Here is a 57,490-nt window from a genome sequence, read left to right as displayed (position 1 = left end):
CTGAACCGAACAATTTTCCCTCAAGCCTATTTACTGGGCGAGATGGTCATATTTATCTGGTGACGGGTTCCAGCAACAGCAGGCCCATCTTGCGGATTGATCCCAATTCCATGCGTGAGGTGGGACGGTTCGGGTTTCTCTCTACAGGACTAAGCAATAGCACCAGCCGTTTTGTGGCAGGAAACTGGCTTGCCATGATCAGCGCTTATGGAGCCACGGGCCGAGAGGACTTCTTGATCACTGGGTCTGTCTTTGATGATGTGGGTCTGCTCCGCGCCAAGGACATGGCTTATGTTTGGGGCAGCGGACAATCGGTGGCTGATGCCCGGGTGCGAGGTCTGGTCTCTGGCATTGTAGCAGAAGGGTATGGTGACGGCTGGATACTCTCAAGCCATACCAGCACCAATCACACGGGACTCGCGCTTTACCGCCTGCGCGTCCAAACAGGTGCAAGTTATGAAAGCCTGATGGGGCAAACCATCGGTATCACTTTTGAAGAAATGGTGCGCTTTAGCCCCGGTGATATTGAAGCTGGTGCGACAGGCTTTTATGGCAAAGCGGGCGGCCTTACCTATGATGCCAGTGATGATAGCGTCATCTTCCAGTGCCGCATGTCCAATAGTGGGTCTGGCGGGAATGTCTATACGATCAAATGGCGCGAAGCTCTGGGCATTGTCTGGAAAACCATTGTCCCTCATCAGATCAATTATGAGGGGCCGGGCTTTAATGGCTCTTATGTCTCAAATAGTCGCTGGGCCTTGATGCGCAGCAGCCGTGTCGTTGAACTGGATACCCGAACAGGCGATATCATCCTCGATGAAACATGGCCATTAAGCGAAAGCGGGGCGCAGTATTTTGACGGAGCCAATGAAACCATTCTTGTGCGCTCCACCTCCGGCTGGGCGAAGCTTTATCTGGGGCGCGGCGGTGGTGACGGTGATCCGCTTGCTTCCATCGTGGAGGACTTATGCTTGAAGGCAGGCTTTGGTCTGGCTGATATTGAAACCACTGCACTCACAGGGAATGTGCCGGGATATGTCCTTGGTCGCCAAACCACCATCAGAGGGGCGCTCGAGCCGCTTGCCAGCACCTTCTTCTTTGATGTGGTGGAAAGCGATAATCTTCTCAAGTTTATTCCAAGAGGGAACCCTTCCGCGCTTACAGTATCCGTTGATGAACTGGGTGCTGTCGAGGAAGAACCTGCACTGCGTCTTTCTGAAACCCGTATTCAGGCCATTGAAATGCCGGGCCGGGTCTCGGTTCTTTATATGGATAAGGCGCGGGACTATGTGCAAGGGACAGCAGCTGCAAAACGCATTCAAAATCCGGTGGCGACCACAAGCTCTGACAATCAGGTGAGCCTTGATCTGCCCATGGTTTTGGAAGCAGGTAGCGCCAAGCAAGTGGCTGAGAAAACACTTTATGCTAATTGGGTGGAGCGGTCTCGCTATGAGGCGGCCTTCGACCAGAAATATCTGGGTCTTGATCCAGCTGACGTGATCACCATTGAACTGGCAAACGGCTCGCGCTTTCCAAGTCGTATTGAGCGGCTCGATATTGGTGGGGATTATAGTATGAAGGTAAAACTGATTGCCTCTGAGCCTGCCACTTATGTCTCAGATGTGATTGCCGATAGCGGCCAGATCATAGCTCAACAGATTGCCAGCAATCGCTTCACAGAGCTTATCCTCCTCAATATACCTTTGTTGCAGGATACGGATGATTTAGGCGGGACAGGTTCCCGCCTTTATTATTTGATGGGCAGTCCTCTTGAGAACCCATGGACGGGTGGCAGCCTTTATAAAAGTGCTGATGAGCTGACCTGGGATCAGGTGGGACGTAGTCTCTATGAAATGGCCTACGGTGTGCTCGCAGCGCCCCTTGATGTGCCGACATCTGCTTTTGCGACCGATGAGGTGAACAGTCTCAAGGTCTATATGACAAGCGGCGCGGACCGCCTTGAAAGTGTCACCCAAATAGAGATGCTGAGCGGAGCAAATGGGGCTGTCATCATCCCAGAGAGCGGCAGCGCTGAGATTATCCAGTTCAGGGACGTGGCCCTGCAGGGTGATGGCTCTTATCTGCTGACAGGCTTGCTGCGTGGTAGGCGCGGAACGGACGCTGACATTGCCACCCATGCGGTGGGCAGCAAGTTTGTGCTGCTGAATAAAGAAAGCATTCAGGCTCTCAGCCTTGCCCTTGGAGAAGTGGGCGTGTCCCGCTCATGGCGGGCTGCTGGTTTTGGAGCACTTTTTGACGAAACAGAGCTGCACCGTTTTAGTGCAGCGGGCAATGATCTCAAGCCCTATGCCCCGGTTCATGTGACAGGCAGTCGGGATGGCAGTGGCAATCTTGCTATCAACTGGCAGCGTCGAACACGCCTTGGCGGTGACTGGCGTGATGGCACGGGCGTGGTTCCTTTGGGAGAAACGTCTGAAAGCTATGAGGTGGATATTTTATCCGCTGATGGCCTGTCGGTCCTTCGCACTCTGTATGGGCTCACAAGCGAGGCCGCCAGCTATTCAGCCAGTGATCAAATAGCGGATTTTGGGTCAGCGCAAGCCAGTCTTCAAATCCGAGTCTATCAACTTTCAGAAACAATCGGGCGGGGTTTTCCTGCCAAAGCGGAGGTGTAAATGTCATCCCCTAATCTTGCTATTCCTCATATTGCAGCTGGTCAAAACCAGAAAGAGGTGACAGCCAATGATGCCTTCAACAAGATCGATGGACGCATCACGTCCACGCTTGGTAAAAGCTGGCAGACTGGTGACGGGCTCACCTGGACATTGACCACAGCTGAGTTCCAGAGCAATGCCCGCTTCTTTGCGGATGGCACCCCGGACGGGGATATAACGCTCAGTATCCCGGCAGTGCGAGCGCCGTTCCTCTGCCGCAATGCCACAAGTTTCAATATGCTGGTGACCACGGGCAGTGGCACTGAAACCGTAACGCTTGCCCCAGGTGATCACGCTTTAATCTATGCCACGGGGCAGAACACGCTTTATGCGGTGGGGCAAACGGGAGACGCGGCTTCTGCGCTTGCGGATCTCACCGATGTGTCTGCGCCGTCCCTGGTGAATGGTGACTTTCTGCGCTTTGATGGGACAAACTGGGCAAACCAGTCAGCGGGCATCTACAGCCGCACCTTGTTGCCGTTTAAAGGGGTATTACTAAGACGCAGCACCAATTATGTGATCCCAAGCTCTGGGGCTTATACAGCGATCCCATGGGAGACTGCGTCCTATGATACCGATAGCTTTTGGGATGGAGGTTCCCCAAGCCGTTTAACGGTGCCTGCAGGTGTGACCCGAGTGCGGTTGATGGCAAATTTGGAATGGCAAACCTCGCCGACCAATCAGCTGATTGAGATCAGAAAGAATGGCGCGTCTGTCCTTGGCGGCGGTTCTTTCATTGTGCGCGGGGACAGTGGCTACAGCAATCAGATGCGCAATATCACAAGCGCGGTGATGGAGGTGGCAGCAGGGGACTATTTTGAGCTGATGGTCTATGTGGGATCGTCTGCGGAAGTGAAAAACTTGGACCGCACTTGGATCTGCCTTGAGGTTGTCGAAACCACAGACCAGCAGGCACCATCGCTTGATATTGGCTTTACCAAAACTAGCACGCCCTCCGCCGGTGAAACACTGCACAGTCAGATATTCACCCGTGCTGCAGTCTTGCCAGTTGGTCTGACGGGATCTCAGGCTTACGCTGATGTCACAGCCACGGCAGCAACCTCTCTGGACCTTCAAAAGAACGGTGTTTCCTTTGGGAGTATCGACTTTGCCATTGGCAGCAATGTGGGGGGCTTCACAAATGTCAGTGAAGTGAGCTTTGCTGCCGGTGACAGGCTCAGTGTGATTGCCCCCAACCCGGCAGATGCCACGCTGGCTGATCTGACCATTGCCATGAGCGCGACGCTCGGCAGCTAAAACTCAAAATACCAATAAAGGAAAAGACCATGACACCACCTGATCATGAGGGCGGGCGCATTGTCATGCCCGAAGAAGATTTTGAAGCATTGCTTGAGCGTGCAGCCCGCAAGGGAGCCCTGCAGGCCCTCAAGAATGTTGGGCTCGACGGCGAAGATGCAGCCGACGACATCCATGAACTTCGTTCGCTCTTAAGCGCCCTGCGTCTTGCCAAACGCACGGCATGGGCAACGGCGGTCAGACTTATCACCACCGGGCTTCTGCTCGCCCTGATGGCAGGGGTGGCCATCAAATTTAAGCTCTTTGGAGGAGGTTCATAATGTTGACATTACTTGGAAGCCTGCTTGGCTTTTTCTCATCCGCGTTCCCGGACTTTCTGAAACTTTGGCGAGACCATTCGGACCGTAAGCATGAACTTGCCATTCTTGACAGACAGCTGGAGGCACAGCGTCAAGGCCACACTCAGCGCCTTGAAGAAATTCAGGTGGAAGCTGATGTAGCTGAAAGCAAGGCGCTCTATGCCCATGCCAGCCAGCCCAGTGGCGTGAAATGGGTTGAGGCGCTGCGGGCATCGGTGCGCCCGATTATTACCTACGCGTTTTTCATTCTGTTCGCCACCGTCAAAACCGCTGCATTGTTCAAGCTGTTGGATCAGGGTGTCGATTTGACCTCCGGATTGATTGCGGTGTGGGACGCTGAAACGCAAGCCTTGTTTGCCGCTGTCATGTCCTTCTGGTTTGGGCAACGCGCCTTGGCCAAGTTCCGCTCAAATCCTTGAAAAACATGATCTTATTCACTTGATAAGCGCCCGGAATGAAGCGTTACTGTAAGTGTAAAAAGCAATTGAAAACAAGGAGATAACAGTATGAGTAAACTATTTTACAAGGCCATGATTGAAGATGTTCAAAACGAAAAATGCACTGATACCGAGCTGGAAGCGCTACTGAATGCTTTTGAATACACGGTCAAGAAAATGGCCACCACGCTGGCCCGTAAAGCTTGGTACGCGCTGGAAGATTACGCCACAGCCAAACAATACGGCATTGATCGCTTTACGTTGATGATCGAGCGCAAAGATGTCCTCGGGCAAGAGCAATGGCATGGCGTTTTTGAATATGGTAGCAAGAACCTGAAAGTTATAGGAACACTGGAAAAGGATTAATCCTGCTCTGTATTCATATCCCAATCAGACTGGCGTATCTCACCTGTTTGATAAAACTGACGGATTAACTTGATATATTGCAGAAAGTCTTTGTTTTCTTCCGTCAACCTGTTCGCCGTATCCCAATCAATTTCAATGCGCTCCTTGGCAGGAATCATGATTTGGCTTTCAGATGGGTTCTCGGCATCCAGCCGTATAAATCCAATGCCATGAAGGCTGGAAAGCATGCGAAGCTCTTTCAAGGTATCAGCACCTTCGATTTCGCTGGCAACCAAATAGCCGAAGTTTGCCCATGATGAGTTGCTTACGGCTTGGAAAAAGACTTCACGTACGTTTGAGCGGTTAATGAGTATCTTTACTTCGAACGACCATAGTTTGGTTTTCTTATTAGCATATTGCTGCACGCAGTCTTTGATTTCACGGTGCCAATCAGAACTGAGATCTTCCATACCGACAAGATCAGGGTAGAGCCACTTATTACCGCCTGCGCCTCTGGAATTACGGGATCGCTTTTCATCAATTCGTTTGCTGTACAGCTCAAGCTCTGACCAGAGAAATTCTGACAGGATGGGGTAAAGGTCATGCTCTTTTACCACAGACCCTTTCGCTTTTGTGTCGGGTGAAGGCTTATGACTTTCGGCCTTGGCTATTTCTTCATCATCAGTAGCATGGGTGAAATAGAACCGTCGCGGTCTGTCTTCCATCATTTTAATGCCGTGTTTTTGCAATCTGTCTTTAAACGTGACTGCATAAATCTCACCCGTTATTTGCTTTACCAGATCATCGTCGTTCTTGACCTTAGAACTTCGTTCCAGTTTCTGTTGGCATTCATCTGGATAGGTTTCAAATATCCAATTGGCGACCTCCCGAGCAGTAAATTTTTGCTCCGGATTTTGCTGTAAAAATTCAACAACGGTATTCGCCAAGTTTAGCGCCATGCTTCGATCCCTCTAGTTTTCGTACCCAAATATCCTATCAGTAATGGGTGAAATTACAAGAAAAGAGAAGAAATATGAGGAAGATAACACAAAATGGGGTGGACTTGATCAAACGGTTTGAGGGCTTCTCTCGGACTGTTTATTTTTGCCCGGCTGGCTATCCCACAATCGGATATGGTCATGTCGTTAAAGATGATGAGGACTTTTCATCAGGCATTGATGAAGCACAAGCCGAGGAATTATTGCATCAAGATGCCCAGATCGCAGAACGTGCTGTCCTGCGCCTGATTAATGTGCCACTAACAGACGGTCAGTTCGATGCGCTGGTGTCATTTACCTATAATCTGGGCGGCGGGGCGCTCCAACGCTCAACACTGCGCCGTAAGATCAACCGCGAGGAACACGCCGAAGTGCCAGAGCAGTTTATACGCTGGATCTGGGCCGGTGGCCGCAAACTGAAAGGGCTGGTTCGGCGAAGGGTTGCAGAGGCTGGTTTTTATCAAGAGAATAATAACAATTAGGCTCAGGACACGTTAATTCAGTCACAATATGCCGATTGCTTCGAGACAAATGGCTGAGAAGAATGGATGCACGCATTGATCATATCGCATGTTAATCCCGTGCCAATCTTTGAATTTGGCGAACATGTTCTCCAACTTGTGACGTTTCTTGTATTTTGCTTTGCATCACTCCACCGGTAATTTTTCGGTTTTTGCTGCGCGGCCATGCTCATCACATACCGCGAGCAATTTGGAATTTAGCCCGCTTTTTGTCCCGGTGATGTGACGGGTAAGTCCTGCCCTTAAAAGGCTCGATGCCTCGCCATGGGTTTTCAGGTGTTTGCAGCTTACAAACAGAAAAATATTTGATCAAAGGCGCCCAGTTTGTGCTAACAAACAAAACGGATATAAAGCGTCTTATGGAGCCTATATTACGGAGTAGATTCTCACTGACGCAAACCATTGCGGATCATGTGAATAATACCAGTAACAACCCATCGGTCTTCATTATGCCGCACCTTGTGTCACAACGGAAAGAAAGGTTCTATTTTCTGTAATTGGACACCTCGAAGAACCCCGATTTGATCGCCTCTTTCTCTTTGTCATTATTGTGCTGGCGCGAGGCTTCGACAATGTTGGCATCCATGCCTTTTCCGTCAAGCGTCAGCAAGCCCTGATCCTCAAGATGTCGTTCAAAACGTTCAAACTTATTTTTAATGAAAGCCTTTTCTTTTAGGAGTTCGCGGAACAGCCAGATCGTTTTGGCATCTGGCTCCACATCGCCAATACCAAGAGCCCCAGGAAACTCATGAAGCTCAACCGGTCACGGATCATGAATTCTGCTTTGTCATCCAATAAATCATACATTGCCTGCTGAATCAGGATTTTGAACATCATCACCTGATCATGTGGCGGACGACCACCTCTGCGTCGGTAACAATATTTGAGAGGCTAGTGAAGTACTTTGTCAATTGGACCTAACCCACATCTAAAAAGCTTGATTAAAGCTTTATTGTCATTATTGTTATGATTTATGTATTTCGAATAAGTAAAAAAGATGGGAGCTAAAGTTGATTGAAATTAGGATTGCAGAAAGAGCCATTAAATATGGGTACATTTATTGGACTAAGAAAGATGATGACAAAGTTACTGCAGAATTTGATGCGGTTAAGGAAGCTGAGGTTTTGGTAAATGGCATTTCATTAGGTGTAAAAAAAATTGATTACAGATACAGGCGAATATCTATAGGGGTCAGAATTGCAGGAGCCTTTAAAAGCGGTTCTTATTTTAGAATAAGTAAAAAAAATTCAAAATTGATAGTTGATGTGTAATGGTTAAAAGAGAAAGTTTGAAGTACCCAAATCTGGCTCGAGTTAAAGCAAGCAAACAACGACTTATTGATACAGGCTTGCTACATGTAGAAGCCTCAGTTGCGGGTAACTCTGAGCGTTATACAAGTGGAAAGCATTCTCATACTATACATGTTTGGTGGGCAAGACGTCCACATAGCGCGATGAGGGCCTTAACTTTTTCTAGTGTGTGCAAAGATACTTCTCGAAGTTCGGAAAATTTAATGGCTAAATTAGCTCTTAATTATGAGTCAGAGGAGGTTCTTGATGAAGCCAAGAGTTTTTTATCAAAAGGTTATAGCTACAGACCTAAAGTTTTAGACATGTTTGGTGGAGGAGGAACAATTCCTTTTGAGATTTCAGCACTTGGTTTAGATTCTTATTCTATGGATGCCAATGAAATGTCAGTTTTTATTCAAAAGACGAATTTAAATTTGAGCCGGAAGTTTAGAGGTGTTGACGTTTTGTCAATTATAAAGAATTCCGGCGATCATATATTAGATAAGTTAGAAGTAGAAACAGAGGAGATGTATCCCAATAGAAATTCTAATGTTTTAGGCCGTACAACTAATTACATATGGGGATACGAATACAAATGTGTAAAATGTAAATCTTATTTTTCTCTCAGCAAACGTAAATGGCTATCAAAAAAGAAAGGGCAAAAATTAGGTGTTGTAGTCACAGAAGAAAAAAGTGGACCTAAATATGAAATAAATGATCTAGACACAACTAATCTTAGCACAAATTGGATCGGAAGAACAAACAAAATTAGTTGCCCTCATTGCTCTAGCGAGATGGATAACATATCGGTAAAGAATGCAAAAGAAGTGATAATTTCAGAAGTTGTTAAAAAAGATCGGGGTAAAAAATTTATCGTCGCGAAATCTATGGATGATGATGTTTTGAAACGAATTCATGACATAGAGGAAAAACATCTTGTTAGATTAGGTTCTGTTCTTCCTTCATCGAAGCTCCCCAAGTGGTCTGGGATTGTAAATCCAGCACTGTACGGTATAGAAACTCATTCCGATATATTTAACCCTAGGCAGAGAGCAGTATGTGTTATACTTTTGAGTTTTCTTAAGGATGAGTACTTTATTTTATCTGATAAGTATGGAAAAGATATTGCAACTTATGTCATTTCAATTTTATCAAGTCTTGTAGATCAACTTGTGGACTGGAATTGCAGAATGTCGATGTGGATTTCTCAGAATGAGCAAGTTGGAAGGGCTTTTTGTGGCCCTGGGATTTCAATGTATTGGGATTATTGTGAGACAGACCCTGCATCTAATGGCCCATCTAATTTAAGGAGCAAGTTAAAACGAATTATTGCTGGAGCAGCAGCCTTACGGATAGAAGATAGAGAATGTGACGTAAGGCATGGAACTGCTCAGTCACTTCCATACTCAGATAATATGTTTGATGCCGTTGTAACGGACCCACCTTATTATGATAATATTTTTTATTCCATATTGGCGGATAATTTTTATGCTTGGAAGAGGTTGTTGCTAAAACATGTCGATAATGAACTTTTTAGCAAGGAATTAACAAGTTTTGATAATGAACTGGTTGCATCAAGTAAAAGATTCGGCGAGGAGGCCCACAGTAAATACTGTCGCGATTTGACATTAGCTATTAACGAAGTATCTAGGGTATTGAAGAAAGATGGTTTACTATCATTTGTCTATTCGCATAACTCTATACTTGGTTGGGCGGCACTGATCGAATCCTTCAGGAATTCACCAATGATAATTACTAGTGTGCAGCCACTATCTATTGAGAGAAAAAGTCGCCCTAGGGCAGTTACATCAGATGCTGTTAACACTTGTGTGACCTTTGTTGCAAGAATTTCTGAGAAACCTAAAGAGGCAATTTCTAGTGAGATGCTAGAAAAGCGCTTTGAAGAGATTCTTTCCAGTGGGTTCTCTGACGCTCTTACAAATTCTGGCTGGTGTGATGAAGATATATCTATTGGCCTGATTGCACACGGCGTGGCTTTAATAGCGAATTCTGCTAGCGTTTTGAATCAGGATACGGCATCAGCATTATTGAATATTGAAAAAATGATTAGACGTAAATTTGAAAAGTTTAAATTAAGCAAACGTAGGCCATTGTAGGTGAACTGTATTTAATTGAAGGGGAGCTGGATTCAAATTTCAAGTGCAACGCCCATTGATTTTGCAAGCGCTTCAAGCGGGGTGAGATAGTCGAGGCATTTCCTCGGCGTTGTGTTGTATGTCCACATGATGTCGTTGATATCGCTGTCGGTGAAGTGATTGATATTGGTTTTTCTTGGCAGCATACGCCGCAACACACCGTTGGCATTTTCAATTGATCCCCGTTGCCACGGCGCATGCGGGTCGCAGAAGAACGTTCGGATTGGCAGGCGCTGATGTTGATAAAACTCACCCCCATTATCGACCGTCATCGTTTTCACCAGCCGCCGGGGCAAACTGTCGAACATGTCGGTTAGAGCGTCGCTGGTGGTTTCCGCTGTTTTGTTTGGCAGTTTTTGGGTCATTAGAAACCGGCTTTTCCGATCAATACAGGTTAATAGTGATGCACGCTGCCCGGAGAAATGAACCAGATCGGCTTCCCAATGACCCGGTTCTGCGCGTGTATGTGCTTTGGTCGGGCGCAAGTGAATAGGCATACGCCCATGAATTGGCGGTTCTTTGCCTTTCTTCCGGACACGCCTGCCACGGCGGGCTTTGCCCTTGGGTAGCAGTTTATGCAGGCCGCATTTTCGGCCCACCGGGCTATAAATCCAGGCGTAGATTGTTTCTGGCGTCAGACTATGCTCTGATCCTGTCCGTCTGGCCCTGCCGCAGATTTGTTCGGGGGAATGTCCCATTGCAAGGCTCTCCAGCACATGGTCGCGCAGCGGGGTCAGGCGCTCCAGTTTACTGCCACGTAATTTCCTTGCCCAGCTCATGCGATCCGCAAAACCCGGCTTATAGCTTCCCCCTGGGGATAAAACATTGCGCCGCAACTCCCTGCTGATTGTGGATTTAGACCGACCAATATGATTGGCGATCTGCTGTTGAGATTTACCGTCTGCATGCAGACGGTAAATCTCACATCTCTCGGTCAGCCCGAGATGTGAATAATTCGTTCCCATTGCGGACCCATCCTAACGGACGAGCGTTGCACTTGGTTTTTGAAACTAGCCGCAACCTGTGCAGCATCAAGATTTGCCGGTCGCCCGCTTCGTGTCCGCGCCAGCAACCCGATAGGACCTTCTGCATTGAAGCGCAAAACCCAGTCGCGAACGATTTGACGACCAACGCCGCCAACCTGTGCAGCTTCACTCCGGCTACCACCCTCATATATGACGGCAAGGGCAAGCAAACGGCGCGTTTGATTCGAATCTTCTGACTGCCGGGCAAGGCGGCGAAGACTGGACGCGTCATAATCCTGACGCAAGGGTAATGGCTGGCCCAAGGAAACCTCCAAATTGTTTCCTTCTATGAATCACACTTTCGGCAGCCAAACCAGGCCCAGAGAGTCTTTATTTTTCAGAACTGGTATTACATGGAATATCGGAGACTACCGCATCTCAACTAGCTCATTTAATACACGTTGTTTACAATCTGAATTTTCGAATATTTTTTAATATCCTAATATATTCTTTATTGGCTTTATCTACTTCTAATTTTTTTGCCATCTCAATTAATTCATTATTAGATAATGAATTAATTTTTTCCTCCGCAGCTGTCATATTTTTTCTTATAATGTTTTCTAGCCGCATGACTGAAAACTGAACAAACTGTGTTTGGATTTTTTTAACGACCGCAAGATACTGTTCGAATTGATTTTCATTATCAATTGATTTAAGTTGTTGAACTACCATAGACTGATATTTTTCTTTTGCTTCTTTTTTATCAGTGATTTTCACAGGAAATAATGATGGATACTTTTTGAGTATATCGAATATTAAAGTGCTATTTTGTTTTTTCTTAAGTAACATAAATGCAATGTATTCATTGTAAAGCAACATTATGGGGTTTGACTTATCAGTTAAATATGTGTGGACTTCGCTGCCTTTTGACCACTCCAAGAGTGATGGGAATGTAGCAAACCCACCTACTTTATTTTTACTTTCATATTGATTTATCCATGTCTGATACTCAGAAGTTTTCATTACGTCCTTTACGTTGGGCGATTTCTGACTTCGCCCCAGACGATTACTCTTAGCATCACATACAATAACATCATTGTTGTTAAAAAACGTCACATCTTCTTTCGTGGATTTTTCTTTTTGCAATATAGAAGTGTAACCAAGCCTTACTCCCCATTCATATATTAAATATTCGATTAGTTTCGAAAAAAGTGTTTCCTCACTTCCTGTTTCCGGATAATGGTCAGGTATATAACAAGAATGACATAGCAAGAATGCAAATTTAATATCTTCCCAATTTGATATTTTCTTTTTTAAAGTGACGATTGCTTCATCGGCATTTAAGTTATTTGTTCCATTTTTTTCTACCTGTTCTTCTACGATACAAGTTAAAAAGTTGAACGATTCTTCACGAAACTGGATGTCGTTATATAGATCAAAAAAGTCCTGTAAATTATTATCCATTTTATACTTTCACTATTTCAATAGTTTTTTATTTAATTTTTAAATTCTGCTAAATTAATCTCCGCATAGAAACTTTAGTGTTTTTAATTTGAAATGTATATCTAAATTTCGGTAGTTTGCCCTGATTTCAAATGAACTTTTTCAAAAATCAATGCACTTTTAACAAGCTGGGTGCTCGAAGTTTGAAGTGGAATTCAAGAAGTTATGTAGTGCGTAATCAGCTACCCTTGGTCGTCATTGACGACAACGGAGGTGTAAGCGATGGATGCGCAGGATGTCTTGGCTCTAGGCCTTGGGGTTACGCCGCCGTGGCGGCTGGTCGAACAACGCCTCAACACGAACAAACAGCCCCAAGTTCTGGAGATCTTGCTGGAGTCGGAACGTGGGACGGAGTTTTCCTGCCCGAAGCATGGCGTGAAGCAGGCCAACGTTCCGTGGGCCCGCGAGGGCAACGGCTTTACGCTACTGTTCGAGCAGGCGGCAATGATCTTGGTCCGGGAGATGCCGGTGCTTGCTGCTGCCCGGTTCATGAACATCACCGACAAGCGGCTGTGGCGGGTCGTCGAGCACTACGTCGCCAAGGCGCTGGAACACCTTGATCTTTCCGGCCTGACGGCACTTGCCTTCGACGAAACGGCATCGAAGCGGGGCCATAACTACGTCACCATATTCATCGACGCGGACCGCAAGAGCGAGCCCGTGATCTTCGCCATGCCGGGCAAGGGCAAGAAAACAGTCAATGAATTCAAGATGTTTCTGAAGCGGCGCGGTGGTAAGCCAGAGCGCATCAAGGAGTTGGTTTGCGACATCTCATCTGCGTTCCTCGCCGCCATCGGTAAGGAATTTCCCGCCGCCGCTGTCACCGTGGACTGGTTCCATGTAGTGCAGTTGTTCACCAGGGCAGTGGACGACGTGCGCAAGGCAGAATACAAGCTGGTGAAAATGCCCGCAGCCACTCGATGGGCGGTCCTGAAGGCTGCTGACGGCAAGTTGACGGACAAGCAGGCGATGGCATTGGCCGAACAGGAAACCTGTGATTTCCTGACCGCCGTCGCTTGGCGGATCAAGGAGAAGTTGCATTGGCTGCGTCGTGCGAGAATCCCAGATGGACCATTGTTCGAAGCCATCCGCAATGCTTTTGATACTGTCAAAAAACATCAAAAACGCATTCTCCAACGTTGGGCGTCAACCCACAGCAACACTCGTATGGAAGCAATGAACGGACTGTTCTAAGCCGCAGGGCGCGAGCCAGAGGAGATCGCAACACCGGGATATTCATCACCATGATCTACTTAATCTCAGACCCACTCGGCGATATATTCAAATCCAAGTGAAACATCGAAGAGCCAGATAGTTTTTACTTAGAATACACTGGTGGGGTTGTTAATGGACGATGCCAAATAGGCATTTTTTGAACCTTTTTATCTGCAGTTTGTGGCCATGGTGGTCGTCCTGCTGCCAATCACCGTCTCATTCTCGACGGCATTTTTTAGATGGCTAGGACCGGATCACCCTGGCGGGGTCTTTTGGAAGAGTTCAGAATATGATCCAGTGTCTATCAATAATTCCTGTAATAGCTCTATTTTGGTATGGAGTTGCGCCTAATTATTAGAAATGAATGATTTTAGGTCATTCAGTTCATACCGGACCCGATTGCCTACCTTGACGTATTTAGGGCCAACCTTGCGCCATCGCCAGTTTTCCATTAGGCGAGGGGCGACATTGAGATATTTAGCGGCTTGATCTGAAGATAGGAAAGTCGGGGCTTTAATGTTTGTGCCAGCGATAACGCCTTTTGGCTTGCTGCGCCGTGGTTTTTGTTTCTTCATCTCAGTGTCCAAGTTCATCAATTCACCCAGAACGTCTGTCACTTGACTGGCTGCCTCTGTCATAGGTGCAGCCATAAGGTGGGCGTAGCGTGCAGTGGTCTGAACTTGAGTATGTCCAAGAAGTCGTCCAATCATCGCAAGGCTCATGCCCTTGCTGACGGCAAAAGATGCAAAACTGTGGCGTAGGTCGTGAATGCGAACATCTTCAATACCAGCCATCTTACGGAACCGCCGCCATGGCTTCTGGACATTATCTAGGTGGCAGCCCTCATTCAGCCCCCAGATAACATATGGGTTGTCTGCAGGGCGCGCTGGGTGATCGTATATCTCGTCCAGAAGGTTGAAGACCGTATTGCCGACATAAACGTATTTGGCCCCAGTCTTTGAATCTGGCAGTTTGAGCACCTGTAGCTTACGGTCAACATAGTCCCACTTAAGGGAGCGGATTTCACCCAGACGGCAGCCGGTCAATAGAAGCAATTGAATACAATAAGCTGCAGCCAGATTTTCGTCTGGGTAGCGTTTCACTTCATCAAGAACTGCGCTCAGGCGTTTTACTTCTGCCTCGCTCAGGTACCGCTCACGCGCCTTTGATGGGTACTTCTTAATGTGACGTCTTGGGTTCGTGTGGTCATCACGTAGACCCCACATCTCTGCGAGGTTGAACATTTTGGAAATGACCTCAAGGCAGCGATTAGCCTCATAAGGAATGTGCCTTAGCGAGTGATGGAACTCTGCCACATCAGAACGTTGGACGTCACGGATCTTCATGTCGCCAAAGAAAGGCAGGATGTGTTTGTCCAGGTAACGACGGTAGCCATCTCGGGTCGAAGGCTTACAATGTGGAGTAACATGTTCCTCCATGTACCGCTCTGCAAGCTGAGTGACGTATAGTTCTTGGCGGCGTTGAGACTTTTCTTTCTGGGGGTCTGCGCCAGCCTTAATTTCACCGAGCAAAACAATTGCCTGATTACGTGCGCGCTCAGTGGTGAAGATTCCATGCCGCCCGATGATCACACGCTTGATCTTCTTGTTCACCATATACTGAACGTAATAGGTTTTCTTGCCATTGGGCGTAATACGCAGGCAGAAACCGCTCAAGCTGTCGTCAAACAGGAAGTAGGGCTTGTCTTTTGGTTGGGCTCTTTCGACATATGTTTTGGTTAGTTTTGGCATAAGCATCTACACAAATTTGAATTTCTATGCGTATAAGGATGCTTGGAACGGCGTTATTATCAAGTTATATCAATAGGATAATAAATCAGCGCGAAAACAAAATTAGCCCAGAGAATTGCTGCGTATGGCCCTTAAAAACGTGCACTAAAAGTGCACTAATGGGAGCAAAGGTTTCTGATAATCGGGAAGAAGCGGGGCGAAAATGATTTAGCCTCGACTCAGAAAACTAAGTGCCACATATCAAAAGGTTAGAGTGCTATTTCGCAATTCTAATGGTCAAAAAGCACAATCAAAACAGTAATTTAGCATCCGCTCATAACCTGAAGGTCGTTGGTTCAAATCCAACCCCCGCAACCAATTTACTACTTACGAACCGTTCTAACGCTAGTTAGGGACGGTTTTTTTGTGCCTAAAACCCCAGTTTCTGCGCGGTTTTCAGACCATAGCTGTTCACAAGCTCAGGCAACACGCTCCCCCAAAAACACCATCTTTTTCAAAAAATCACGCCATTCTCTCAGAAAGCTGTCGGCTGGATGGTATTCGACCGACAGCTATTTACCCTTTGTTTTTACTGTATTTTCTTCAATGCCATTTTTCAAAGTTCGTAATCTCAAACCGCATCTCCGAAAAAAAGTTAGAAAAAAATCTATGTTTTATCGTCGTTTTTTAGATCAACCGGATACCTGACTAGAAGTGAGAGTTTCCGCTGGACTAAGTGCCAAAGCGAAGCATTCATGTCTAACATAAAAACGGAAGGGAAAACCGATGTATAACAATGATATAGAAAAGGACATTGCGCTTCTGCCTTATCAGAAGACAGAGTATTTACGTGACCTATGGCAAAGCTATTTTGATTGCCCGCCGCCTAAATTTAATAAATCCACTTTGGTAAACAGGCTGGCTTATCGCATGCAAGAAATGGAATATGGCGGCCTGCCCCAAGATATAAAAGACCGCATTTATGATGCTGTTCATGGCAAAACGCCAAAGCGTAAACAGATTGTTGATAAACCAGTCGCTGGCACAAAGTTAATTCGCGAACATGATGATATCGAGCATCACGTTACGGTTCTGGTGGATGGATACGAATATCAGGGCGTTGTTTACAGGAGCCTGAGCGGTATCGCCCGCAAAATCACTGGCACAAACTGGAACGGCAATGCCTTCTTTGGTCTGACCAGATCCGTAAAGGAGCGCGTAGCATGAGAGCAAAGAAAGACACAATACGCTGCGCAGTTTACACGCGTAAATCTACTGAAGAAGGTTTGGATCAGAATTATAACACGTTGGACGCTCAGCGCGATGCTGGAGAAAATTATATCAAATCACAGCAACATGAAGGATGGGAAATACTGCCCACACGTTATGACGATGGCGGTTTTACGGGTGGGAATATGGATCGCCCCGCACTCAAGCAACTGATGGAAGATATTAAAGCGGGTAAGATCGATGTGGTGGTGGTTTATAAAATTGACCGTCTTTCGCGGTCGTTGGCTGACTTTGCCCAGATGGTACAGGTTTTTGATGAACATGATGTGAGCTTTGTATCCGTCACGCAGCATTTCAATACAAAGGACTCAATGGGCAGACTGACGCTGAACATTCTCTTTAGCTTTGCACAGTTTGAACGTGAGGTCATTGGCGAACGTATCCGCGATAAATTCGCCGCCTCCAAGAAAAAAGGCATCTTCATGGGCGGTGCTATCCCGCTGGGTTACCAAGTGAAAAACAGAGAGCTTTATATTGATAAGGATGAAGCCAAATGGGTGCGCCATATTTTCCAGCGCTTTGCCACGCTAAAATCTATGAAGAAGCTTCTGGTTGAGCTTGAAAAAGATGGCTTTCGCACCAAGCGCTATGTCAGCGGCACAGGAAAAGAGCGCGGTGGTAAAGTTGCGAACAGACAGTATCTATATCGCCTTTTGAAAAACAAGATCTACATTGGGAAAATCGTTCACAAAGACCAAGTCTATGAAGGATTGCATGAAGCCATAATTTCTCAAGAATTGTTCGATAAAGCCAATGATGTTTTTAAAGAAGATCGGGTGGCACGCGGTAATTATACGCGCAACCGTCATCCTGCATTATTGCGAGGTCTCATCACATGCGAATGTTGTGATTGCGCTATGACACCAAGCTTCACAGTTAAAGGTCGCCGGACATACCGTTACTACACGCCTACAAAGGCCATTCACCAGCACTATAAGGCTTGCGAGGTTGGTCCTTTGCCCGCAGGTGAGATTGATGCGCTGGTGGTCGGGCATTTAAAGCAACTGATCACTTCACCTGAAATTCTAAGCAAAACACACGGCATTATTCAGGCGCATGAAGATGCGCCGACAGGGTTTGGCTTAGAAGAGCTTCGCAAAGAGATCAAAGATTTCGATGTGTTTTGGAAGGCGCTGGGACTGGAGCAGCAACAGCGTATTGCCGAGCTGCTGGTTGAGAGCGTCGCCGTCAATACGGATGCGGTAAAGATCAATCTGCGCATGGATGGATTTTCAACAATAACGAATAAGCTAAAGGGAAAAACAGATGAGCATGCAAGCCTATGATGATGAAACCAAGATTTTAAGTATTACCGTGCCAGTGAGTTTTAAACGGCGTAAAAGCCGTAAAACAATCGTCTCACCCAACGGTAAAAATATCAAAGCCATTGTAGAAGCTGAAGGGCCGAAACAGGATATGACATTTGTATCAGCGCTGGTGAAAGCATTTGGTTGGCAAGAGAAGCTAGATTCAGGCAAATACGCATCCCCAAAAGAGCTGGCTGAAAAAGAGAAAACAGAAATTACGCATATGTATCGGCTGATGCGTTTAACACTGCTTGCACCTGATATCATTCAAGCGATTATGGATGGGCAGCAGCCACGGGCTTTAACGCTACAGAATGTGGTGCGCGGCTTCCCAGTATCATGGCGAGAACAAAGGACAATGTTTGGATTTGATGATCCTGTGTAATTTATAACACATAGCTTTTGCGTAACTGGCGTCTCTTTTGAGGCGCTTTTTTATGCATTCAGATCGTCATTTTTTAGATCTTTCGGTTACCAGCGTGAATAGGAACAAAAAAGGAGATCCTATCATGCAAGATAAACCCAAACCGGCTCAGAATATGACTGCTTCAGAGCGCATTGAAGAAATATCAAAAATCATTGCGCTGGCGATTATTGCCAAAAAGAAACGAAACATATGACGGTTAAAGCATTCCTTTGTATGACAAAAATGTAGTTGAAGCGCTTTATGTGCTCAAAAAATAATTGCAATTTCAGTTAACACAAGGGTTTTAGGTATTTGGCAATGTTGCAATGCGCTCATTGCTTCAACCAAGAGCTGTAACCCGCTGTATTTTTTGCATCCTTCCCTCTGTGCGGAAATCCCTCCGCATCCAAAACAGAGGAATGAAGGATGTCGAACAATCGTTACGGCGGCGTGGATTCCTACGCCGCTTTTTTTATTGGTTATAAAGTGAAACAGCTGATTAGAAGTCCATTTTTTACATACGATGATTATGAAGATCTACAGCAAGAGTTAATGCTTGCGTATCTTTTGGCATGGCCAAAGTTTGATAAAAATCAGGGTGACAGGAGAAGCTTTATAAAGACCTCAATCAATAACAAAGCTCATAAGATCATAAGGGATGCAGAAACACAAAAGCGCTGGACTGGAACAAAAAATGTTTCTCTTTCAATGCCTTTTCAATCAGATGAAGCAAATAATGATGCGCTAATCGATAAAATTTCAAGTGATCAAAACATATGGAACAATCCAAGTTCCTTGGAACAGTATCGAGAAATTGAGATTAACATTGATATGAAAAAAATATCTCAAGACATGCCTAAGGAATTGCAAGATTTATATTCCTTAATGCAAGAACACACTATTTCGGAAATAGCAGATATTTTAAAAATACCTCGGACAACCCTGTCGAGCAAAGCAAAAAAGCTGCGAAAATATTTAGAAAAATCAGGTGCTAAAGAGTTAATGAAAAAATAATAAAAAAAACGTCCCTGGTCGTCGTCGTTTTTTTAACCAACCGGGTACCTGCCTTTTAGGACCAACAAAACCTAAAAGGAGAAAACATGACACTGTCCGTAGAAGAAAAAATCAATATTGGCGATGCCGTTTTTAAATGGGTGCAGCACACACCAGTGGGGCATCTGAAAAATTTGGATGATGATGAGCTGGAGATGATACGACAGCATCTGATCAAAGAGGTGCGTGAAGTCGGACGAGCTTTGCATTGGATCGATGGGATTATCAAACTCAAATCTATTGAGCGTGAACAGCAACCTTCCAATCCTATCGTGGAGGTGCGCTCATGAACGAAAAGACCGTTACCGTAAAACAAAAATACGTTGAAGATCGCATCCGCGAAGCTGCACGAACATTGCATCGCCTGCCTGAAGAACGAGTGCAAGGCTATTTCAGCGCGTGGCCTGCCATCAAACGCGATGAAATGGAAATCCTGCAGATGGAAAAACAGCCCATGCGGATCAGGCCGACCTCCAATGACATCACCGAAATGGAAGAAGTGCTGTTTGTATGGCTGCGCTGGTTGGATGTGGATGAGCGCAAACTTGTCTGGCAACGTGCCGAACGTGTGCGCTGGAAGCTGATTTGTAACCAGCTCGGTGTCGGGCGCACAAAGGCGTGGGAGATGTATAAATGTGCGCTGGGTAAAATTGCCGCACGAATATGAGCCAATTGACGTTTGCCCCAATCCCCAATGATATCTTGCGCCGTACGGATTTAAGTCACGGCGCAAAGCTCTGCTGTGCGCGGTTAATTCAATATGCCAACAAGGATGGCCAGGCTTTTCCCAAGCTTAAAACGCTGGGCGAAGAGCTTGGCTGTTCCCCCAGGAATGTGCAGCGTTTCATTGCCGAATTAGAAGATCACAAGCTGCTGACAATACAGCAACGTGGCCGTGGGCAATCGAATATCTACCATGTGGATAAGTCGATACTTATCCACAGCTCAAAACTTACCACGACAAATCTGTCCACTCTAAACCGGACAGATTCGTCCACTCCAGACACGACAGATCCGTCCACACCATATAAAGGAAGAAAAGAACACCTTAAAAAAGAAATAGAAAAGATAACAGCTGGGGTTGTGCGTAACATGCGCATGCCGCGATGAGGAAAGATCATCAATTGACTTGATAGCTTCCGAGAATGAAGCGTTACTGCTACCAACAAAGGAGACAAACCAATGACAAACACACAGGAAAAAAGAACCGCGCTGGACGCCTTTATCGAACACAAAGCCCACATTGACGAGATGCTGGAGCGCCTGCAAGCGGCAAGCGCCGATCATTTTGAAACCAACCCTGATGACATACGCTGGGGCGACGCAGGGTTTTTAGCAGACATTGCCAGAGACCTACAACATATCACCGACCGTGTTTTCAAGGAGGGTGAATATGCCTAAAGCCACCCAACAACAAATCGATCAGCTTTTAACGGAAATCGCCAAGAAGCATTTGAGCCTTGAAACGCTGGAAGCCCGCAACAGCGACAGCCTTGATTTTCACGATGTGGCCGTCTGGTCTTTGAAAGAGGCTTTGCAGGAGGCGTATGAGGCAGGCTTCAATGCCAAAAGATAACGTATCTTATTTTTATCGTTAAGCGGGTTAATGTATATAATAGTTTACATTAAGCGGTATATTTGGACATTTTAATGACTATTGAGGGCAAGCTGATGGGCAGAAGAACGGCAGTGTTATCACCAACACTTGAAGCGTTATTACCGCGCGTTGGTGAAAATATTAAGCTGGCCCGCCTGCGCCGCAAAATCACAGCAAGTATGTTGGCGGAGCGCGCTGGAATGACGCGCACAACGCTGCGTAAAATTGAAAATGGTGACAGCGGTGTGACATTTGGCGCGTATGCCAGTGTATTGTTTTGCCTCAACTTAGAAGATGATCTATTGCTTTTGGCTAAGGATGATACGCTGGGACGAAAATTACAGGATATAGGCCTTACCGTTCCCAAGAAGCGGGTGGCAAAGAAACAGTAATCTGGGTTCAAACCCTGACATGCGTTAAAGCGCATAAATTGCGCCAATAAATGCGTTATAATGCATATTTGTAAGCGTTTTTCACAAAATGGCTGAAATATAAGTGTTTTTCATGGATTGTAAGTGTATTTCATGAAATTACTCTCGGAAACTAAACTCATAAATGTCAGTTACTTGCACTCAAATATTATTAATCATATATATAAGTTACTATGATACAATGATTAAAGGGCTTGAAAATTAAATGAAAATGTCGTATATTTGTAATTATAGATGTCGTATATTTGTAAGGATTAGCTATGGCGATTAAAAACACATTAGAAGGAAAAATCACTTATCGCGTTAAACGTAGTGCGTTAAGCGTGTTTGTGCGCCAAGATTTTGAAGACATTGGGGGCTATGACCAAGTTGGTCGTATTCTACGACAGTTGGTACAAAAAGGCTTATTGATTAATATTGGCTATGGCGTATATGCACGTGCTAAACAATCTGCACTCAGCGGGGCAACAATACCTGAAAAGCCTTTGCCAGAGTTAGCTCAAGAAGCCCTGAATAAACTGGGCATTAAGATTATGCCGTCAAAGGCACAAAAGTTTTACAATGAAGGAAAATCAACGCAAGTTCCAACGGGGCGTGTGATCGGAGTTAAAGGGCGTATTTCTCGTAAGATTGGTTATAATGGAAAGTACGTATCCTTTGAACAATATGCTTAATCGTGACCTTATTCTTGAAGCTGCTGCTGAAACAGGTATCGATCCTGCGTTCATTGAAAAAGATTGGTATGCTGTACAGCTACTTAAATCGATTGGCAGTTTTGAAAATGATCGTGGCGTTGGCACCATTTTCTCTGGCGGAACCAGTCTGTCAAAAGGTTTTGGTTTAATAAAACGCTTCTCAGAAGACTTGGACTTCATTTTATACTCACCGGATCAAGTATCTGTTGGTGGCAGGCGTTCGTTTAGAAAATCTGTCATCTCGCATATCATATCTGACCCACGCTTTAGAATTGAAGATGGGCAGGTTCAGCGTGGTGACAGCCATCGTTTCTTCAAAGCTCCAGTCCAATATGACATGAGTTTTGAACAAGAGTTCTTGCGCCCGTACCTACAACTAGAAATGACATTTTCTGAACATAGGTTACCACTTGTAAAGCGGGATGTACGATCTATCGTGTCCGAATTATCGGGTGACGATCCAGAAACACAAATAACTTGCATCTCACCTATTGAAACAGCCTCTGACAAAGTGAGCGCATTAACATGGCGAGTAGTTGTTCGAGACAGGTCTTCAGATAAAGATGATCCCACAATGATCCGCCACCTTCACGATTTGGCGGCACTCAAGGAAACTATCTGGAGCGATAAAAAGCAATTTATTAGTTGCGCTCATCAATCTTTGGAAAGCGATCAAAATCGCCGTGGTGGTGACATTATTGCCAGCATGAGTATCACAGATCGTTTAACAAAAGCGTACGAAATGCTCTCAACTGACGACGCCTATCCGTTAACAATATCTATGCTTCGTGCTTTACCGGCGGGATTATTATTAATTTTAATATCCAGAGAGTTGCCTAATACACCATGGATAGGGAAAATATTGTTACTTGGGCTATTGAATTTCTCTTTATTTTGGGCCGCATTATTTATTGCTGCCTATCGGTTGCCAGGCGGTATTGCGGCAACTTTAGGGGCCGTGCAACCGCTTATCGTTTTGGTGCTTTCTTATTTTGTATTAGAGAGCAAACTGAAATTATCAGCTGTTTTATCTGCTGTAACGGGAATAGGCGGGATCGCATTACTGGTAATTAGTCCGAATGCTAAGTTAGATGTTGTAGGTATTTTTGCGGCACTTATTGGTGCTTTTTCCATGGCAGGTGGGGTCGTGTTGACGCGTAAGTGGAAACCACCTGTTTCAACATTTACTTTCACAGCCTGGCAGTTAACAGCTGGTGGTATTTTACTCGTACCATTATCGATGATATTTGAACCGCCACTTCCTGAATTATCCATGGTTAATATAATTGGAATTGTGTGGTTAGGATTGATCGGTGCCGCATTGACTTATTATTTGTGGTTCCGGGGTATTGAACGTCTTGGCCCATCAACTGTTACGAGCTTTGGTTTTCTTAGTCCTATAACAGCTGTTTTTCTGGGGTGGATTGTTCTCGGTGAGACTTTATCCTTGTTACAAGGATTAGGAGTAGTGATAGTTTTGTGTTGTATCTGGGTATGCAGTGTGAGTGCGGTTGATGATGAAAAGAGAAATAAACCAAAACATAGAGAATTTTAGCTGACCAATTTTCGGAAAAATGCGACAGAAAATTAAAATCAGTATTACGATAAAAGATTAAGTAATCTATAGCGAGTTTCGGTACTCTGTGGGCGTCATACCTGTTATTGCTTTGAATTCTTTATTAAAACTGGATTTAGTGCGAAAACCAGCATCAAACATGATATTAGTCATGTTTAATTCTGGATTTTCTTTCAAGAGGGTTTCTGCAAAGCAGACTCGCCTGTGGTTCATGTGTTTGGAATAACTCTCACTAAATTTATGATTGATAGCGTTAGAAAAGAGACGTGCTGGTACGCCGATCTTATCTGCCATTGCTTTCAGAGAAAATACCTCATCAGTATAAATTTTGGGGTTTTTCAATATGGCTTCAAACTCATTAATGATGAACGCATACTCGCGTTTTTTATCATATGGGAGCTCATGAGTTTGCTTTGACTCTCTAGTCTCATAAAGCCAATCAAAATAGGGCGATTTTTGAAGAGCGAATATAAAGGCAAAGCTAACCAATGCTAGTTTAAAAATAATTGTGATAAATAGTGAGGTGGAGTGAACTATGCCCGCGCCGTTACTGATTTCAATGTAAATTAATACGTCACTCGCAAAGCTGAACCATGCATATCCAGTAAATATGATAAGCCATGTAAAAATGGCGTTTTGATTATTGTTATTCTTAAAATTAAAGTGGAATTGAATTTTTCCGTTAAAGGTTAAAAACGAAAGCGCAACAGCATACCCCATTAACGTTGCTAAAATAACAATATCGATAATATTGATAAAGTACCGTGTCAGCATTAGCGTGAAAACTGTAATAGCAGGAAGCGCGTGTAAAATATGAATGGGGCTTAATTTAAAATGTACTTTTCTAGCACATTGAAACAATAAAAATGATAGAGGTGCAAACAATAATGGCATTACTGGTTTAAGTGTTGCCGAAAAACTTTCGTGTCCTTTTGAAACGGATAGATCCAAAAACAAGGCTTGTAATGCCATGGTCAAAAAGCATCCTGCTAATAAAAGTACTGGGAGCCTATAAATAGATCGTAATAAAATTAAATGTATCGACATTAACAAGCACAGGAAGGAGACGATCATATTAAAATTTAATAGCATGTTATTCATAAGAAAAATTATAATTTAACGTGCTGTTTTCTACCAGAAAGAAATAAAAAGCGACCAAAAACGCGTTTTCGGACGACTTTATTTACGAACTCTCTTAGGAGGAGAACCAAAAGGAGAGTTTTATGAAAATATCAAGGTTTTTAATGATTATGGGTTCTTGTGTTCTATCTTTGATGTCACTTGGGGCTAAGGCACAGGAAACAGCAATAGTACAAGAGTTGGATCAAATATTTAAAGAAAATGGGTTTAAAGGAACTGCTCTTGTATCAGATAACGGCCAACTAGTGCATCAAAAGGGATACGGATTTGCTGTTATTGAGTGGGGAGTGCCAAACGATATAGATACGCGTTATCATATAGCTACGTTATCTAAAACTTTTACTGCTGCATTAATTATGATGCTTGTAGAAGAAGAACGAATAGATTTAGATGATGTTATTAGTACATACCTTCCAGAATACTCAGCGCCGTATGCAAAAACAGTTACTATCAAGCAACTCTTGACCCACAGATCCGGTATATCACGGCAATTTAAAATTCCTGGATGGTCTAAGGAAAAATCGAGAGCATCAATTAGTAAAAGTGAATTTTTATCATTAATTGCAGCCATGCCGCTTGAAATAAAAACTGATAGTGGGAGGCATTACTCAAGCGCAAATTATTATATTTTAGGCGCTATTATCGAAGCAATAACAGGGCAAGAATTTGGAGAGGCATTGAATGAAAGGATTTTACAGCCATTAAATATGATAAATAGCGATATATATTATCCTGGCCAAGTCTTATCTATGCTTGCCCATGCATATAAACCTGTTAAGGGTCGATATTCGTTCTGTCCCCCCATTAATGGGGAATATTGTTTAGGTGGTAATGTTAATCTTGCATTATTCAGGGCCAGTGGCTCTATGTATTCTAATGTAAGTGATCTATTAAAATGGGATCAGGCTTTATATGGTAACAATATATTGAGCAAGGAAAGCAAAGCTTTTTTATTTAATAGTAATACCCGTGCTGTTTGGGATGTAGCCGAAATTTCTATTTCGCAAAAAAAAGTCGTTGAGTTGATGATTGCTCACGGCGAAGTAGAAGGCTATGCATCTTTGATGGTCAGAATTCCAAAAGGTAAACGAACAATAATTCTGCTTAGTAATAATGGTATGTCATATGAGAAATTAATCGGTACTGCATTGAGTATTGTTGAAGAATTTTACACAGAATGAAGGATAAATAAAAAAGGCCCCAGAATGGGGCCTTTGATTGTAATTATAAAATAATATAAATTATGGCTGATATGGTAGTGATGAATGGTGATGTACGATGCGTAGTGTTCCGTTTTCATCTTTTTTATAACCCCAGCTTTTATCAACTGTGGTTACATTGCCGTCTTTATCCGTTAATGAAATCCAGCCCATCCACATGGCAACATCGCCTTCGATGAAGCTTGCTGATGTGACTGATTCACATTCGCGCCAGCCTTTAAGACCGAAACCGCCATCAAGTGGGAAATTGTCATCGTGACCAACGAAATAGGCAAGTGCGCCTTCTTTAGTTGGACGGAATGTTTTGTCACCGCTTGCAAGTGTTGGTTTAAATAGTACCGGACCCATGTTGTAGCCATATGCTGTATCAAGTACATTTTCAGCAACACCGCGTGCTTCGTCAATGCCACCGTTTTCATAAGCTTTTGAGATTGCAACAAGCGCATCACCCCATGCGACACGTGCTTGTTCTAATTCAGTTTCTGTAATCGCCATTGCGTTTCCTTTCGTTACAAATGAATGTTTTTAATGAATTCAATATGTATATAGGTGCATCGATATGATAAAACAATTTGATATTTTTCCGAATTTGCAATAGTTTTTATCTATCACCTTATTCTCATAAATCTACATGTAAATAATTTTTCAATCTCTTGGCGCATAATGACCGAATGAAGGCAGCGAGCTCTTTATAGAGATGACGTTGCGGGGCACTTGGGCGCCAAGCGAGAACGACTTCTCTGTCTGTTGGTGTATCTTCAAGTTCAAGTACGGCTACGTCTTTTCTTGGTTCAATTTCCGAACGCACATAAAGTGAAGGCAAAAATGCAATACCAATTCCGGTTCCAACCATTTGTCTTACGGTATCAAGGCTGGTTCCTTCGTAATCTCGTAAGATACGGGCACCGTATTTATTCGCTAGGCCCTGCATCTGTTCAAATAGCCTATGACGTTCTTCAATGGCGAGCAGCCGTTGATCGGTAATGTCGTTTGCATTTACGGTGCTTTGTTTTGCCAATTCATGGTCGGGTGCAACACATAATCTAAAGGGTTCACCAAAAAGCGGCTCAACAGTTAACCCGGTCACATCCAATGGCAAGGTTGTAAAAATAAGATCGAATTGGCCATCTAGTAACCCATTTTCAATTTCCCTTGGCGAATCTTCACGGACAAAAAGACGAAGATCCGGATATGTTTTGTGAATACCTGGAATAATATCTGGCAATATATATGGCCCGAGCGTTGGTGGAACACCAAGTCGGTGAATGCCGGCACCGCTATCAAGTGAAAATCTGGCAACATCCCGAATTGCTTTAACTTCATCTAGCATTAATTCAATGTGTGGCAGCATGGAACGCGCCGCAGCCGTCGGAAGCGCGCCCGTTCTTGAACGTTCAAGTAAAGTTAGGCCAAGATTTTCTTCGAGTGCCGCAATTTGTGCTGTTACGGTCGGTTGTGACACATTTAATGAAAGCGCCGCCTGACGAAAACTTTTTAATTCAATAACCGTTTGAAGATATTTGAGCTGTTTAATTGTTGGATGTCCAACTTGCATAATGGCTGTTTTCCTGCATTTTTTATAGGTGATAGATAAAATCTATCGTAAATTCGGAAAAATAGCAAATTGTATTATCAGCGATTTGTTATTATATAACGATCATAAGTAAATTGTTTAGCAATCATCAATTGTAGGCAAATAAATTTCTGGGGATGCTTTAGTACGGCATAAGGAAATGCGAAAAATTTTATTTTTTAACGACTGTTCATAAAGGTAACTATAATGAGTTTCTTAAATACTTCTAATCTACGCGGCGACATTATGGGTGGTTTAACCACCGGTATCGTTGCGCTACCATTGGCTTTGGCCTTTGGTGAAGCATCAGGTGCAGGGCCAATGGCTGGCCTTTATGGTGCTATTATTGTTGGTTTCCTTGCGTCTTTGTTTGGCGGAACCGGAAGTAATATTTCCGGTCCAACGGGGCCAATGGTTGTTGTTTTCGCTGGTGTTTACACTAGCCTCGGCGGTAGTCCAGAGCTTGTCTTTTCTGCAGTTGTGCTTGCCGGGTTACTGCAAATTGCCTTTGGTTTCTTAAAAGTCGGTCAATTAATTCGTCTTGTGCCATATCCGGTTGTTTCCGGATTTATGAGCGGGATTGGCGTAATTATCATTGCGTTGCAACTATCACGCCTTTTTGGCCATGAACCATCAGGAAGCGGTACCATTCCTGCTTTAACATCCGTGCCGGGTGCGATTATTGACCCGAACTGGATTGCGCTTGCCATTGGTTTAATGACACTTGCGATTGTGTTCTACTGGCCTAAAAAGCTTGGGAAATATATTCCTGCGCCGCTTGCTGCATTGGTTGTTGCAACTGTATTTAGTGCAGCGATTGCAGGTGCGCCGATCCTTGGTGATGTGCCATCGGGTCTACCATCATTCGTAATGCCGGCTTTTGAACAAGAATCATTCCTGATCGTGATTGAAGCTGCATTCTTACTTGCACTATTGGGTGCTATCGATAGTTTGCTGACATCACTTGTTGCGGACAATATGACCCGTACACGCCATAATTCAAATCAGGAACTGATTGGTCAGGGTATTGGTAATACGGTTGCTGGTCTTTTCGGTGGTGTACCGGGTGCTGGCGCAACAATGCGTACGGTTGTGAATATTCGCTCAGGAGGGCAGTTTAAAATATCAGGTATGATCCATGGTTTGGTGTTGCTTGCGATTGCATTGGTGCTTGCTCCATTAGCATCAATGATCCCACACGCAGCCCTTGCCGGTATCTTGATCAAAGTTGGTTACGATATCATTGACTGGAGATATCTTGCACGTGCCCATAGAGGTCCACGCTGGGATCTGGTGTTGATGGCGATTGTTCTTGGTTTGACTGTGTTTGTTGACTTGATTACTGCGGTTGCTGTGGGGGTTGTTCTTGCTGCGCTTGCATTCATCAAACAGCTTTCAGAAATTCAGCTTAAAAACCTAAACCTTTCTGAAGCCGAAATTGAAAATCCACAGGAGCGTGAGCTATTAACACGTGCGGATGGTGCAGTGACACTATTTGATTTCGGTGGGCCATTAAGCTTTGGTGCTGCTGCTGACCTAGGTCACCATGTAAGAGAGAAAGCAAACGGTCATGTTAAAATTCTAGTGCTTGATTTCGCCCGTGTGCCGTTTCTTGATCTATCAGCTGTAAAAGCGGTTGAGACAATCGTTGAAGATGCTGCTGCATCCGGTAAGTCAGTATATATCGCCGGAATTAACAAAGCAGTGAGCGACGTACTTCACGGTTTGGATGTTGCGCCACTTATCACAGATGATCATTGGTTTGATAACCGTCATGATGCCCTTGCCCAAGCGGTTGTTGAGATTGGGCAAGATGAGGGAAAGGAAACTAGTGCTCCAGAAGGCGAAGCGGCATACGCGTGAAGCACATAAAATAATATCTTCTGATTAAAAAATAATGATGGGCCTGTCTTAATAGAAAGACGGGCCCATTTTCATTTTATGCCTTTAAGCACAAAGTTCCATTTGCTGTCTGATTTCAAGCTCTGCCCACTTTGCAAGTTCCTTGCGGCACTTAAATTCATCAGGTTTCTTTTCATTATGGAAAATAATTTTGGCCGTTGTTTTCTGCTTTTGACCAAGAAGACGCCAAACATGCGGCGCTAGGTCCATATCACCGTACCAAGCGTATAAATCGCGTTCTTCTTGTGTATCAAAGTCACCATAGACAAGTGATACAGGTTGAATAGATATATCAACACCATCAAACGGTAAGAGAGCCGTAGATAAAAGTCCGGGTTTAAAAGGAAGGATATCACGACCGTTTCCGCTACTTCCTTCCGGGAACAGGAAAATTCTTTCACCGGATTTTAGACGTGATGCGATCTGATCGCGTTCTGCTATCGCTTTGGTTGCTTTTCTGCTGACAAATTGAGTACGTCCAATTTTTGCGAGAAACCCAATCACTGGCCATTTTGCGACATCGGCTTTGGCCACAAAAATACCATCTGTCATGCTGGCAAGTACTGGTATATCAAGATAAGAAACATGATTTGATATCAGGAAATTGGCATCACTATTTTTGGGGTTACCAACAACGGTTAGTTTTAACCCGGCAGTGTGGACAAGGGTGCGATAAAATGGATAGGAAAAAAACCTTCTGAACCGTTTGCCAAATGGAAATGTAATCAAATATGGGGGGAGAAGAGCCAGCGTCACTGAAAAAATGATCAGCAATTTGACGCTGGCTCTTATGTTGGAATGCGTAGAATTATTGTTAGCTGGCCTGTACTGCATGTTCTGTTGTTTCCGTACGGGCTTTATCACGTTTGAAGTGGGATTTATATTTGCCCGTAATATTTTCCGTTTCCACAACAATACAAACGTCAATGGTATTAAACTGTCTATCGATTACGGCGCCATCACCGACATAGGCACCAACACGAAGGTATCCTTTTAATAGTGGTGGTAATTCCGCCTGAATAAGACCCGCATCAAGATAATCTTCATCAATCAGGTTCATTTCCTGATAACGATCAGCAAGCGCAACCGGACGTAATGAGCTTGGCGCAAGATGATAGTGATGCAGATAAGAAAGAACGCGTTCGGTTTCTTTTACATCTGTACCATGAATGCTACCGCAACCGATCATGATCTTGATGTTGTAAAGATCAAGATAATCACTTATGCCACGCCATAATAACTGCATGGCACCGCGTCTACGGTATTTGCTGTCGATGCATGATCTGCCAAGTTCAAGAACTTCTTCCGGTGCGTAGGCAAGATTGTCAAATTCGAATTCATTTTCGGAATAAAAACCTGTTGTTGCCTCGGCCACATTCCCACGAAGAAGGCGGTATGTGCCAACAACGGCTGGTTCATCATCCGTACCCAGGTCGGTATCGACCACAATTAAATGATCGCAAACGATGTCATAGGTATCAATGTCACGTTTTAATGCCTTGCACCGTGTAGATGGTTTAGCACCCATTTCATCATAAAAGATGCGGTATCTTAATGCTTGAGCTGCTTCGATCTCTTGTGAAGTTTCAGCAAGCTTTACTTCAAGGCTATTAAACTTTAGTGGCGTCATTTCTAACTCCTGTACCAGGTTAATTTCAACCCTTAATGGAGTTCGTTTGTTACAGACACGTTGCAGTTAAATGCTACTTTTATGAATTGTTTAACCTCTAAAATGTGGGGAACTAAATGTCATAAAATATTCATTTTTTGGTTACGTGCATTTCATTTTTGTGAATCAGTATGCCTTATATTTTGACCAAGTTGGAAGTGGGATATGAGGTATAAAAATAATAAAAGAGACTGTATGGAAACCGTTGATTTAATCACGGAATATATAGAACCCGCGCTGGAAACAGACTGTTGTGCAGAAATTTTTGAACGCTTTAGAAACGATTCGGATTTGCTGGCTATTCCGGTTCTGGATGGGGATAAGCCAATTGGTATTTTAAAAAGAATGGATTTCCTTGTTAGGCTTGCGGACAGATACGGTCGACCACTTTACAGTAAACAACCCGTTTCCGTTTTGATGGATAGCAATCCAGTGATTGTAAACAGTAATACCAAGGTCGATGAAATGAACGCAAGATTTGCGAGTGAAAGCAAACATGCGCTTCAGGAAGGTTTTATCATTGTTGATAATGGCGAATACAAGGGGATTGGTTCCGCGTTAACGTTACTGCAGGCAAATATGCATATTTCGGAACGCAAGATGGGCGAACTTAAAAAAGCGCGTCAACACGCCGAAGAAGCCAGTAAAGCAAAATCAGATTTCCTCGCTAACATGTCCCATGAATTAAGAACGCCACTTAATGCTGTAATCGGTTTTTCGGATTTGATTTTACAGCATATGTCAAAAGAGGTCAGTTCACAGGCTGTGCTGGGTTACATTGGTGATATTCATTCAAGTGGACGTCATTTGTTGGGGCTTATTAATAGTATTCTTGATTTATCGCGCATTGAATCTGGTAATTTTGATCTGATGGAAAGTGATGAATTTCCAGAAGATATCGTTGATGAAGCCATCAGGATTATGGCGCCAAAGGCACTATCCAAAAATATTACCATCATCAAACGTCCGCATAACTGTGTTGATTATATCAGACTTGATGAACAGCTAATCAGGCAGGTAGTAATTAACCTGTTATCCAATGCGGTTAAATTTTCGCCGGAACATACCGAGATTTATGTTTCGATTAAGCAAGATGAACGTGGTGCCTTTACCATTGATGTTGAGGATCAAGGACCAGGCATTCCGATCAATAAAATGGATGATATCTTAAAACCGTTCTCGCAGCTTGATGGCGCATTCGTTAGAAATCATGAAGGAACAGGTCTTGGACTTCCGCTTGTGAAATCATATGTGGAAGCCCATAACGGTAAATTTAATTTATATAATGCCGTACCAACAGGTACGATTGCCAAGATTTATTTCCCGGCAAAACGTACCGTCAGACAATTCCCGTCTATGAAAGCAAGTAACGAGGTTTAATCGATAAGACGCATTATATACACATTCCTGAAATCAATTGGATGGCTTTCGGCTTGTAATGCAATGTAGCCTTCTTTCAATGGCAAGGCTTCCTTGATGAAATGGGCGCTGTCTTCTTCATTTGGAATGATGCGCGTTTTTTCATATTCAAATACAAGTTCGCCATTTACAAAATGGCGGATAACTTCGTCACCGCGGACTTCTAATTCAATGCTGACCCATTGATCACCGAAATATGTCTTGGATGTTGAGCGGTAACAATGTTCGCTATAAAGTTCGCCGTCAATATGGAAATCGGTGCCCGGTGTACAGATGTTGGCTGTTTGACGCTCTTTCCCATCTTCAAGGCCGCCTAAGAATTGTGCTTCTACGCTAGCTGGGAAATCCTGATCAAAATACATGCTTTCTGGTGACTGACTATGGAACATGACGCCGCTGTTGCGGTTATTCCATACTTCGGATTCCGGCACCTGAAGGCCAGTGAAACGATATTCCAGCTTAAGACGGTAATGGGATAGTTTTTCTTTATAATAAATATGGGCATAGGCATCATCGAATGTTTCATAGTTATCGTAAACCACACGCATCATGCCGTCTTCTACCCGAAATGTGTCGCGGTAATTAACGCCAAGATCTTGACCGGAAAATTTTATCGTCCAACCATCAAGATTTTCACCGTTAAATATTTGTTCCCATTCCCCTTCTTGTGCCTGTGCGAAAGACGCGGAAAGCATAAGGCCAATTGCGGCCAGTTTTTTAATCATGATTATTTCCCCTTTATAAGTTTGGATTTGATCTTAATGATCCAAGTGCGTAAGGTAAACGCAAATATAGGAAATGAGGGTCGAAATGATTAAAAAAATATTTTTAAGTTTTATTGCGTTTAGTTTTTCATTGCCGACATTGGCTGCGGATTATCAGGTATCCCCGGATAACGATGTGATGAAATTGACGTTTCTGGGAACTGGCGCACCAAGACCATCCACAGAAAGATATGGCCCAAGCATTTATGTGGAAGCAGGCGATCATAAAATTCTTGTTGATGCGGGCCCAGGCATGCGTGAGAGATTATTTGAAGCCGGCGGGTTTGATGCCATTTCGGGTGTTGATCATGTGATTGTTACCCACCTTCATTTTGATCATACCGTTAGCATTTCAAGTGCGTGGTTAAGCGGTTGGCTGTTTGGACGCCGTGTACCGTTAAGGGTGCAGGGACCAAAAGGCATTAAAAATATGATGGATCATATCGAAAAAGCATATCAGTGGGATATTGATTACCGTGTTATGGTTGGTGTACCGAAAGCGGGCACTGAATTGATCGTGGACGAAGTATCCGACGGCGTTATTTTTGATGAAGACGGTCTTAAAATTACTGCGTTCCAAGTGGAACATATGCCGATTGATATTTCAACTGGCGATCTTTTGGGATTACGTGGTGAAACACTTGGTTTCAGAATTGATTATAAAGGGCATTCCGTTCTATTTTCCGGTGATACAAGATCAACGGAAAAATCAGAAATTAATAAAGTGGGTGAGGGCGTTGATCTGTTAATTCATGAAGTACAGGTGCCATCACCGGGCGCAACACCGGAAGCTAACCTTGCCAATGTCAGCTTGACCGTTCATTCAACACCGGAACAGGTTGGTCATGTATTTGCCAGAACCAAGCCAAAGATGGCCGTTTATTCCCATATTATTCCACCGGGAACAACAGAAGCGGACCTGCGCCGTGATACGGCCCCATATTATGACGGGCCGTTAACGGTTGCCCATGATATGATGGAAATCACATTAACAGGTGATGATATCATTATTGGTGAACGTGAACGCCAAAGTGATGGAAAGTTCGAGGATTCAAAAGTACTGGATAAGTAATCTGTGGACAATATGAATAATTCATCTGCCGAAGAGGTCTTAAAGGATGTCTTCGGCTTTGACGCCTTTCGCGGCAAACAAAAACAAATTATCGAACATATTATTTCTGGTGAAAATGTCCTTGCGGTGATGCCTACGGGGGCGGGTAAATCGCTCTGTTTTCAATTGCCGGGCTTAATGATGGATGGATTAACAATTGTTGTTTCACCCTTAATTTCATTAATGCAAAATCAGGTGGAAGCCTTAAAAATCGCGGGCGTCGCCGCAGAAACCATTAATTCAAATACGGGTCCGGATGAGGGACGGGAAATTTGGCGAAAAATCAATGATGGGACATTGAAGTTCCTTTATGTATCGCCGGAAAAATTAATGACTGAACAAATGCTGGACCGCGTTGATGAATTGAATGTGTCGTTATTTGCAATTGATGAAGCGCATTGTATTTCGCAGTGGGGCGCAGCCTTTCGTCCGGAATATGAAGACCTTGCCTTATTACATCGCCGTTACCCGAATATTCCCATTATTGCGCTAACCGCGACGGCGGATAAGGGAACGCGCGAGCAAATTTGTGAAAAGATATTTTCAGATAATGTGAAAACCTATCTGACCGGGTTTGACCGTCCTAACATTGCGCTTAATGTGGAAATAAAGGCGGGCTGGAAAAAACAACTTTTAAAATTTATGAAAGATCGCCCCGGTAATGAAAACGGGATTGTCTATTGCCTGTCCCGTAAAAAGACGGAAGAGGCCACAGCCATATTAATGGAAAGCGGGTATAACGCGCTTCCGTACCATGCGGGTATGACGGGCAATGACCGTGAACGAAATTTAAATAAATTTATGACTGAACCGGATTTGATCATGGTCGCGACCATCGCATTTGGGATGGGCATTGATAAACCGGATATTCGTTTTGTGTTCCATACGGATTTGCCCAGCTCACCCGAAGCATACTATCAGGAAATCGGCCGGGCAGGACGGGACGGTGATGCATCGATAGCGCATATGTTATACGGCCTTGATGATATTCGGATGCGGCGTATGTTCATTGATAATGAACAGTCCGATGACGGGCATAAAAGACGCGGTCATCAACGTTTAAACGCACTGCTGTCTTATGCAGAAGCACCGGAATGTCGCCGGGTAACATTGCTGCGGTATTTTGGCGATGATCCGGAATATGAAAAATGCGGTAATTGTGATTTATGCCAAAACCCGCGTGAAACGGTTGATGCGGTGGAAGCAGGGCAAAAATTCATTTCAGCCATTTACCGCACGGGGCAAAGTTTTGGTGTTGCTCATATTGTTAATATCGTTACCGGAAAAATGACGGATAAAATCAGTCAGCTTAATCATGATATGTTGCCGACATTTGGCGTCGGTAAAGAATATTCGATTAATGAGTGGAAAGTGATTGCCCGCCAATTAATGGCACGCGGTTTTATTGTATCGGATATGGAGTATGGATCGCTTAAAATCACGGACGAAGGATTTGATTTATTAAGGGGAAATGGCGAATTTAGATATCGACCTGACGTTAGCTATAAAAAATCCGCGACCTCAAGTAATAAAAAATCCGCGCAAGTGGTTCAAGAACTGCCAAGTGAGGATCAGGATTTATATTTGAAATTAAAATCACTGCGTAAGGAAATTGCCGCAGAACGGTCGGTGCCTGCTTACATTATTTTTTCAGATAAAAGCCTTATCGACATGGCCGTGCAAAAGCCGACATCATATGATGATTTTGGCGGCGTATATGGTGTTGGTGCTGAAAAACAGAAAAAATTCGCGAAACAGTTTACTGAATTTATTGCGGAAAATCTGGTTTAATCATCCAATTTACAGTTTCGAGGTCCGCGAGCTTTCCAAGGCGTGATAATTCCGTCTCTAGTTTTTCCTGACGATTTGTTGTCCATTTCACATTTGGTTCCGACCAAAAATTTATCACATTCAGCAGTTTTTTCTTTCTGTCGCCCTTAAGGTCAATACGCCCAATGAAACGGTTCCCTTCAAGGATCGGATAAACGTAATATCCCCATTTTCGTTTGGCGGCGGGGACGAATATTTCAATTTTATAATCAAACCCGAACAGCTTTAAAAGCCGTTCACGGTCACGGATGGCCGGATCAAACGGGTTTAATATTCTTAATTTTGATGTTGGGTTCTTGGCCTTTTCAAGACGCAACGCAATATCAGCGGGTGCAAAGGCGTCTATCCAGGTTCCTTCTGCAGATTGCCATTTTATGGGGGTTAGCTTTTGATATTTAATCCAATTATTCACTTCTGATCTATCGGTTGCGTCCCAGAATTCCTTTATTTCTTTTGCGTTTGCAAAGCTTAATTTATCAAGCGCATTTTCACATAACCAATTGATTTGCGCCTGATCATCATTGTCATGATTTAAATGTTGTTCTGGAATGACCCGTTCGGATAGATCATAGAACTTTTTAAACTTTTCGCGGTGTGATGTGGCAAGTTCACCCGCATACCACATATAATCAAGCGCCAGTTTATGCGGTGGCCTGGACCACATTTTGTCAGTTTGCTTCGTAGTATTGAAAGCCTCTGTGGAAAGTGCCCCTTCATTTGTAATGCGGCCGATTATGTCATCAAAATCTGCAAGTTTTAACATTTCCTGATATCGTTTTGATTTATCATAATAGGCCTTCATGCGTCCAAACTGACGGGTCCACATGGGGTAATATTCAACCGGGATGACGGATGCGTCATGGGTGAAATGTTCGAATATGTTACCCTTTTCCTTAAGCAGGTCATCAAGCATATGTTCCTGATAATTTTGATTACGGCTCCAGATGATATGATGGTGGGCGCGGCTGACATTTTGAATGGTATCAAGCTGAACAAAACCGATCTGTTTGATCAGTTCCATTAAATCAAGTTGCCCCGCTGGGCTTACCGATAGTCCCGTTGTTGATATCCATAAATTGCGAATATCTTTGTTTTTAATTTCCATTATGGCAGATCCAATGGCAGTGCGTTTGTGTGTTTGACCTCATGTAACACAAAAAGCGTCTGCGCATCACGAATTTCTGGAAATGTTTTTAAGGTTTTTAAGATAAAATGCGATAGTTCCTTATTGTTGCGTGCGACCACTTTCATCAAATGGTCGTATGGGCCGGATAGGGAATAACATTCAAGGATATAGGGTGACGCGCGAACCGCATTTTTGAAATTGTCAAATTCGGCCTCGCTATTCTGATTAATATTAACCTGCACAAAAGCCATCACATCAAAGCCCGCCTTTTCATAATCAAGGTTGGCGGAATATCCCTTGATCACGCCAACTTCCTCAAGACTTTTGGTGCGGCGTAGGCAGGTTGATTCTGACATATTGGCTTCATGCGCCAAGTCAACCATCGACATGCGGCCATTATTTTGCAGTGTGCCTAATATCTTTTTATCCTGATCAGTGATCATGGTGAATTCCTTCAAAAAGTAAATAATTATGAATGATATCATCAAAATTATGTCATTCAAGGCTGATTTTGACGAATTTCTGCAGGCGTTTTGATGTATTTTGATTGCATCAAATCAGTCATTCAGGAGAATAAAATGTCAGAAGAAAAGTTTTTCCACGTTGGTGAAAGAAACCCGGGCGCGATCGCCCCGACACAATTCGAAGTCGGCCCTTTTACAAAGGCACGCCATCCGGAACCATATACATTTGATGTAAACCTTGTTGCCGAGGCCGGCAAAATGCAATCAAAGCAGGGTGTGGTTTCTGTGAATATCCCGGGATTTAGCCCAGTGAAACTCTACTGTGATGAACAGCCACCAGTCGGCGAAGACACAGCGCCACCACCACTAGCGTTTTTCGCTGCGGGTATCGGTTTTTGCCTGATGACGCATTTAACGGACATTCTGACAGCCCGTAAAATTCAGGTAGACAGCTTGAAATTAGAACAGCGCATTAAATTCAGAACCAACCTAGGTCATATGCGTGATCATGGTTACATGACAGAGGGCGGTTGTGACATGGTTGAAACCCATGTGATCATCGACAGCCCGGAATCAAAAGAACGCATCATGGATCTATTGCAAGAGGCAGAAGGCGGCTGCATGGCGCATTATGCACTGCGTAACCCAATTCCATGGTCAACACGTCTTGTCTATAACGGCGAAGAAGCCGTCAGCAGAAGCGGAAATTAAGTTTCATCAGCATGTCTGCCCGGCTTCGCTGACTGTTAATATTATAGTATCCCTTGCGGGGTCGGGCATGACAACTGCGTTTAAAAAGTCGCTCTTTTCAGGGCGGCTTTTTTTATGAAGTTTTCATGAATCGCTTTACTTTTGTCTAACAATTCGTTATTTCAACGATTATTGAAATGTTAAGCAGGTGAAGAATGACAAAAATTGCGATTAATGGTTTTGGCCGGATGGGGAAGCTATATTTGCGGGCGTTGCTGGATAGAACCGACATTGACGTTGTGGCGATTAATGAACCTTTTGGCGGGATAGAGGCCGCAGCGCATCTATTGGAATTTGATACGGTTCATGGTCGTTGGGATGGTGATATTAACATTAATGGGAACGTCTTAACCGTCAATGGTCAGGAAATTGTCTTCACCGAACATATGTCACCGTCAGAAATTTCATGGACGGGTGACGATGTTGATATTGTAATTGAATGTTCCGGAAAATTTAAATCACGCGAAACGCTGCAGCCCTATTATGACCGGAACATTCAGAAAGTTCTGGTGTCCGCCCCTGTGAAGGAAGAGGGGGCATTGAACCTTGTGATGGGGGTTAATGACGATCTTTATGATGCTGAAAAGCATGATCTGATTACGGCGGCATCATGCACAACAAATTGTCTTGCACCGGTGGTGAAGGTGATCCATGAAAAGCTTGGTATCAAACATGGTTCAATGACAACTATTCACGATGTTACCAACACCCAAGTGATCGTTGATATGCCGCATAAGGATTTAAGACGGTCAAGGTCATGCCTTAACAGTTTAATCCCGACCACTACAGGGTCAGCAACAGCGATCACGATCATTTACCCAGAATTAAAAGGAAAACTGAACGGTCATGCGGTGCGTGTGCCGCTTTTAAATACGTCCCTGACCGATTGCGTGTTTGAACTGGAAACTGAAACGGATGCGAAAACGGTAAACTCATTATTCCGTGAAGCAGAAAACACATATTTAAAAGATATTTTGGGCATCGAAGACCGACCGCTTGTATCGACCGATTTTGTCAATGACCCGCGTTCATCAATTGTGGATGGGCCATCGACCATGGTCGTGAACGGAACCCAATTAAAGCTTTATGTCTGGTATGACAATGAATGGGGTTATGTGAACCGCATGGTTGAACTAACCGAGATGATCGCAAATGGCTGACGGTAAAAGCTATGCCATTGTCACGATGGCTTATTGGGGCTTTACCATCACCGATGGGGCGTTGCGTATGCTCGTGTTGCTGAATTTCCATGCGATGGGTTATCAGCCGCTTGAGCTGGCGTTTTTATTTCTTTTATATGAAGCCATGGGCATTATGACTAATTTCGTTGGTGGCTGGATCGGGGCGCGGTTTGGTTTGCGTCTTACACTTTATATGGGGTTAGCGTTACAGATCGCAGCCCTTACCATGCTGGCATTCCTACCGGAAAGCCTGAATATGGCGAGCGCGGTTATATACATAATGATCACGCAAGCCATGTCGGGATGCGCCAAGGATCTTACGAAAATGAGTTCCAAATCCGCCGTTAAGTTGGTGGTACCCGAAGGTGGTGATAGCTTGTTGTTTAAATGGGTATCGCTGTTAACTGGATCGAAAAATGCACTTAAAGGATTTGGTTTTTTTGTTGGTGGTTTTTTATTAACTGTAACCGGTTTCTTTTATGCGCTTATCATTATGGCGGTGGTTTTATTGATGATACTGGTGCTGTGCATTTGTTGCCTGACACAGGAACTTGGGAAATCAAAAGTAAAAATCAAAAAACGGGAACTGGTTTTTAAATCACGGCCGATCAATTTGCTATCGGCCGCGCGGATATTTTTATTCGCGAGCCGTGATGTCTGGTTTGTGGTGGGTTTGCCCGTTTTTTTAAGCAGTGTTGCGGGTTGGAGCTTTGATCAAACGGGGGGCTTTATGGCTATCTGGGTTATTGGTTACGGTATCATTCAGGCATTGGTGCCAAAGTTCTTAAAAAACACCAATGACAGCGTCACGGCCATTTCATCGGCGGCCAATTGGGGTTGGATATTGGTGCTTATCACCATTTTAATTATGTTCGTTGGGGATAATGTCGCATTGATGCTTGCGGGGTTAATGGTTTTTGGTGTTGTTTTTGCCTTTAATTCATCGCTTCATTCATATTTGATTGTTGCCTTATCCGATCACGAAAAAGTGTCCTTAAATGTCGGGTTTTATTATATGGCAAATGCTATAGGACGTTTTTTAGGAACATTGCTTTCGGGACTTGTATATCAATATTATGGGCTTGAAGCGTGTCTTGCGGTATCAAGCGGAATGATTTTAATGTCCGTTTTATTGGTCAGGAGAATAAACAATGAATAATGAAAATGCTGTGGTGATTTTAAGCGCACTGGCGCAGGAAACACGTTTTGCGGTCTTTCGCCTGCTGATGAAATGCGGCAACAGCGAAATGGCAGCGGGCAGTATTGCCAAGGAACTTGGGGTCGCGGATAATAGCCTGTCATCCCATTTAAATATTCTTTCCAATGCGGGTGTCATTTCATCAAGGCGGGATGGCCGGTTTCTTTATTATTCGGTGTCAATTGACCTGACGAAAGATTTTATCGGTTATCTGATCAATGATTGTTGTGATGGTCAGCCGGAAATTTGTGACCTTATAAAGTAAATTGTAATGCTGCATTTCATCCTTTAAGATGCCCTTAAAATAAAAAGGGATGAGGAATGCGGGATTTACATATATTAGATTTAATTGCGATTGGGGGATATTTTCTGTTTCTGTTTTTGGTGGGTGTTTACACCATGCGTACCAAGGAAAAAGGAAAAGAAACAGAAAGCTTTCTTGCGGCTGACCGCAATATGAATACCTTTCAAATTACCTGTTCCACGACCGCAACCGACATGGGCGGCGGATTTAGTATCGCCATGGGCGGGCTTGGGTTTACGCTTGGGCTGTCTGGGTCATGGATCATTGCCGTATCGGGGTTAAGTATCGTTCTTGTTTCCTTTTTTATGGTGCCAAAGGTCAAACACTGGGCCGATAAAATGAAAGGGTTAACCACTGGCGATTTATTCGAAGCCAGATTTGATCAACGAACCGGCACTGTCGCCGCCATTGTGGTGGGGCTGGCGTGGTCGGCGTTTGTTGGCGGGCAAATTATCGCGGGTGGTAAATTGTTACAGGTGTCCATGGGTTGGGACCTGACCAGTGCCACATTAATCATTGGCGCGATTATTGTCGGTTATACGGCGATGGGCGGATTAAAAGCCGTGATTTATACGGATGTCTTTCAAATGGTCATATTAATGATCGGCATTATTTTTATTCTGGTTCCTGTTGGTTTAATGCAAGTCGGTGGTATTGGTGGAATGGTTGATACGCTTTCGTCCAATCCGGAAACGGCGTCCTTGCTTGACTGGACGGCGGCGGGATGGAAACAAATAATTGGATGGTTTTTTGCCGTAATTCCGATTTGGTTCGTATCGATTGTGGGATTACAGCGTATTGTGGCTGCCCGTGATGTTAAAACGGCGCAGCGCGCGTTTTTCTATACCGGTGTTCCAATTGAATGGCCATTATTTGCGGTGGGGACAACGTTGGTTGGCCTGATCGCACGTATTTTAATGCCAGATTTGGCTGATCCGGAACTCGCGACACCGACCATGATTATGACCTTATTACCGGTGGGTATTGGTGGTCTCGTTATTGCGGCTTATATCGCGACGGTAATGTCGACGGCGGATAGCTGTCTTATCGGCCCGGTGGCGATTTTTACCAATGACATTTATAAAAAATATCTTAAGCCCGATGCGGATAGTGGTGACATGCTTCGTGTGGCACGTATTACCACAATCGTGCTTGGTGTGTTGACGATCGGATCGGCATTTCTTGTGCCGCGGGTGCTGGATTTAATTTTATATGCTTACACATTCGCCGCTGCGGGGCTGTTTTTCCCGATGCTGGGTTTGCTTTTCTGGAAACGGACAACGGCCAGCGGCGCATTTTGGAGCATCGTAAGCGGTGGAGCCTGCGCCGTGATATGGACAGTTCTTGACGAACCTTACGGATTTGCGGCATCCTATGTCGGTTGGGTTGTATCGTTACCAGTACTGATTATCATTTCATTAAATACAAAACATAGTCATGAAGAGGACTTAGAAACTTTTTACAAATAAAAGGTTACAAATTAGGGACATCAAAAAAAGGGGAGAACAATGAAGAAAATATCTTCAATACTAATGGCATTATTGCTTGTGGCCTGCGCAGAGGAGCAACCACCACAAAATCAAATCACCGCCGATAGCATATTGCATAACGGCAAGGTTTATTCATTTTCATGGGGGGATCCGGACGCCGAAGGTGTTCCGGCAAGTGACGCTCCTTATAGTAACGGCACATGGTCACCGGATGGTGAAGCCATTGCCATAAAAGACGGTAACATCCTTGCCATCGGTTCAATGGCGGAAATGAGCGCCTATCAAGGTGAAAATACCCAGATGATTGACGCCAAGGGCGGTCATGTATATCCGGGTTTTGTTGATGCGCACAGCCATATCAGGGGACTGATCGCCAATGAAAAATACGTAAGCATCACTGGTGCCGCCAACGAAGACGAAGCGATCCAAATGATCATCGAGGCCACCAAGGACAGAGAACTTGCCCCCGGTGAATGGATTTTAGGTGGCGGCTGGGATGAGGGCGAATGGATGAACATCCTGCCAACTGAAAAACGCTTAAGCGAACTATTCCCTGATAACCCTGTTCTTATGGGCGGTGAAACTGGTTTCGGTGTTTGGGGCAATAGGGCGGCACTTGTAGCGGCCGGATTTGACAGAAACACCGAAGACCCGGATAAAGGAACATTCACCCGTTATGAGGACGGCGAACTTTCCGGTGTGGCACTCGATGAAGCGGGCCGTATCTGGCGCCGTACGTTACCACCGGAAACAGTTGAAGAACGTAAAGATACACTTCATAAAGCCATGAATGTTATGGCCAGTGACGGTTTCACTATGACCCATGACGCGGGTACCGCATCATTAAGCATGGCGGCGTTTGAAAGCTTGGATGCTGAAAAAAATATGCCGATCAGAATTTATGCGATGGTGGACCGCGCGGATTCAAAGCTTGTGGATGAATGGACCGCCAAGGGGCCAAAAACATTCCCGGGCAATATGCTGTTCGTTCGTTCAATGAAATCGGGCCTTGATGGCACGTTGGGCGTCAGAAGCGCACGTTTTCTTGAACCATATTCAGATGCGCCGGAACATTCCGGTCTTGATGAAAACTGGACCAAGCAAATTGGGCAAATGGATCAAATGATCCAGGCTGGATTCCAAATTAACACCCATGCGATTGGGGATAAGGCAAACCGTGAAATTCTGGAATTCCTGGAAAGAAATTATGCCATTAATCCGGAACTTAGAAACTTAAGACACCGTAGTGAACATGCATCCGTGGTTCATCCGGATGATTATCCACGTTGGGTGGAATTAAACGTGATTGCATCCGCACAACCACCCTATGTATCAGAAGATCCACCATGGGCATTAAGCCGCATCGGTGAAGAACGCGCAAAAGACATGTATGCATGGCGTAAAATGCGCCGTTATGGCATTCGTCTTGCGTTTGGTTCTGATTTAAGTTCATATGACCATAACATTTTCTATGGCATTTATGGTGCGATTACCCGCGCCAATAAAGAAGGCTATCCTGTTGAAGGGTTCCTGCCAGAGGAAAAATTAACAGCGGAAGAAGCCGTGCGCGGTTACACCAATTGGGCGGCATACAGTGCCCATGTGGAAAACAACGTCGGTCAATTAAAACCGGGCATGTGGGCAGATATCGCGGTCGTTGATAAAGACATCCTGAACGTCGGCACAACAAACCCATCTGACCTGCTGAATGGCGAGGTCATGATGACCCTCGTGAACGGCAAAGTGGTTTTTGAACGCGATTAATTTTAGATTTTATGAAGAGGCAAATGTGTTAAGTGCATTTGCCTCTTTTTATTTCTTATTGGTGTTTGCAATCTACCCAATTAGGACGTTGAAAATTATACATGTTTGACAGTTCTTTTAAATTTACTTAACTTTATTGTTATTTATTGGGGAGATGGCGAATATGTGGATCGAGAGATTTTTTCAGTTAGTTACATCTACGTTGATTTTTGGCATCATAATCAGCACATTACTTCATATTCTACTCTTCTCATCTGATAGCGAAACCTATCGGGCATGGGTTGTAGTTCAGATTGTTTTACAATTACTAGCGGCTGTATCTCTTTGGTATGTAAAGCAATTCAAAGTACTCGCTATTGTGATTTTTATGATTTTGAGTTTACTGTTTTTCTTCATCAATGCAATGTACATCAATTATGGTAACAACAGCGTACACATACTTCTGGTATCGCTGTTTTGGACCATCTACGGTAGCTTGATATTTAAAGCTCGTTCGCGGTTTTACACGCTTCGAAAATAACACAGTGACGCAAAAAAAGAAGTTATCCTATGTCCGCTTTGTGTCAAGGTGGACATTAGAATTTCGCTAAATTCAACCCTTAAACTGAACCAAATTATAAAGCAAATCCCCTTGGAATACGACGCGGCGGACGAGAAGTTCATGGACGACGCCGTCGATGGGGGAATGAAGTTCTTCTAACACTGATCCGTCGAGCGCGGTGACTTTTCCGATTAATTGGCCTTTCTTTAATATATCGCCTTGGTCCGCGAAACCTTGGAATATGCCGCCGGTTGTGGCGCGGACTCGGTCGATGTCATGATGACCCTCGTGAACGGCAAAGTGGTTTTTGAACGCGATTAATTTTAGATTTTATGAAGAGGCAAATGTTTTAAGCGCATTTGCCTCTTATGCAATTGTAGTTTTAATTCTTTTCCAAATTGACCTTAATTGCCTCCATTAGATGCTCTAACTCTTTAACATGGGCGTTAAGCATCATGATAATATTTTCAAGTGACAATTTATTCTGCCTAAGGTCTGCAGGGAAAGTGTCGCTTTGGTTTAATAAATCAAGATTGCATTGATTATCACGAGACGAAAAAGGGTCTTTTTCATGTAGGTGATTAAACTGGAAAATATCGGGATATTTTTCATGCATCACAATTAAACGATCATATTCTAGGTTTAGTTTTTCGTTGGTAAGACCTTCCTGCATTATGTAGTCATCCATTAATTCCGCTAATTGTGGGTAATTCTCTTTAAGGTCACTTACTGGTGGTGATAACTTAATTTGAGAATAAATATCTATATGAACACTCATATAAAGCGACGGGGTTATAAGAGCATTACAATTATAATCGCCGAGAAAACTTATCGCCCCATCATTCTTTAATTCATTATCCATTGTCGTATGCAATCCCGCAAAACTATACAGCATTGATGAATGAAATTTATAATAGGAATTTTTCGAACTCATTTCTTCGTATAATTCTTCCAGTAACTTTTTATCACGGGCGACCGTATCAGTGCTGTTTTCTTGCGAAAAAGTAGGTTGCGTCATTAAGGTGGCAAGAATAATAACCTTTAAAATCGTTATTAAGCGGCAAAAGATATTCATTTTATTCTCCATAAAGACTGGTTAATAAGGTTTTTAAAAACATAAAAACATTGTCTGCGTGGCAATTCGCATAGCAAGTTTGTGAAAATTCTCTTTGTCCTTCTAGGACGTCTTCGAGCAAGCCAGATAAATATTGATTATTATCATTTTCATAGGCTCTAGCATTCATTCTTTTCTTAACGGCTAGATAAAATGCATTTTCAGCGGCAGTTTGATCATCGTCATTCAACGTCATGATATAAGCAGAAATTTCACCCAAACCTTCTTCAATGCGATGCTTTAAAGGGTTTTGCTGTAGGTTAAAAATCTGTTCCACGGTTATTCGTCCCTGGCTGATATAATTTCATATGTTTTCGTGTTAACCGTATATCGCTTCCATGTGCCCCAATGGCTGCATGCGTCACAAAAGGTTATATTTAATTCATTACTTTGTTGGCTTTGATATTTCGGGGCAAAAAGGAAATATTTCGAACATCCGCCGGGTATTGAATATAACAAGGTCCATTCACCACTGTCTTTATCTTTAAGAAAGTCAAAACCGCTACTATCACAGTTATATATGAACTTTACTCTATGAATTTCAATTTTATCATTTTCGTAAACGAGCGAAATATTGCTATTGTTTTTCTGGCATTCTGGGAAAAACGCCAGGTCATCTTCCGATTTATCAGTACATGTTGCGGGGTTATAATATTGATTGAATTTATCGAAATGAGCACCAAATTCAATCAGAGGGTTTTTGTCTAATGTGCGGATATTTACTTTGTTTTTTGCAAATATTTCAACAGGATCAGTAGAGGTTTTATCAAGGTAACGTGATATTAGTGCTTTTTCTTCTAACAATACTTTTTGTGAATATTGCCTATCTTGCCTTGCTTCATCCAAACACCCCATTCTATTTAATTCATAACCGTTAAAGCTTTCCCTTTTGACATTTTTTTCTACAGGGTCATAAAAAACAAAAATGATATCATCCGGACGAGCGCCAAAGATATTCCCCAAATAATTCCCTGAAAATTTTATTGCCATCAACTTGGTTTCGCCGCGAAGACATGTTCCAAGGAAATTGTTTATCTCATAAGGAATAAAAGCATCATCACTTTCCAATGAAATTCTTTGGTCTGATGAAATATCAAGCTTGAAATCTGGGTCTTCTTCCGTGATATCGGAATATATAATGTCATCATTCCATTCAGTATAAAATGAACCTAATGATAATGCTTCACCATCAAACTTTTCATCATCACCATTTAGAAAAACTGCATTTACGCGAATTGTATCATGCTTGTTTACTGCGCTGAAAGGCCCAGTGATATAAAGCTGATCGTTTTTGATAGTCACGGATATTTCGTCTGCAATAACGGAACTTCCTATATAAAATAATTGAACTGTAAAAACTAATAAAGTCCATGCAATTATAGAACGAAATTTAACCATTCCCTTTCGGTTATGCCCCTTATTTGTGATTCATTTACCACATTCTAGTTGTATTTTCTGAATAACACAAATAACATATATGCTTGTGTCTATTTTTAGAGTTAGTTCAATTTACATTGGGAGGTGCTCTTGAAACTACATAATTTGAATTTATTAAAATCCTTTGTCTTAATGATAATGACTTTTTCCCTCATTTCTTGTGTGACCCATGGTAGCAAAAATCCGCTCTCGCCAGAAAAAGATGGTGGTTTTCATAAAAAATTAGCAGGAAGCTGGGTTGCTGTGGAAGAAACAACAACAACAACCATGACCTTTAATGCTCATCGCAAACATTGGATGAATCTGCATATACGTATTGATGAATCTGGGCAAAGTTCGAAAAATATGTTTTTAAGGGGTTTTTCTACCATGGTCGATGGGGCGACCTTTATAAATCTTCAATTAAGATCCGTTACGGATGGTTCTATGGAAATGGAATTCGATACGGATGATCAAGTATGGTTCATTTTAAGATACGATTTTTCCGGCGATACTTCTTTAAATTTATATCGTTCAGACGTGTCAATGTTGGATGATGTGACTACAGATGGTGATTTGACCCTTATTGATGTTGCTAATGACAATAATCCTGCTCAATTATCACCCGTTGTTGGTGACAGTAGTAAAAAGCTGGTTAGAATAATTGAAAATTTAGGGGCAGATAATTTTTATTCCCTGAAACTGACGACGTTAACAAAAGAATGAAGCTTACCTTCTTTTCTGATAATTACTTTCAATTTAGTGTATGTTAAAGTAATTCAGGGTGTTCGGATTAGGCGTGTTCGAGGGGGCAATAAACGTCCGCTGTGTGTCGAAGCGGACGTTGAAAAATTGCAAAATTTAATCTTTAAGCTGAACCAAATTATATAACAGATCCCCTTGGAATACCACACGACGGACGAGAAGTTCATGGACGACGCCGTCGATGGGGGAATGAAGTTCTTCTAACACTGATCCGTCGAGCGCGGTGACCTTTCCGATTAATTGGCCTTTCTTTAATATATCGCCTTGGTCCGCGTATCCTTGGAATATGCCGCTGGTTGTGGCGCGGACGCGGTCGAATTCGACGGTGAATTCACGCTGTTTCGGATGAATGACCGGATCGCCCACAAGCATGCCGAAATGTTTCATGTTATTGACGACCGCTTGAATGTGGAAATTGATAAATTCTTCTTCCGGTTGGGTTTTATATCCAAGGCCGCATTGGGTAATGATTGATGGCACGCCTGCTTGTGATGCTTCATAAACAAGGCTTCTTTCGTCAACATCACGGGCTTGGAAATACTCGTAACCGCACATGCGCGACATTTCTTCCGAAATCCGGTTGACCTTATCAGATGCGTTATTTGGATGAATTGAATGAACCACATGGGATTCCGCCAGATCACCACCCCGTAAGTCGATATGATAATCGGATTTTAAAATCAGGTCGTTAAAGACATAATGGGCGAGGACCTCTGTCGGGCTGCCGTCTTTATTGCCTGGGAATACTGAATTCAAGCTTTTACCGTCGCGTGGGCTTACGCCCGATGATAGGTTGAACATTGGTGTTCTGAATTGAAAGGCATCATATGTAATCACTGGAATAATGATCAGACGGCCGGATAATTTGGATGGATCAGTATCACGGTAAAGACGCGATGCTGCCTCAACACCACAATATTCGGTGGCGAATAACCCGCCCGTGACGATCATGGTTGGCCCGTCGTTTTCGCCGTTAATAATGCCAAGTGGCATATCCATACGCAGGGCATCATTATTGATGATATTTTCATAGGTAAATTGTTTGGTGCCGGATGGTACATCAAACGGGGCATATGTTTTCTTATTTTCTTGTGCCGATGCGCTCGTGCCTGCTGCGGCTAATGCGCCGATTGTTGCGGCGCCAGTGATTGCGAAATCTCGTCTTGTGATTGTTGTTGTCATTTGTTCCTCCCTTTTTTCGGGATAATGTATCACGCATTAAAAGAATATCAAGAAGAGTAATTTTATTGATCTGACATGTGAGTTTCTCTAAGGTTACAGATGCAAAATTAGAGGAGATATAAATGCCACGTGATAATGAACTCTTGGATAATTGGTGGGATGAGGCCTATTCAGGGCCAATGAGCTTTATGCGATTTAAATTTTCGCAGGATTTGGATAAGGCCGATATTGCCGTATTAGGGGTTCCATATGATCTTGGTACAACCAACAGACCGGGCGCGCGTTTTGGCCCGCGTGCCATGCGTGAACAATCCACACTGACGGGTGAATTTGAATATGGTTTGTGGCCATGGGATTATCATATCGCCGAACATCATACGGTGATTGATTATGGTGATATCTGTGAATTTGTCGGATACCCCGAAAGAATGGTTGAGGTTTTAGAAAAAACAACCAGCAAGATCATCGATAGCGATACGGTTTGTTTTGCCATGGGTGGTGATCATTTTATTTCATTGCCGCTATTACGCGCCCATGTGAAAAAGCATGGCCCGGTGGCACTCGTGCATTTTGATGCCCATTCCGATACGTGGGTCGACGAAGATTATAACCACGGCACCATGTTTTATCATGCGATTAAAGAAGGGCTTCTTGATATAGAGCATTCCATTCACGTGGGGCTAAGAACACCAAATCCGGAAAATCATGGCATTGAAATTATCTTTGCCGATGAACTTGATGAAATGAAGGCATCCGAGGTTTCCGAACGCATCAGAAATCGTGTTGGCGATGCAAAAACTTACCTGACATTTGATATTGATTTTCTTGATCCTGCCTATGCGCCGGGTACGGGAACACCTGTATCGGGTGGGCCAACCGTGATGATGGGCCGTAAAATATTAAAAGGGTTGGCGGGGCTTAATTTCGTTGGTGGTGATCTCGTTGAAATTGCACCGGCTTATGACCCGATCGGCAATGTGACTGCTGTTGCGGGCGCGACATTAGGTGGTGATATTTTATATCTCCTATCCGAAGCATTAAGACGTTGATCAGACGTATTCTTTTATTTCTGAAATTTCGAGAACTCTTGACGGTGATGTGCCGTCAAGACCGATGTTAACGAGCGCCCGGGCCAAATCATGATCCGTTGTGCCAATAAAGGGCATAAGCGGAAAGATGAAATTCATAATCGGAATAAAAATATCATAAACCAGTCCTGCTGGTCTGCGGTTTCCTGTGGGATGGATATAGGCTGCTCTTAAGATATATTTTTTTGGAAAACAGCTCTGCATCAATTGTTTTTCCGCTTTTCCTTTTGCATCCGCGAAAAGGACCTTTGATCCTTCTTGCTTGGCGCCATTTGCACCGAACAACACAAAGGTCAGGTTTGGGCTTGTCTGTTCCAATCTTTCAACGAGTGCTTTTTGATAATCGCAGGTGATTTCGTAAAATTTATCCTTTGGAACCTGTCCCTGATAAACGCCAAGGCAATAAATACAGACATCGATATTTGATAATTGTTCATCAAGCGATGAAAAATCCAGAAAATCATCATGGATGATTTCAATCAATTTGCTGTGGGTGATTTCGGTATTGCGCCTTGTGATGGAAATGATGGTTGATACGTCGTCGTGGTCAAGTAATTCCTGAAGGACGAAATGCCCGACCATTCCTGTGGCACCTGTGATCAATATTTTTTTGGACATACTTCATTTCCTAAGGCTATTTGCGTTTGATATTAACCAAGACTTTGACTAAGGTAAATCAAAAGAAAATAATGGGATAATAGGGAAAATCATGACCAGATTTCTTCAGAAATTAGTGATCATATTTACATCACTTACATTAAGCAGTTTTGCACAAGAATTTGAATATATTCCGGGGACAAAATTTGATCCATCGATACCCACGGTGGAACAAGTACTGGGGTATAAATCCGGTGATGATATTACCGCCCACGGGGATATGGTCAGATATTTCGATGCGCTGCGTAATGCGGCACCGGACCGGGTGAAAATTTTCAGCTACGGAAAAACATGGGAAAATCGTCCGTTGATGTATGTGGCGATTTCGAATGCTGAAAATATTGCAAAACTCGATGATGTTAAGACGAATATGCAACGCCTTGCCGATCCGCGTGTGACAAATGCTGATGAAGCGGAAACCATTATTGCAGATCAACTTGGCATTACATGGTTGGGGTATGGTGTTCACGGTAATGAAATTTCGCCAATGGACGCAGCCATGCAAACGGCATATTTCCTGCTTGCCGCGACCAATATGGAATTGGTGGATAATGTAATGACGAATAGTGTCACCATCATTGATCCACAACAAAACCCGGATGGGCGTGACCGTTTTGTCAATAAATTCCGTGAAGCACGCGGACTTGTTCATGACAGTAGCCCGTTAAGTGCTGAATTAAGTGAACCATGGCCAAGTGGTCGTGTGAACCATTATTTATTTGATCTTAACCGTGACTGGTTCGCACTGACGCAGCCGGAAAGTCAGGGTAAGGTCGCATCACTATTAGAATATTACCCGCTTGCCTATATCGATCTTCATGAAATGGGCGGTAATTCGACTTATTTCTTTTCACCGCCTGCGCCGCCAAATAACCCAAATATTGCAACGAACCAATGGGCGGCCCTTGAAATGATTGGTAGGAACAATGCCCGTCATTTTGATAGTCACGGATTTCCTTATTATACACGCGAGGTTTTTGATGCCTTTTATCCGGGGTATGGCGCCAGCTGGCCGGCATATCTTGGGGCGGCATCAGGAACTTATGAACAGGCATCGGCAAATGCAATGATGTTTAAAAGAAATGACGGCGAAATTCTTCATTTCCGTGAAACAGTTCAACAACATTTATTGGCAAGTCTATCGACAGCAGAGGTTGTCGCGACAAACCGTGAAAAGCTGTTAAGGGATTTTTATAATTACCGTAAAAGCGCCATTGATGAAGGTGAACGCGAAGATAACCGTTATTACATTATCCCAACACAGAATGACCAAGCGGCCGCGGATAAAATTGCAGGACTTCTCACAAACAAGGTGTTGATGTTTTTAAAACCACGGAAAATTTCCGTTCATGTGGTGCTGAATATGATGCGGGCAGTTATGTGATTGATAGTGCGCAACCAATGAAACGTTTTCTTCGTACGATTATGGATGAAAATGTACCAATGGATGAAGCGTTTCTTGCGGAACAGGAACGCCGCCGTGATAATAATTTAAGCGATCAAATTTATGATGTTACCGCATGGTCACTGCCACACATGTTTAATGTGGATGTTAATCGCTGTAATAACTTGCCGAATGTTGAACGTGTGAAATCCGGGACAGAATATTACGCTGCCGGAACGGTTTCAAATCCGGATGCAACGGTTGCGTATATCGTGCCGTGGGGACAATCGACCGCCAGCCGTTTTCTAACCAATGCGCTTCGTCAGGGGATTGTTGTTAAGTCAGCTGATATGTCATTTGTGACAGGTGAGCGCCGTTATCCCGCAGGATCACTTGTGATTGAGGTAAAAGCAAATGATGCGGACCTATCAGAAAAAGTTCAGAATATCGCGAAAACGACAGGGGCAGAGGTCGTTGGTGTGGATAGCAGTTGGGTGACAGACGGTCCAAGCTTTGGATCAGGGAACACAAAACGTGTTCACCCAATTAATGTGGCGATCCTTTGGGATACGCCGACAGCAAATTACAGCGCGGGTAACACACGATTTGTTATTGAACGACAATTTGATTATCCGGTAACACCAATTCGTGCGGCTGATATCGCTGGTGCTGATCTTAGTCCGTTTCACGTGTTGATTATTCCGGAAAGTCGCAGTGGCTATAAATCCACATTCGGTGACCGCGGGGCGGAAACGCTGAAAGACTGGGTTAATGAAGGGGGAACGTTAATTGCCCTTGGTACCGGAATGCGTTATATCGCTGACCCTGATGTGGATTTGATTTCGACACGCCGTGAATATGCGTACCGTGAAGAAACAAAAGAAGAGGGCGATGACACTGCACGCGTGGACGGCGTTCTTTATGAAAGTAAAGACGATTTCATGGATGCGATCGAAGATCACAATGCCAATCCGGATCCTGTACCGGGCGTGATGCTTAAGGCGGATGTCGATCTGGAACATTGGTTAACGGCGGGTTCCGCGGAAACATTAAATGTGCTTTATCGTGGTTCAGACATTTATACGCCGGTGACCATTGATAATGGCCGTAATGTCATTAATTATGCGGGGGCAGATGAAATTCTTACCAGTGGATATTTGTGGGAAGAAAATCGCGTGCAACTCGCGCATAAACCGTTTGTGATTTCAGAACCACGCGGACGCGGGCAGGTTATTGGGTTTACAGCTGATCCAACGGTACGTGCCTATTTGGACGGACTTAATTTAATGTTGATCAATGCAATTTTCCGTGGTGCGGCCCATTCCCGCCCAACGAGATAAGGATAAAATGATGAAGAAAATATTTATAGTCGTTGCCTGTGCCATTTTCGCTAATATTGCGGTGGCACAGGATTTCGAATATCTACCGGGTGCGACATTTGATCCGTCCATCCCAACGGTGGAACAGGTTCTGGGTTATAGAGCCGGTGATGATATGACAACACCGGAAAATATCATTAAATATTTCGAAGCCCTAGAGGCTGCAGCCCCGGACCGCGTTGTGATCCGTGAATATGGTCGTACGTGGCAGAATCGCAAACTTATTTACGTGGCGATTTCAAGTGCGGAAAATATATCACGCCTTGATCAAATCAGTGCGGAGATGAAAAAGCTTGCGGATGTGAGAAACACATCAGAAGCAGAAGCAAATGCCATGATTGAAAATATGGTGGGTATCACCTGGCTTGGTCATAGTGTGCATGGTGATGAACTTTCCGCCGCGGAATCATCACTGCAAACGGCATATCATTTATTGGCTGCCAATAATCAGCCGTGGATTGATAATATCATGCAAAATTCAGTGGTGTTTATTGATCCATTGATTAATCCGGATGGTCGCGCACGGGCTGTGAACACCTATCATGAAAATAAAGGATTGCTTCCAGACAACAGTGGCGTTTCAGCAGAACATAATCAACCATGGCCAGGTGGTCGTGTTAATCATTATATGTTTGATATGAACCGTGATTGGTTCGCATTAACACAGCCGGAAACGCAAGGTCGGATTAAAGCAATGCAGGAATTTTTCCCGCTAATTTACATTGATCTTCATGAAATGGGTGGCAACAGTTCTTATTTCTTTTCACCATCAGCGGAACCATTTAACCCGCATATCACACAGGAACAACGCGACGGCCTTGAAATTGTAGGGCGCAATAATGCGCGTCATTTCGATAATCAGGGATATGATTATTTCACGCGAGAAATTTTCGATGCCTTTTACCCAGGGTATGGCGATCAATGGTCGCTTCATTACGGTGGCTTGGCATCAACATATGAGCAGGCGGCCGCAGGTGGACTTGTTTATCACCGAAACGATGGAAACGAACTTCATTACCGTCAGGCAACCCAGCATCATATGATCGCGGCCCTTTCAACCGCTGAGGCGGTCGCCGATAACCGCGCGTTATTCTTAAAGAATTTTTATGATTACCGCGTCACTGGTATCGAATATGGTGAAAATCTGGACGGCAGATATTATATCGTCCCAACCCAAAGCAATCAGGCGGGCGCAGATAAGCTTGCGGGATTAATGCGCAGACACGGCGTTGAAGTATCGGTCGCTGAAGATAGCTTTAGAGCCTGCGGAACCAGTTATAATGCGGGCACCTATATTCTTGATGCTGCGCAGCCAATGGGCCGTTTCGTCAGCAATATGATGGAAGAAAATGTCGAACTTGATTCCACTTTTGCTGAAGAACAAGAAAGACGTAGGGATAATAATCTGAGTGACCAGATTTATGATGTAACCGCATGGTCGCTTCCGCTTATGTATAATTTTAAGGTGGAACGCTGTAACAGTATTTCAGGTGCCGATACACGCATGGCCGGTACTGAATATTTTACGGCTGGTACGGTTCATAATCCGGATGCAACAGTGGCGTTTATTGTGCCGTGGGGACAGGCAACAGCCGCACGTTTCCTAACGCATTCATTAAGAGCAGGCATCACGGTGAAAAGCGCGGATCAGGGTTTCACGAACCTTGGTGTTAAATATCCGGCAGGCAGCCTGATTATCGAAGTTGCACGTAATGATGCGGGACTAGCGGCAAAATTACAAAAAATTGCGGCTGATACCGGTGCGGATGCTTACGGTGTTAATGACAGTTGGGTCAGTGAAGGCCCAAGTTTCGGCAGCGGCAATACAGTGCAAATTCATGCGCCGAAAGTGGCGATCCTTTGGGATAGTCCAACCCGTAATTATGGGGCGGGCAATGCTCGTTTCGTAATTGAACGCCAATTTGATTATCCAGTATCGGCAATTCGTACACGTAATGTTAGCTCAGCAGACCTTAGCCCGTTTCAGGTTATTATTATGCCGCAAGGTGGCAATTATAAATCTGTTCTTGGTACGTCTGGTGCAGAAAATCTTAAAGAATGGGTATCAGAAGGCGGTACTTTAATTGCCCTTGATACTGCGATGCGATTTGTCAGTGATCCTGATGTTGATCTAATTTCAGTGCGCCGCGAATATGCGTATCAGGAAAATAAAAAAGATGAAAAGGAAGATACGGCACGCGTCGATGGCACGCTGATGAATGCGGATGATTATAACGCAGCCATTCAAGAGCAAGACGCCAACCCGGACAGCGTCGCGGGTGTTATTGTGCGGGCAAATGTTGATCTGGAACATTGGCTGACGGCTGGTATTGAACCGGAATTATTCCCGCTTTATAGCGGAACGGATATTTATACACCTGTCACCATTGATAAGGGGCGTAATGTTGTTAATTATGCGGACGCCGATGAATTGTTGATGGGGGGGTATATCTGGGAAGAAAACCGTCTTCAGCTTGCCAATAAGCCGTTTGTAATATCACAGCCACGTGGCCGCGGTCAGGTTATCGGCTTTACAGCAAACCCAACAAATAGAGCATTTCTTGATGGTTTGAACGTGATGCTAATGAACGCGATTTTCCGTGGATCTGCGCATGCAAGACCAACAAGGTAAGCTACAAATCATAAAATGGATCAATGAAGATCCCTTAAGACGCGAGGCATTAGACGTTGCCTCGCGTCTTTCTTTACCGGATTGGTGTTTGGCAGCAGGGTTCGTTAGAAATCTTGTCTGGGATAAGCTGCATGAATATGCGGAAGCAACGCCACTAAATGATATTGATCTGATTTATTTTGATCCTGATTTTAAGCATTCTGAAACAGAGATAGAGGATCAATTAAAGTCAGTATTGGGTTTGCCATGGTCCGTGAAAAATCAGGCGCGCATGCACATTCGAAATGGTGATCAACCATACAAATCAACCAGTGACGCCATGAGTTATTGGGTCGAGGTTGAAACGGCAGTTGGGGCAACCGTACGGAACGGTGAATGCGACATAATCGCACCATTTGGGATAGCGGCACTTTTTCAAAATACGGTTACCATAAACACCAAACGACCAAAGCCGGATGATTTTGATAGCCGTCTAAAAAGCAAGGGATGGCTTGAAATATGGCCGAAGCTTAAAGTTCTCTGATCCAGATATTTCTGTAGCTTACCTCATGATCATGATCTTGAAGGTAAATTGGTAATTCGCCATGTGGCTCATATGATGGTGCGCCGATATAAACGGTTG

General features: G+C 43.9%; 57 protein-coding genes and 5 pseudogenes (2 of these 62 only partly in view). 41 read left to right on the top strand and 21 right to left on the bottom strand.

Going from position 1 to position 57,490, the window contains the following annotated elements; all coding sequences use genetic code 11:
• From KW060_RS11395 to KW060_RS11375, 5 genes are all read left to right on the top strand, one after another.
• A protein-coding gene (locus KW060_RS11395; protein ID WP_274757251.1) for a phage tail protein crosses the window boundary here: on the top strand, window positions 1–2,636 show its 3' portion. The gene continues 850 nt to the left of window position 1, outside the view; the window shows 2,636 of its 3,486 coding nt (coding positions 851–3,486); the start codon falls outside the window, past its left edge; the stop codon is at window positions 2,634–2,636.
• On the top strand, window positions 2,637–3,932 hold the full coding sequence (locus tag KW060_RS11390) for a hypothetical protein (protein WP_249037058.1): 1,296 nt from the start codon (window positions 2,637–2,639) through the stop codon (window positions 3,930–3,932).
• A gap of 29 nt (window positions 3,933–3,961) precedes the next feature.
• Window positions 3,962–4,252, top strand: coding sequence for a DUF6127 family protein (locus tag KW060_RS11385; RefSeq protein ID WP_249037057.1), 291 nt, complete (start codon window positions 3,962–3,964; stop codon window positions 4,250–4,252).
• Window positions 4,252–4,710 carry a hypothetical protein gene (locus tag KW060_RS11380; RefSeq protein WP_249037056.1) on the top strand — a complete coding sequence of 153 codons (459 nt, stop codon included), beginning with the start codon at window positions 4,252–4,254 and terminating at the stop codon, window positions 4,708–4,710. Before KW060_RS11385 ends, KW060_RS11380 begins: the two co-directional genes overlap by 1 nt.
• Before the next feature lie 87 nt (window positions 4,711–4,797).
• Entirely contained in the window at window positions 4,798–5,094 is a 297-nt protein-coding gene (locus tag KW060_RS11375; RefSeq protein ID WP_249037055.1) for a hypothetical protein, read from the top strand.
• Here the strand turns inward: KW060_RS11375 and KW060_RS11370 are convergent.
• Complete coding sequence (locus KW060_RS11370; RefSeq protein WP_249037054.1) at window positions 5,091–6,032, bottom strand: COG2958 family protein; 942 nt, start codon at window positions 6,030–6,032, stop codon at window positions 5,091–5,093. The genes KW060_RS11375 and KW060_RS11370 overlap by 4 nt on opposite strands.
• 98 nt (window positions 6,033–6,130) lie before the next feature.
• Here KW060_RS11370 and KW060_RS11365 point away from each other — a divergent pair, with 98 nt between their 5' ends.
• The gene (locus KW060_RS11365; RefSeq protein ID WP_420833191.1) at window positions 6,131–6,553 is read left to right on the top strand and encodes a lysozyme; all 423 of its coding nucleotides are present in this window, start codon (window positions 6,131–6,133) and stop codon (window positions 6,551–6,553) included.
• A gap of 523 nt (window positions 6,554–7,076) precedes the next feature.
• Here the strand turns inward: KW060_RS11365 and KW060_RS11360 are convergent.
• Together KW060_RS11360 and KW060_RS15965 are read right to left on the bottom strand one after the other, a co-directional pair.
• Window positions 7,077–7,310: a hypothetical protein gene (locus tag KW060_RS11360; RefSeq protein ID WP_249037052.1), complete on the bottom strand. Its 234-nt coding sequence runs from the start codon at window positions 7,308–7,310 to the stop codon at window positions 7,077–7,079.
• A pseudogene (locus KW060_RS15965) lies at window positions 7,265–7,459 on the bottom strand (transposase); the annotation flags it as partial. The gene KW060_RS11360 and the pseudogene KW060_RS15965, both read right to left, overlap by 46 nt.
• Window positions 7,460–7,602: 143 nt before the next feature.
• Here KW060_RS15965 and KW060_RS11355 point away from each other — a divergent pair.
• From KW060_RS11355 to KW060_RS11350, 3 genes and pseudogenes are all read left to right on the top strand, one after another.
• On the top strand, window positions 7,603–7,863 hold the full coding sequence (locus KW060_RS11355) for a hypothetical protein (protein WP_249037051.1): 261 nt from the start codon (window positions 7,603–7,605) through the stop codon (window positions 7,861–7,863).
• Window positions 7,863–8,081, top strand: a pseudogene (locus KW060_RS15960) (DUF1156 domain-containing protein); the annotation flags it as partial. The gene KW060_RS11355 and the pseudogene KW060_RS15960, both read left to right, overlap by 1 nt.
• 24 nt (window positions 8,082–8,105) lie before the next feature.
• Complete coding sequence (locus KW060_RS11350; protein WP_274757250.1) at window positions 8,106–9,998, top strand: hypothetical protein; 1,893 nt, start codon at window positions 8,106–8,108, stop codon at window positions 9,996–9,998.
• Window positions 9,999–10,030: 32 nt separating this feature from the next.
• On the opposite strand, the gene KW060_RS11345 is transcribed toward KW060_RS11350, so the two are convergent.
• The 3 genes from KW060_RS11345 to KW060_RS11335 form a co-directional block, all read right to left on the bottom strand.
• Window positions 10,031–11,002 (bottom strand): IS30 family transposase, encoded by a 972-nt coding sequence (locus tag KW060_RS11345; RefSeq protein ID WP_249037049.1) that lies wholly within the window; start codon window positions 11,000–11,002, stop codon window positions 10,031–10,033.
• On the bottom strand, window positions 10,972–11,232 hold the full coding sequence (locus tag KW060_RS11340; protein ID WP_420833190.1) for a helix-turn-helix domain-containing protein: 261 nt from the start codon (window positions 11,230–11,232) through the stop codon (window positions 10,972–10,974). Before KW060_RS11340 ends, KW060_RS11345 begins: the two co-directional genes overlap by 31 nt.
• A 235-nt stretch (window positions 11,233–11,467) precedes the next feature.
• Window positions 11,468–12,466, bottom strand: a complete 999-nt coding sequence (locus KW060_RS11335) for a HindIII family type II restriction endonuclease (RefSeq protein ID WP_249037048.1) — start codon at window positions 12,464–12,466, stop codon at window positions 11,468–11,470.
• Window positions 12,467–12,727: 261 nt separating this feature from the next.
• Here KW060_RS11335 and KW060_RS11330 point away from each other — a divergent pair.
• A pseudogene (locus tag KW060_RS11330) lies at window positions 12,728–13,800 on the top strand (ISL3 family transposase).
• A 267-nt stretch (window positions 13,801–14,067) separates the two neighbouring features.
• Here the strand turns inward: KW060_RS11330 and KW060_RS11325 are convergent.
• A complete protein-coding gene (locus KW060_RS11325) occupies window positions 14,068–15,471 on the bottom strand; it encodes a tyrosine-type recombinase/integrase (protein ID WP_249037047.1) in 1,404 nt (467 codons plus the stop codon).
• A 765-nt stretch (window positions 15,472–16,236) separates the two neighbouring features.
• On the opposite strand from KW060_RS11325, the gene KW060_RS11320 reads away from it, so the two are divergent.
• The 14 genes and pseudogenes from KW060_RS11320 to KW060_RS15950 all read left to right on the top strand — a co-directional run.
• Window positions 16,237–16,677 carry a DUF2924 domain-containing protein gene (locus tag KW060_RS11320; RefSeq protein WP_249037046.1) on the top strand — a complete coding sequence of 147 codons (441 nt, stop codon included), beginning with the start codon at window positions 16,237–16,239 and terminating at the stop codon, window positions 16,675–16,677.
• Window positions 16,674–18,026, top strand: coding sequence for a recombinase family protein (locus tag KW060_RS11315; RefSeq protein WP_249037045.1), 1,353 nt, complete (start codon window positions 16,674–16,676; stop codon window positions 18,024–18,026). The genes KW060_RS11320 and KW060_RS11315 overlap by 4 nt, the downstream gene beginning before the upstream one ends.
• Window positions 18,007–18,432, top strand: coding sequence for a hypothetical protein (locus tag KW060_RS11310; protein WP_249037044.1), 426 nt, complete (start codon window positions 18,007–18,009; stop codon window positions 18,430–18,432). Before KW060_RS11315 ends, KW060_RS11310 begins: the two co-directional genes overlap by 20 nt.
• 52 nt (window positions 18,433–18,484) lie before the next feature.
• Window positions 18,485–18,667 (top strand): hypothetical protein, encoded by a 183-nt coding sequence (locus KW060_RS11305; protein ID WP_249037043.1) that lies wholly within the window; start codon window positions 18,485–18,487, stop codon window positions 18,665–18,667.
• A gap of 212 nt (window positions 18,668–18,879) precedes the next feature.
• Window positions 18,880–19,467, top strand: coding sequence for a sigma-70 family RNA polymerase sigma factor (locus tag KW060_RS11300; RefSeq protein WP_249037042.1), 588 nt, complete (start codon window positions 18,880–18,882; stop codon window positions 19,465–19,467).
• Between the two features lie 86 nt (window positions 19,468–19,553).
• Window positions 19,554–19,796 carry a hypothetical protein gene (locus KW060_RS11295; protein WP_249037041.1) on the top strand — a complete coding sequence of 81 codons (243 nt, stop codon included), beginning with the start codon at window positions 19,554–19,556 and terminating at the stop codon, window positions 19,794–19,796.
• The gene (locus tag KW060_RS11290; RefSeq protein WP_249037040.1) at window positions 19,793–20,173 is read left to right on the top strand and encodes a DUF6362 family protein; all 381 of its coding nucleotides are present in this window, start codon (window positions 19,793–19,795) and stop codon (window positions 20,171–20,173) included. Before KW060_RS11295 ends, KW060_RS11290 begins: the two co-directional genes overlap by 4 nt.
• Window positions 20,170–20,616, top strand: a complete 447-nt coding sequence (locus KW060_RS11285) for a helix-turn-helix domain-containing protein (protein WP_249037039.1) — start codon at window positions 20,170–20,172, stop codon at window positions 20,614–20,616. The genes KW060_RS11290 and KW060_RS11285 overlap by 4 nt, the downstream gene beginning before the upstream one ends.
• A gap of 72 nt (window positions 20,617–20,688) precedes the next feature.
• Window positions 20,689–20,907 (top strand): hypothetical protein, encoded by a 219-nt coding sequence (locus KW060_RS11280; protein ID WP_249037038.1) that lies wholly within the window; start codon window positions 20,689–20,691, stop codon window positions 20,905–20,907.
• Entirely contained in the window at window positions 20,900–21,082 is a 183-nt protein-coding gene (locus KW060_RS11275) for a DUF6900 domain-containing protein (RefSeq protein ID WP_249037037.1), read from the top strand. Before KW060_RS11280 ends, KW060_RS11275 begins: the two co-directional genes overlap by 8 nt.
• Before the next feature lie 74 nt (window positions 21,083–21,156).
• Window positions 21,157–21,495 carry a helix-turn-helix domain-containing protein gene (locus KW060_RS11270; RefSeq protein ID WP_249037036.1) on the top strand — a complete coding sequence of 113 codons (339 nt, stop codon included), beginning with the start codon at window positions 21,157–21,159 and terminating at the stop codon, window positions 21,493–21,495.
• A 299-nt stretch (window positions 21,496–21,794) separates the two neighbouring features.
• Entirely contained in the window at window positions 21,795–22,208 is a 414-nt protein-coding gene (locus tag KW060_RS11265; RefSeq protein WP_249037035.1) for a DUF6088 family protein, read from the top strand.
• Window positions 22,174–22,917 (top strand): annotated as a pseudogene (locus KW060_RS15955) (nucleotidyl transferase AbiEii/AbiGii toxin family protein); the annotation flags it as partial. The gene KW060_RS11265 and the pseudogene KW060_RS15955, both read left to right, overlap by 35 nt.
• 75 nt (window positions 22,918–22,992) lie before the next feature.
• A pseudogene (locus KW060_RS15950) lies at window positions 22,993–23,784 on the top strand (DMT family transporter); the annotation flags it as partial.
• Window positions 23,785–23,850: 66 nt separating this feature from the next.
• Here KW060_RS15950 and KW060_RS11255 read toward each other — a convergent pair.
• Window positions 23,851–24,777 carry an AraC family transcriptional regulator gene (locus tag KW060_RS11255; protein ID WP_249037033.1) on the bottom strand — a complete coding sequence of 309 codons (927 nt, stop codon included), beginning with the start codon at window positions 24,775–24,777 and terminating at the stop codon, window positions 23,851–23,853.
• A 251-nt stretch (window positions 24,778–25,028) separates the two neighbouring features.
• On the opposite strand from KW060_RS11255, the gene KW060_RS11250 reads away from it, so the two are divergent.
• A complete protein-coding gene (locus tag KW060_RS11250) occupies window positions 25,029–26,126 on the top strand; it encodes a serine hydrolase domain-containing protein (RefSeq protein WP_249037032.1) in 1,098 nt (365 codons plus the stop codon).
• A 60-nt stretch (window positions 26,127–26,186) separates the two neighbouring features.
• Here the strand turns inward: KW060_RS11250 and KW060_RS11245 are convergent, their stop codons facing one another.
• Window positions 26,187–26,660, bottom strand: coding sequence for a phosphoribosyl-AMP cyclohydrolase (locus tag KW060_RS11245; protein ID WP_249037031.1), 474 nt, complete (start codon window positions 26,658–26,660; stop codon window positions 26,187–26,189).
• A gap of 124 nt (window positions 26,661–26,784) precedes the next feature.
• Entirely contained in the window at window positions 26,785–27,720 is a 936-nt protein-coding gene (locus tag KW060_RS11240; protein WP_249037030.1) for a hydrogen peroxide-inducible genes activator, read from the bottom strand.
• Window positions 27,721–27,945: 225 nt separating this feature from the next.
• Here KW060_RS11240 and KW060_RS11235 point away from each other — a divergent pair, with 225 nt between their 5' ends.
• Entirely contained in the window at window positions 27,946–29,601 is a 1,656-nt protein-coding gene (locus KW060_RS11235) for a SulP family inorganic anion transporter (RefSeq protein WP_249037029.1), read from the top strand.
• 84 nt (window positions 29,602–29,685) lie between these two features.
• On the opposite strand, the gene KW060_RS11230 is transcribed toward KW060_RS11235, so the two are convergent.
• Both KW060_RS11230 and KW060_RS11225 read right to left on the bottom strand, forming a co-directional pair.
• On the bottom strand, window positions 29,686–30,414 hold the full coding sequence (locus tag KW060_RS11230; RefSeq protein ID WP_249037028.1) for a lysophospholipid acyltransferase family protein: 729 nt from the start codon (window positions 30,412–30,414) through the stop codon (window positions 29,686–29,688).
• Between the two features lie 40 nt (window positions 30,415–30,454).
• Window positions 30,455–31,270 (bottom strand): GNAT family N-acetyltransferase, encoded by an 816-nt coding sequence (locus KW060_RS11225; RefSeq protein WP_249037027.1) that lies wholly within the window; start codon window positions 31,268–31,270, stop codon window positions 30,455–30,457.
• Window positions 31,271–31,504: 234 nt separating this feature from the next.
• Between KW060_RS11225 and KW060_RS11220 the strand changes: the two genes are divergently transcribed.
• Window positions 31,505–32,689, top strand: coding sequence for an ATP-binding protein (locus KW060_RS11220; RefSeq protein WP_249037026.1), 1,185 nt, complete (start codon window positions 31,505–31,507; stop codon window positions 32,687–32,689).
• On the opposite strand, the gene KW060_RS11215 is transcribed toward KW060_RS11220, so the two are convergent.
• Window positions 32,686–33,453, bottom strand: coding sequence for a 3-keto-disaccharide hydrolase (locus tag KW060_RS11215; RefSeq protein WP_249037025.1), 768 nt, complete (start codon window positions 33,451–33,453; stop codon window positions 32,686–32,688). The genes KW060_RS11220 and KW060_RS11215 overlap by 4 nt on opposite strands.
• An 85-nt stretch (window positions 33,454–33,538) precedes the next feature.
• On the opposite strand from KW060_RS11215, the gene KW060_RS11210 reads away from it, so the two are divergent.
• Both KW060_RS11210 and recQ read left to right on the top strand, forming a co-directional pair.
• Window positions 33,539–34,564 (top strand): MBL fold metallo-hydrolase, encoded by a 1,026-nt coding sequence (locus tag KW060_RS11210; protein ID WP_249037024.1) that lies wholly within the window; start codon window positions 33,539–33,541, stop codon window positions 34,562–34,564.
• A gap of 12 nt (window positions 34,565–34,576) precedes the next feature.
• Window positions 34,577–36,394: a DNA helicase RecQ gene (recQ, locus tag KW060_RS11205; RefSeq protein WP_249037023.1), complete on the top strand. Its 1,818-nt coding sequence runs from the start codon at window positions 34,577–34,579 to the stop codon at window positions 36,392–36,394.
• Here the strand turns inward: recQ and KW060_RS11200 are convergent.
• A complete protein-coding gene (locus KW060_RS11200) occupies window positions 36,372–37,538 on the bottom strand; it encodes a winged helix-turn-helix domain-containing protein (RefSeq protein ID WP_249037022.1) in 1,167 nt (388 codons plus the stop codon). The two genes, recQ and KW060_RS11200, sit on opposite strands and share 23 nt — an antisense overlap.
• Window positions 37,538–38,002, bottom strand: a complete 465-nt coding sequence (locus KW060_RS11195; RefSeq protein ID WP_249037021.1) for an Lrp/AsnC family transcriptional regulator — start codon at window positions 38,000–38,002, stop codon at window positions 37,538–37,540. The genes KW060_RS11200 and KW060_RS11195 overlap by 1 nt, the downstream gene beginning before the upstream one ends.
• Before the next feature lie 135 nt (window positions 38,003–38,137).
• Between KW060_RS11195 and KW060_RS11190 the strand changes: the two genes are divergently transcribed.
• The 6 genes from KW060_RS11190 to KW060_RS11165 all read left to right on the top strand — a co-directional run bounded on the left by KW060_RS11190 (window position 38,138) and on the right by KW060_RS11165 (window position 44,710).
• Window positions 38,138–38,734, top strand: a complete 597-nt coding sequence (locus KW060_RS11190) for an OsmC family protein (RefSeq protein WP_249037020.1) — start codon at window positions 38,138–38,140, stop codon at window positions 38,732–38,734.
• 194 nt (window positions 38,735–38,928) lie between these two features.
• Window positions 38,929–39,933: an ArsJ-associated glyceraldehyde-3-phosphate dehydrogenase gene (locus KW060_RS11185; protein WP_249037019.1), complete on the top strand. Its 1,005-nt coding sequence runs from the start codon at window positions 38,929–38,931 to the stop codon at window positions 39,931–39,933.
• Window positions 39,926–41,113 (top strand): organoarsenical effux MFS transporter ArsJ, encoded by a 1,188-nt coding sequence (gene arsJ, locus KW060_RS11180; protein ID WP_249037018.1) that lies wholly within the window; start codon window positions 39,926–39,928, stop codon window positions 41,111–41,113. The genes KW060_RS11185 and arsJ overlap by 8 nt, the downstream gene beginning before the upstream one ends.
• A complete protein-coding gene (locus KW060_RS11175; protein WP_249037017.1) occupies window positions 41,106–41,417 on the top strand; it encodes an ArsR/SmtB family transcription factor in 312 nt (103 codons plus the stop codon). Before arsJ ends, KW060_RS11175 begins: the two co-directional genes overlap by 8 nt.
• A 56-nt stretch (window positions 41,418–41,473) precedes the next feature.
• Window positions 41,474–42,925: a sodium:solute symporter family protein gene (locus tag KW060_RS11170; protein ID WP_249037016.1), complete on the top strand. Its 1,452-nt coding sequence runs from the start codon at window positions 41,474–41,476 to the stop codon at window positions 42,923–42,925.
• Between the two features lie 39 nt (window positions 42,926–42,964).
• Entirely contained in the window at window positions 42,965–44,710 is a 1,746-nt protein-coding gene (locus tag KW060_RS11165) for an amidohydrolase (protein WP_249037015.1), read from the top strand.
• 923 nt (window positions 44,711–45,633) lie between these two features.
• On the opposite strand, the gene KW060_RS11160 is transcribed toward KW060_RS11165, so the two are convergent.
• From KW060_RS11160 to KW060_RS11150, 3 genes are read right to left on the bottom strand one after another with little or no spacing between them, the layout of a single operon-like run.
• On the bottom strand, window positions 45,634–46,326 hold the full coding sequence (locus tag KW060_RS11160) for a hypothetical protein (protein WP_249037174.1): 693 nt from the start codon (window positions 46,324–46,326) through the stop codon (window positions 45,634–45,636).
• Window position 46,327: 1 nt separating this feature from the next.
• Window positions 46,328–46,642, bottom strand: coding sequence for a hypothetical protein (locus tag KW060_RS11155; protein ID WP_249037173.1), 315 nt, complete (start codon window positions 46,640–46,642; stop codon window positions 46,328–46,330).
• Window positions 46,643–46,644: 2 nt separating this feature from the next.
• Window positions 46,645–47,667, bottom strand: coding sequence for a hypothetical protein (locus KW060_RS11150; RefSeq protein ID WP_249037172.1), 1,023 nt, complete (start codon window positions 47,665–47,667; stop codon window positions 46,645–46,647).
• 225 nt (window positions 47,668–47,892) lie between these two features.
• Between KW060_RS11150 and KW060_RS11145 the strand changes: the two genes are divergently transcribed.
• Window positions 47,893–48,507: a hypothetical protein gene (locus tag KW060_RS11145; protein ID WP_249037171.1), complete on the top strand. Its 615-nt coding sequence runs from the start codon at window positions 47,893–47,895 to the stop codon at window positions 48,505–48,507.
• Between the two features lie 135 nt (window positions 48,508–48,642).
• Here KW060_RS11145 and KW060_RS11140 read toward each other — a convergent pair whose 3' ends face one another.
• On the bottom strand, window positions 48,643–49,728 hold the full coding sequence (locus KW060_RS11140) for a succinylglutamate desuccinylase/aspartoacylase family protein (RefSeq protein WP_274757248.1): 1,086 nt from the start codon (window positions 49,726–49,728) through the stop codon (window positions 48,643–48,645).
• A gap of 122 nt (window positions 49,729–49,850) precedes the next feature.
• Between KW060_RS11140 and speB the strand changes: the two genes are divergently transcribed.
• Window positions 49,851–50,777 carry an agmatinase gene (gene speB, locus KW060_RS11135; RefSeq protein WP_249034903.1) on the top strand — a complete coding sequence of 309 codons (927 nt, stop codon included), beginning with the start codon at window positions 49,851–49,853 and terminating at the stop codon, window positions 50,775–50,777.
• Here speB and KW060_RS11130 read toward each other — a convergent pair whose 3' ends face one another.
• A complete protein-coding gene (locus KW060_RS11130; protein ID WP_249034902.1) occupies window positions 50,778–51,434 on the bottom strand; it encodes an NAD-dependent epimerase/dehydratase family protein in 657 nt (218 codons plus the stop codon). It lies immediately after the preceding gene.
• Between the two features lie 91 nt (window positions 51,435–51,525).
• Between KW060_RS11130 and KW060_RS11125 the strand changes: the two genes are divergently transcribed.
• Genes KW060_RS11125 through KW060_RS11110 form a run of 4 tightly spaced genes read left to right on the top strand, consistent with a single transcriptional unit; the run spans window position 51,526 to window position 57,391 of the window.
• Entirely contained in the window at window positions 51,526–52,857 is a 1,332-nt protein-coding gene (locus tag KW060_RS11125; RefSeq protein WP_249034901.1) for a M14 family zinc carboxypeptidase, read from the top strand.
• Between the two features lie 17 nt (window positions 52,858–52,874).
• Complete coding sequence (locus KW060_RS11120) at window positions 52,875–54,197, top strand: hypothetical protein (RefSeq protein ID WP_249034900.1); 1,323 nt, start codon at window positions 52,875–52,877, stop codon at window positions 54,195–54,197.
• Window positions 54,198–54,207: 10 nt separating this feature from the next.
• Complete coding sequence (locus KW060_RS11115) at window positions 54,208–56,868, top strand: M14 family zinc carboxypeptidase (RefSeq protein WP_249034899.1); 2,661 nt, start codon at window positions 54,208–54,210, stop codon at window positions 56,866–56,868.
• The gene (locus KW060_RS11110) at window positions 56,849–57,391 is read left to right on the top strand and encodes a nucleotidyltransferase family protein (protein ID WP_249034898.1); all 543 of its coding nucleotides are present in this window, start codon (window positions 56,849–56,851) and stop codon (window positions 57,389–57,391) included. The genes KW060_RS11115 and KW060_RS11110 overlap by 20 nt, the downstream gene beginning before the upstream one ends.
• On the opposite strand, the gene KW060_RS11105 is transcribed toward KW060_RS11110, so the two are convergent.
• Window positions 57,378–57,490, bottom strand: the final stretch of a protein-coding gene (locus tag KW060_RS11105) for a 3-keto-disaccharide hydrolase (protein WP_249034897.1). 616 nt of this gene lie beyond the right edge of the window; the window shows 113 of its 729 coding nt (coding positions 617–729); its start codon lies beyond the right edge, outside the window; the stop codon is at window positions 57,378–57,380. The genes KW060_RS11110 and KW060_RS11105 overlap by 14 nt on opposite strands.

Origin of the sequence: Pseudemcibacter aquimaris, assembly GCF_028869115.1 — a bacterium.
Lineage (GTDB): Bacteria > Pseudomonadota > Alphaproteobacteria > Sphingomonadales > Emcibacteraceae > Pseudemcibacter > Pseudemcibacter aquimaris.
This window is presented reverse-complemented; position numbering and strand designations above follow the sequence as displayed.

What these genes read in the sequence shown, in the direction of transcription:
- KW060_RS11335 (WP_249037048.1), bottom strand. Translation starts at nt 12,466, where the DNA reads ATGGATAATAATTTACAGGACTTTTTTGATCTATATAACGACATCCAG.
- speB (WP_249034903.1), top strand. Translation starts at nt 49,851, where the DNA reads ATGCCACGTGATAATGAACTCTTGGATAATTGGTGGGATGAGGCCTAT.
- KW060_RS11345 (WP_249037049.1), bottom strand. Translation starts at nt 11,002, where the DNA reads ATGGGAACGAATTATTCACATCTCGGGCTGACCGAGAGATGTGAGATT.
- KW060_RS11165 (WP_249037015.1), top strand. Translation starts at nt 42,965, where the DNA reads ATGAAGAAAATATCTTCAATACTAATGGCATTATTGCTTGTGGCCTGC.
- KW060_RS11305 (WP_249037043.1), top strand. Translation starts at nt 18,485, where the DNA reads ATGCATTCAGATCGTCATTTTTTAGATCTTTCGGTTACCAGCGTGAAT.
- KW060_RS11175 (WP_249037017.1), top strand. Translation starts at nt 41,106, where the DNA reads ATGAATAATGAAAATGCTGTGGTGATTTTAAGCGCACTGGCGCAGGAA.
- KW060_RS11195 (WP_249037021.1), bottom strand. Translation starts at nt 38,002, where the DNA reads ATGATCACTGATCAGGATAAAAAGATATTAGGCACACTGCAAAATAAT.
- KW060_RS11110 (WP_249034898.1), top strand. Translation starts at nt 56,849, where the DNA reads ATGCAAGACCAACAAGGTAAGCTACAAATCATAAAATGGATCAATGAA.
- KW060_RS11265 (WP_249037035.1), top strand. Translation starts at nt 21,795, where the DNA reads ATGGCGATTAAAAACACATTAGAAGGAAAAATCACTTATCGCGTTAAA.
- KW060_RS11120 (WP_249034900.1), top strand. Translation starts at nt 52,875, where the DNA reads ATGAAACGTTTTCTTCGTACGATTATGGATGAAAATGTACCAATGGAT.
- KW060_RS11245 (WP_249037031.1), bottom strand. Translation starts at nt 26,660, where the DNA reads ATGGCGATTACAGAAACTGAATTAGAACAAGCACGTGTCGCATGGGGT.
- KW060_RS11220 (WP_249037026.1), top strand. Translation starts at nt 31,505, where the DNA reads ATGGAAACCGTTGATTTAATCACGGAATATATAGAACCCGCGCTGGAA.
- KW060_RS11375 (WP_249037055.1), top strand. Translation starts at nt 4,798, where the DNA reads ATGAGTAAACTATTTTACAAGGCCATGATTGAAGATGTTCAAAACGAA.
- KW060_RS11310 (WP_249037044.1), top strand. Translation starts at nt 18,007, where the DNA reads ATGAGCATGCAAGCCTATGATGATGAAACCAAGATTTTAAGTATTACC.
- KW060_RS11315 (WP_249037045.1), top strand. Translation starts at nt 16,674, where the DNA reads ATGAGAGCAAAGAAAGACACAATACGCTGCGCAGTTTACACGCGTAAA.
- KW060_RS11385 (WP_249037057.1), top strand. Translation starts at nt 3,962, where the DNA reads ATGACACCACCTGATCATGAGGGCGGGCGCATTGTCATGCCCGAAGAA.
- KW060_RS11235 (WP_249037029.1), top strand. Translation starts at nt 27,946, where the DNA reads ATGAGTTTCTTAAATACTTCTAATCTACGCGGCGACATTATGGGTGGT.
- KW060_RS11225 (WP_249037027.1), bottom strand. Translation starts at nt 31,270, where the DNA reads ATGACGCCACTAAAGTTTAATAGCCTTGAAGTAAAGCTTGCTGAAACT.
- KW060_RS11215 (WP_249037025.1), bottom strand. Translation starts at nt 33,453, where the DNA reads ATGATTAAAAAACTGGCCGCAATTGGCCTTATGCTTTCCGCGTCTTTC.
- KW060_RS11250 (WP_249037032.1), top strand. Translation starts at nt 25,029, where the DNA reads ATGAAAATATCAAGGTTTTTAATGATTATGGGTTCTTGTGTTCTATCT.
- KW060_RS11285 (WP_249037039.1), top strand. Translation starts at nt 20,170, where the DNA reads ATGAGCCAATTGACGTTTGCCCCAATCCCCAATGATATCTTGCGCCGT.
- KW060_RS11280 (WP_249037038.1), top strand. Translation starts at nt 20,689, where the DNA reads ATGACAAACACACAGGAAAAAAGAACCGCGCTGGACGCCTTTATCGAA.
- KW060_RS11325 (WP_249037047.1), bottom strand. Translation starts at nt 15,471, where the DNA reads ATGCCAAAACTAACCAAAACATATGTCGAAAGAGCCCAACCAAAAGAC.
- KW060_RS11170 (WP_249037016.1), top strand. Translation starts at nt 41,474, where the DNA reads ATGCGGGATTTACATATATTAGATTTAATTGCGATTGGGGGATATTTT.
- KW060_RS11370 (WP_249037054.1), bottom strand. Translation starts at nt 6,032, where the DNA reads ATGGCGCTAAACTTGGCGAATACCGTTGTTGAATTTTTACAGCAAAAT.
- KW060_RS11115 (WP_249034899.1), top strand. Translation starts at nt 54,208, where the DNA reads ATGAAGAAAATATTTATAGTCGTTGCCTGTGCCATTTTCGCTAATATT.
- KW060_RS11125 (WP_249034901.1), top strand. Translation starts at nt 51,526, where the DNA reads ATGACCAGATTTCTTCAGAAATTAGTGATCATATTTACATCACTTACA.
- KW060_RS11210 (WP_249037024.1), top strand. Translation starts at nt 33,539, where the DNA reads ATGATTAAAAAAATATTTTTAAGTTTTATTGCGTTTAGTTTTTCATTG.
- KW060_RS11240 (WP_249037030.1), bottom strand. Translation starts at nt 27,720, where the DNA reads ATGCAAGTTGGACATCCAACAATTAAACAGCTCAAATATCTTCAAACG.
- KW060_RS11390 (WP_249037058.1), top strand. Translation starts at nt 2,637, where the DNA reads ATGTCATCCCCTAATCTTGCTATTCCTCATATTGCAGCTGGTCAAAAC.
- KW060_RS11130 (WP_249034902.1), bottom strand. Translation starts at nt 51,434, where the DNA reads ATGTCCAAAAAAATATTGATCACAGGTGCCACAGGAATGGTCGGGCAT.
- KW060_RS11160 (WP_249037174.1), bottom strand. Translation starts at nt 46,326, where the DNA reads ATGAATATCTTTTGCCGCTTAATAACGATTTTAAAGGTTATTATTCTT.
- KW060_RS11140 (WP_274757248.1), bottom strand. Translation starts at nt 49,728, where the DNA reads ATGACAACAACAATCACAAGACGAGATTTCGCAATCACTGGCGCCGCA.
- KW060_RS11300 (WP_249037042.1), top strand. Translation starts at nt 18,880, where the DNA reads ATGTCGAACAATCGTTACGGCGGCGTGGATTCCTACGCCGCTTTTTTT.
- KW060_RS11255 (WP_249037033.1), bottom strand. Translation starts at nt 24,777, where the DNA reads ATGGCATTACAAGCCTTGTTTTTGGATCTATCCGTTTCAAAAGGACAC.
- KW060_RS11380 (WP_249037056.1), top strand. Translation starts at nt 4,252, where the DNA reads ATGTTGACATTACTTGGAAGCCTGCTTGGCTTTTTCTCATCCGCGTTC.
- KW060_RS11270 (WP_249037036.1), top strand. Translation starts at nt 21,157, where the DNA reads ATGACTATTGAGGGCAAGCTGATGGGCAGAAGAACGGCAGTGTTATCA.
- arsJ (WP_249037018.1), top strand. Translation starts at nt 39,926, where the DNA reads ATGGCTGACGGTAAAAGCTATGCCATTGTCACGATGGCTTATTGGGGC.
- KW060_RS11200 (WP_249037022.1), bottom strand. Translation starts at nt 37,538, where the DNA reads ATGGAAATTAAAAACAAAGATATTCGCAATTTATGGATATCAACAACG.
- recQ (WP_249037023.1), top strand. Translation starts at nt 34,577, where the DNA reads ATGAATAATTCATCTGCCGAAGAGGTCTTAAAGGATGTCTTCGGCTTT.
- KW060_RS11275 (WP_249037037.1), top strand. Translation starts at nt 20,900, where the DNA reads ATGCCTAAAGCCACCCAACAACAAATCGATCAGCTTTTAACGGAAATC.
- KW060_RS11320 (WP_249037046.1), top strand. Translation starts at nt 16,237, where the DNA reads ATGTATAACAATGATATAGAAAAGGACATTGCGCTTCTGCCTTATCAG.
- KW060_RS11295 (WP_249037041.1), top strand. Translation starts at nt 19,554, where the DNA reads ATGACACTGTCCGTAGAAGAAAAAATCAATATTGGCGATGCCGTTTTT.
- KW060_RS11290 (WP_249037040.1), top strand. Translation starts at nt 19,793, where the DNA reads ATGAACGAAAAGACCGTTACCGTAAAACAAAAATACGTTGAAGATCGC.
- KW060_RS11185 (WP_249037019.1), top strand. Translation starts at nt 38,929, where the DNA reads ATGACAAAAATTGCGATTAATGGTTTTGGCCGGATGGGGAAGCTATAT.
- KW060_RS11190 (WP_249037020.1), top strand. Translation starts at nt 38,138, where the DNA reads ATGTCAGAAGAAAAGTTTTTCCACGTTGGTGAAAGAAACCCGGGCGCG.
- KW060_RS11350 (WP_274757250.1), top strand. Translation starts at nt 8,106, where the DNA reads ATGGCTAAATTAGCTCTTAATTATGAGTCAGAGGAGGTTCTTGATGAA.